Genomic DNA, 54,938 nt, shown 5'->3' with positions numbered 1-54,938 from the left:
AAATTGATTATTTTAAAAAGTCAGCAATAAGAAATGAATTGAGAAAAATAATGATAACATCAGAAATTGAAGAGAATGAGTATTAGAATTCGTTAAGCCATATAACTACAGAGGTTTCTTATCTATTATTTAGTACACTTTATGGTTAATATATACTGGCTTGAGAGTAATATGATTAGACATGTAACATCAGTTTACCCGGTCTCCTAGCATCGGTCGGAGAGCACTTGAACCTATGCCAAGGTCACATGCCCGCCCCCACCTCCAGAGTAACTCTGGCCACTATCTTATGCCGATATGTCCTACCGTCTTGGGTTGATGTTAGCTTTGTGCTAGATGGCGACACCACTCCCCCGGCAGCACCTCCCACAAATTCTGTGATCCCCTCCTGATTCAGTGCTCATTTTGCTCAACAACCAGAACCATTTGAGGTACGATTTCCGTACGGCACCCAAGCTCCGTACACCCCCCCCCCCACACAACAAGGAACTGTCATCTGATCACAGGTCAAAAGCAGCACTCTAGGGGCGACAGCAAATGCATTTACCGCCGTATGTAGCAGTATTTCTAATATTATAAAACATAACTTATTATTGAAATAGGACAAATTATATATGGAAAATGTTGTTTTAGTCGATGCAGTATTTAGAACATCTCGCGATCTACCTATGAACTATATCTCTCGCCCCCATGTAGATGATATTTTTATAAACTCTTTAGCAAAAGAAACTCATATTGTTATTCATGGTAGTTCAAAACAAGGTAAAACATCCCTACGAAAAAGGAACTTACTCGACACTGACTATATTTCAATTACTTGTAGTAATATATGGAGTATTTCAGATATCAATGAATCAATTTTAAAGTATGCTGGCTATACAATTATAACATCAGAGTCAAAAACAATTAAAGGTACCAATAAAGTTGGCCTATCTGTAGAGTTGGCTGGTGCAAAAATTGGTACTGATATTACCATCGAAGTCGCGAAACAGATCAACAGAAAGAACCTAGAATTAGATCTTGAAAATACAAATGATGTTATAAAAGCACTTAAAGAAATTGATTTTAAAAAGTTTATTGTCTTAGAAGATTTCCATTACCTGCCAATTGATACTCAAGTAGATTTTTCTATAGCATTAAAAGCATATCATGAAGAAAGTCATTTTTGTTTCATAATAATTGGTGTTTGGTTAGAAGATGACAGGTTAACAACCTATAATGGTGACTTGGCCGGTAGAATCGTTTCAATTAATGCTGACCTATGGCTAGATGAAAATTTTGATGAGTTATTTTCTGTTAGTGAGGCATTGCTAAATATTTCATTCTCCGAAAAATTTAAATTAAACGTCAAAGAAAAATGTAATGGAAGTATATTTCTAGTTCAGCAACTATGCATGAAAGTATGTGAAAGCCAAGATATATATAGAACTCAAGCTATAAATGTCGATGTTGCAGAGAATATTGACATAACCGCTGAAATAAAATCAGTACTAGATATGCATACCGGTAGATTTACAAAATTCCTTATGGATTTTAGCGCTGGATTTCAACCAACAGAACTAGAGCTATATAAATGGATCTTATTCACTTTAATTACTATTGATGAAAAATTCCTTATTGAGGGTTTGCCGATCCAAGCTATTCGGCGCCAAATAAATATTTCACACCCAAAAAGAAACGAAGTTTCATTAAAAAAATTATCTGGCGCACTAAATAAATCAGTTGACCTACAATTACAGAATCGCACTAAGCCAATTGTTTTCGAATATGATTTAACTCGGTCTAGACTTAAGGTTGTAGACAAGTCATTTCTACTGTGGAAGCAATTCCAAGACACGTCGGAGCTACTTGATTATATTGATATTAAAATGACCGAGCTTGAGCTAATGCAAGAATAGAAACGCCCTTTATTCTTTACCCATAACATTAGGTCTGTAAACCATATAATATACATACACCGGCCTCAGGCCGGTGTCTTCCTTCTCTTGAACAGCGCTTTAAAACTTGCGCCCCCGTTGCCCCGTTTCTTGGTAAAACTCCGAGTGGTGCTGAGTCTACTCTGAAACCGGCAGCTCCTTGAGCAGACTAATCCCGCCCCCCGTAATAGTCGCTCCTTGGCGCACCTTCTCAGCCAGCACCTGTTTCAGCTCCCAGGCCAATGAGTCGGCAGGGACTGCACGATCCCGCAGAAACACCCTCACCTCCGCCTCCATCTCACATACCCGTAGAGACACCTGGCGGCCAACTGGCGCAGCACGGGGGACAGGATTATTCCGCAGAATGACGCCCCTCACCTCCGCCGGCCGCGGCGCGAACTGTCGATCGGCATCCTCTCCGAGCTGCAGCACCGCCTCGCGGATCTGCTGAGCATTGAAGCCCTTAAGCAGACTCCCCCACGCCAGCGCTACGCCGCGGGCATTGCAGTCCAGCAGGTTGGAACTCGCAGGCCAGAGCCCGGCCATCAGCGGCAGCAGCTCCTCAGCCAAGAATACCGACATGCGAGCACTGACCTGCAGCGCGTCCCCTGGTGCACTCATGGAAGTTGTCTGGTTAGAGCGGGCTGCTGTCGTCATAGTCCCCCCTCCCCGACTCTCTCAGAGCTTGTGCGGCCTGCTGCGCAGCCTGGATGTTGGCCAATGGCTTGCGCTGTGCTGCTGTTCGGAACGAGCTGGCCGCCCGGCGTATCCAGTTACGCCAGGTCTTTTCCCAGTCCAGCTTGACGGCCTTGGCACCGGGCAGCGCCTGCCAGTAATCGGCGAACGTAGCCGCCTCCATCAGGATTCGCTCCCTGGGGAGCCCAGTCTCCTGGATAGCCCACCTCCCCCACTCACCTGGAAGCCTCCAGTCGTTCGGCAAACGGGTACCCCGTCGCGGGGTTTCACTTGCGGGTCGATTTTCCCCCTGGGGGGATACAGGGGGGATCTTTGGATCAATGACTGGTTCTAAAGAGTTACTGATTCTATGTGCATCTCCTGCACCACCCCCTAGTGCAGCTCCTGCACTACCCTGGTGAATCTCCTGCACCTCTGGATGTGCAGCTCCTGCACTATCCAAAGTCAGCACATAAACATTGGACCTCTTTCCTTTGGGACCGACTCGGGACTCCTTTGTCAGAAGCCCCACTTCACACAATGCATCGATATGGTTAATCACTGAGCGTCGGGATATCTCGCACTGATCTGCAATGTGTTGGTATGACGGCCAGCACTCACCGGTATCGCTGGCGTTATCCGCCAGCTTGATCAGCACGAGCTTTCGCAATGGGTTTCCCACTTTGATGCTCATGGCCTTGGCCATCAGTAGCATGCTCATGCCGCCACCCTCCCTTTCTTCTTATCCGCCCTCGCCTGCTGACGCTGCTTTTTCTGGACTAGCTTCGCCATGCGCTTGGCAACGCGCAGACACTCCGAGAACACAGCCCCCTTGCGGAAAGCTGGTGTCTTCTCGTAGTGGCTCACGGCCTCTTTGCAGGCCAGGTGGGTGGCCTCATCGGAAAATCCGTCAGCCAGTAGGAGCAGGCGTACATTGCGATCGATGAACTCTTTAGGATGCATACGCCACCTCCTGCTCGGTGTACTCGCAAGCGGGGCACTCATAAGCGTTATCGTCAGTGCCGGATCGCAGTTCACAGCCATACTGCGGGCAGTGATCGAGATCGTGTTGCAAGGGGTGTCCCCCATGGTCCATGGTTGGATTGGTCATTGGTCAGGTCCTGGTTCGAAACGCCCGCTGGTCAGGCGGGCAGATAGTGGTTATGCGCTGGGTTGGGCCTCTGCACGCTCAACTGTGCGGGTCTGCAGTTCGCGGGCCAGGCGCAGTGCCTGCCGATCGGTACCGGCAGCATGGGCCGTTGGTATCAGGGATGTATCCAGTTCAAGCGCCAGTTCGTGGATCACGGCCTTCAAGATGATGTTGTCGCGATCGCTGACGTGTTGTGATGCTGGGCGTGGCGGTCTGATTTGCGTGGTCACGGTGTTACCTCCCGAGAACGAAATTGATGAGTTTTTGCAGGGGGCGCAGCGGGCGCTCCTCGTTGTATGCCGCCTCATCCTCAGGGGTGAACTGCAGCAGGCCGCGCTCAGGCAGGCCGGATCCATCCAGAATTTCCTCGACAGTCACGGGTGGGTATCCCTGCTCAATGAGGTTCCGATTGGCCCGTTTGACGGCTCTCGCCAGGATCAGGGGTTCGTGCTGTGATATGGCTTTGAGCAAGATCAGCAGCGAGGTGCGAGCGAATGCGGTTTCGGTCATACCACACTCGGCACCGACTTCTTGCCATACTCGACGCTGAGCCGGGTTGCCGCGCACTCGCAGAGGGGAAAGGGTGCTCAGATTCTCATGATCTGGCTGTGCAATTCGTCCCATCGGGTTGGTCCTCTATTGGTAATGGTTCAGGCCGGTGGTCAGGCGGCTACCTTTGCGTCCTTGTCGGCATTGGTGTAGTCGTTAAATCCGAAATCAAGCACCCCATTACTTGCCCTGACAAACAGCGCAGCGGCTTTCGGGGATACAATTCCCCCGTTCTTTTTTCTCCAGTCGTTAAAGCAAACTCTGTTGTAACCGATGGCATTAGCGGCCTTTGCCGCACTGCCAAAAAATTTGATTGGCTCGTTGATGTGCATGGTTGGTCCTCTTGTTTGTACCAATCAATACTAGTAAGAACAAACTAACTAATCAACAAAAACAAATCTAACCACTGGCGGGGCATAATGGAGTATGTTTGTTGAATCTAACGAGATGGTTAAATCGATGTCTTCCTTTAACGAAAGACTCAAGCAACTGATGGAAGAGAAAGGCCTCAAGCCGGCAGACCTGGCGAGAAAGACAGGCCTATCTAAGCCAACGCTGAGCGCCATTCTCAACGGAGCCACCACCGACCCGAGGATCAGTAGCGTCCTTGGTATTGCAAGGGTGCTTGGTTGTGACCCGATATGGCTTTTTGTTGGCAAGGCCAGCGCCGAGTTTGCATCGAGCACAGAGATATCGCAGGTACCGATCTGGGATCTGGCAGCGCTTGAAGGCCAGCCCAGTGATGCGATCCCGCTTATCAATACCGGTCGCCACTTGGTTGTTGAGGATGGCGGACACCTGTGCGCAGTGGTTGCAGCCAACGATGATCTGGCTGGCAGCGGCATTCACAAAGGCGACTTCATTGTTATTGATATGACCCCGGAACAGCGCAAGCTTGAGTCTGAGGATATCGCGCTGGTTCGCCACAATGGCAAGGCTTTGCTGCTTAGAGCCAAGAGTGCACTGGATGGGATGAACCTTGTTGTGGATGATCCGCACTTCGGCTTCTTGAAGGCCAGCGAAGCAACAGTGCTCGGCAAGATGGTCGAACTGAGGCGGGCATAACCCACCACACCATAAGCAGATAGCCCGCCCATTGGCGGGCTTTTTCTTACCCGCAGATCGGAGTTCTGTGCGGCATTCGCTCATGAAGTTAAATTTTTCTTACCACCCCATTGCATTGTTAGTTATTCCTTCTTATTATGGGTTCGGTAAGTTTTGCCTAACGAGAGATTCGAAGCGTGAGGTAAAGCGAACCAAGACCGGTAACAGCAAGGGGCAGCGTGGAAGGCGGCCAATCGTGGTGAAGTTCTTGGTTAATGCCACACGAACGGTGAGAGCCCGGGCCGGAGACGTAACCGGCAACTTCGGAGATTCGGCAAGCGGTATGCCACCTCGTTTGGAATGAGGGCTTCACAGGCTCGATACCTGTATCTCCGACCAATTTAGACAACCAGCAATCAGGACCCAGCCCATACCAGGGCAAGCGCCTGACCAGCGCGTAAGAACGACAAAGCCCGCACGAGGCGGGCTTTGAAGGACCGGGTACCACCCGGTCGTAGAATGCCGGGGGACCAACCCCAGCAATCAGGACCTCGACCAGCCAAAGCCAGTGAGTATCAGCGAGGACCAACTCGCCAACAGGAGTAAATGTACCATGACCAAGAGCATTTTTTCCAGAGCCGCAAAACGCGCCGACCAGATCATTGCCAGTATCGCTGACCGACTGAACGGAAATGCCGCCCGCCGCCGCGCTATCAAGCAGCGCCTCCATGTGGCAATGCTGGCAACCGAACAGCACCATATCGTTGCCGCCCGAGCAGCCCTGTTGCGCACCACTGGCTTCACCAAGCACAGCGCCCTCCTCCACTGGCGCGCCGATTTCCACCGCCACTCAGTCTGATTTCTCGGGTCTCGCGCTTCCCTGATAGCGCCGTAGCCAAAGCCTCTTTTTCAAGCACCGCAAGGATGCTTTGGCTTCGCTCACGCCAAATTCGGCTGAGCTCGCTCTTTAACAGTCTGGAACCGGCTCACAACCACGAATCCCAATGCCGGTAGGGATGCGCCGATAACCCGTCAATTCGGAATGCGGCGTGTGAATGTGAACGGATCCCGGCTTACGAGCCGGTATCCCAAGGCGGCTCTAGTGGAGCTGGCAACACCATAGCGTCGAAGCTGTGGCCGCCTTCGGATAACCACCGAAAGGACCCCGACCATGACCACCGAAACCGCCGTGCTGGCCATTTTGGACAGCAAAGAGACTGAGGCCAACGCCAAAGCTGAGTGGATCGCCGAGTGGGTTGAGAACAACCGCCCACTCTTGCAGGCAGGCCTGCTTGAAACAGACCCGGCAACCTTATTGGGTGAGCTCGGCAGCGACCAGCACCGCCAATACAACCAAGCCATCTGGCTGATGATGCACGACGGCGAGCAGACGCCACTGATGCAGTTCATCCAGCAGGTGGTGGATGCTGGGCTGACTGACCTCGCCCATGACGCTTGGGGCTATCACCTCGCCGCCCTGCATGACGCCATGAGCGACGAGCAGTGGGAGCAATACCAAAAGAGGATCGCCGCATGAATGCAGCCGTTGATACCAGCCAAGCCGTTCCGCAGGGCCTAGTGCTTGGCCTCTCCAATGAGGAGTACCACTCGGGACCAGGGATCAGCAAATCCCAGCTCGACGACATTGCCGAGAGCCCAGCCACCTACATCTGGCGCAAAAGTGCGCCGGTTGACGAGGAAAAGCTCAAAGCGCTGGACATGGGTACCGCCCTGCACTGCCTGCTGCTGGAGCCGGAAGAGTTCAAGGATCGCTTCATTATCGCCCCTGAGTTCAACCGCCGCACCAACGCTGGCAAGGAAGAAGAACGGGAGTTTCTGGCCAACTGCGCCGAGCTGGGCAAGACCATTCTCTCCTTCGAGGATGACCGCAAGCTGCAGCTGATGCGCGAAAGCGTGTTTGCCCACCCTGATGCCCGCTGGCTGTTGGAGCAGGACGGCATCTGTGAGGGATCGCTCTACTGGACTGACCGGGAGACAGAAGAGCTCTGCCGCTGCCGCCCAGACAAGAAGCTCAGCAACTTCCCCATCCTCGCCGACGTGAAGAAGGTGGACGACATGGCCCGCTTCGAGCGCCACGTTGAGGAGTTCCGCTACCACGTCCAGGACGCCATGTATTCCGATGGCTTTCGCGAGATTTACGGCGAATTGCCTGACTTCATCTTTCTGGCGGTCAGCTCATCCATTGAGTGTGGCCGCTACCCGGTACGGGTTCGCCCGCTGGAGTCTGAGTGGAAAGAGTCAGGCAAAGACCTCTACCGCCGTGACCTGCAGAAATTCCACGAGTGCCGCGTCAACAACGACTGGCACGACCTGATACCACTTACCCGCCCGGCATGGGCAAGGAGAGCAGCATGAGCAACATCACCAGTATCAAGCAGCAGGCGGTCGAGAACTTCACCGCCCAGTTCCCTATCCTCGTCCAGCGCGGCATTGACGAGCCGACCTGGAACGCCCTGTGTAACACCATCTACCCTGGCGCCAACCCAGACTCGGTTGTCATGGCCATCGACTACTGCAAGGCCCGAGGCCTGGACATCCTGCTCAAACCCGTCCACCTCGTCCCCATGCAGGTCACCGATGCCCGCACCAAGGAAAAAGTATGGCGGGATGTGCCGATGCCCGGGATCGGCATGTACCGGATCCAGGCTGACCGCTCCGGCAACTACGCCGGCGCCGACGAGCCCGTGTTCGGACCAGATGTGACCGAGGAGTTCCAAGACCCCTACAACCAGAACGCCAAGATCAAGGTCACCTACCCTCAGTGGTGCAAGTACACCGTCTACAAGATGGTGAATGGGCAGCGGGTGGCCTTCCATGCCCTGGAGCGCTGGAAGGAAAACTACGCTGCCCAGAGCAGCAAGACTGAATGCCCCAACGCCATGTGGCGTAAGCGCCCCTATGCCCAACTCGCCAAGTGCACTGAGGCGCAATCCCTGCGCAAGGCATGGCCAGAGATAGGCAGTGAGCCCACCGCAGAGGAGATGGAGGGTAAGGAAATCATCATCAACGAGATCCCTAGCGCCCAGCCGCCCCTGAGCGTTCCCTCCAAGAGTCGAGCCTTGGATGCAATGCGCGGCCAGCACACCGCTCCGGTCACCCTAGACCACGAGCAGGCTGCCGAGCATGAAGCGTCCGCCCAAATTGACCACGCCAACGCCTACGCCGACCACTGTGCAGCCATCGAGGGGGCCAGTGATACGGCTGAGTGGCAGCAGGCCTATACCAGCGCCTGGGCATGGGCCAGCGAGACCGGCGATCACGCCATCATCAGCGGCATCAAGCAGATCGCCGGAGAGCGCAAGCGCCAAATTGACCAGCCGCAAGCATAGCCACCACTTCAACCAATCCAGCCCGCCAACCAGCGGGCTTTTTTATTGAGTAAGGACCCCCCCATGACCGAACAAGCCAAGACTGACACAGCCCAGACCCAGCTGGTTGTCATCGAACCCAGCGCCGCCGTCACCCTGTTCACCGAAGGGGATGGTATTGACGCCATGCTGGCCGACATTCGCAAGCAGGCTGCAAGCCTGGTGCCTGATGTGACCACCACCAAGGGGCGCAAGGAGATCGCCAGCGTCGCCTATGCAGTGGCCAAGACCAAAACCTATTTGGATGGCCTCGGCAAGGACTTGACTGCCAAATACAAGGAAATCCCCGCCCGCATCGACGCCAATCGCAAGCTGATCCGCGACACCTTGGATGCCCTGAAAGACGAAGTGCGCGCCCCACTCACCCAGTTTGAAGCAGCAGAAGCTGCCCGGGTTGCCACCCTGCAAGCACGGCTGACTCGCCTCAATGAGCTGGGGGCATCTGCCAGTGTCGAAATCGCAGCCGCAAACCTGCAGGCCATGCTGCAGGAGGTCGAGCAGACCGCACTGGACGATAGCTGGCAGGAGCTGCTGCCCCAGGCGACCGTGGCCAAGGAACTGGCCACCAAGCGCCTTGGTGAGACGCTGGACGAAGCTGAGCAGGCTGAGCTGGAGGAGCTACGCAAGAAGCAAGCTGAGCAGGACCGCATCGATCGCGAACGGCTGATAGCAGAACAAGCAGCAGAGCAGGCTCGCCTTCAGGAAGAGAATCGCCAGCGCCTGGAACGTGAGGCAGCTCAGCACCGCGAGCAGGAGGCACAGCGCCAAGCCCAGGTAGCCCGTGAGCGTGAAGAGCAGGCCCGGCGCGATGCCGAAACCGCCGAGCTGGCCCGCCGGCAGGCTGAGGCCAACGCCAAGCGCCAAGCCGAAGAGGCCGCCGCCCGCGCCACCGAGATAGAGCGCCAGCGCATCGAGCAAGAACAGCGCCAAAACGCTGCAGAAAATGCCCGCAGAGTGGCTGATCGCGAGCACTGCGGCCGGATCCACAGCTCCATTTTGATGGACCTGATGGGCCTGGGTATTGAAGAGGATAAAGCAATCAATCTCATCAAGCTCATCGCCAGCCACAAGATCGCCAACCTAGCCATCAACTACTGATCACCCTGAAAGCCTCCAACGGGGCCCTTCAATTCCAGAGGACCAACCATGACCGACACTATCGACGTCACCCCGACCATCGACCCTAGCAATACCACCGTTCAAGCCATGTTCGGGGCTGTGATCCAGCAGAAGATCCAGAGCGGAGCGCTGGAGCAGGCGCTTAGCAAATACGCCGACAAGCTCATCGACGACTGCGCCCAGGATGTCCTGCGAAGCTATGGCGACGTTGGCAAAGCAGTAAAAGAGGCGCTTACCAAGGCCATCATGCCGAGCATCGACAGCATTGCCGACTTCCCCAGCTATCACGACTTCGTGACCAAGCGCCTGCGCATGGCAGCATCTGAGTTCTATGACCAGCGGTTGGCTGAGGTGCTGGACAAGGAAATCAGCGAGATAATGAGCGAGTTGCCGGAGGAAATCACCTTGTCATGGGTGATCGACGCAGTTCGCAAATCAATCACCGGTTATGGCGAAGGTGAGCACATGGGCGAGGAGATGACGCTCATCATCGAAGACTCATCCTATGGCTATCGTCACATCTACATCGGCAAAGAAGCGGATATGAACAAATTCCGCTGCGAGTATCAGCTCGACCTCGATAAAGAGGGTTGCATTTACTCCATGAAAATCGACGAGGATGACGTTAAAGCCAAGAAGTGCGTTGGCCCATTCTACGGTGCTGAGCGCAAGCTAATGGCCGCCTACGCTATGAAGGCTAAGGTAAACCTGGATCAGGGGGAATACCCGCACAACTACGACCTCGTTATTGAAAGCTGCGACGACTAACTGACCAAAGCCCGGCACTTGCTGGGCTTTCGCTTTACAACAGGACCCAGAACATGACCACCGAGCTGAACCCCAGCGAGGCAACCAGCCTCGCCCTGAATACACTCACCAGCCAGATCCGCAACATCCTCCTGATGCCGGACGGCCCGGCCAAGGCCGCCATCGGCAGCTTTGAATCACTGCTCACCGCCAACCTGACCATGATCAGCGAAGCCGCCAACGCCCACATAGACGAGTTCAACGGGCTGATCGACCAACTGGAAGCCCGGGATAGCGAGCTGAATACCCAGGCCGCCCTGGTCGGCGACCTGCGCCACCAGGTTGCCGAAGCAGAGCTGCGCATCGCTGACGCACAGAAAGAAGGCACCACCGAGCTGGAAGCAAAAGATGCTGAGCTCTACAAGCTGCAACGCGCCCTGAACGACGTTCAGACCAAATACTGCGCCCTGCAATACACCAGCCGCCAGCTCGAGCGCCAGCTGACCGACCTTAACGCCATGGACCCGGCCGGCATGAAGCGCCGCATCAAGGAGAAGAACGAGCTTCTGGAAGAGCAGCGCACAGCGATCGCCAAGCACAAGAGCAACGAGGCAGCCTACCGCGCGGAAGTGTTAAAGCTGGAGCGCCGCATCAAGGAACTGCTGGGCGCCATCAACGAACAGGATCGTGAGCTGGAGCGCCGTCACACCGTCATCATGGAGCTGGAGAGCGCCCGCGCCGCCAAGCTGGTCTGGCACAAACACCTCGCCAACACCTACAAGGGCGAGGATGGCACGCTCTGGAACGTCTACCTGGTGGATCACGGTCTGAAATCCAACCTCCCCTACCTCATCAACGACCTCAACTGGAAGCTGCACGCAATGAAGTCCGATGGCTCCGGCTGCTCAGTCATGCTGAGCCAGTGGATGAATCCCATCTACCCGACGCTCTATGGTGCCGGGGTCCCTGACGAAATGACACGGGACATCTTCGCCTTCATGCAGGAGGCCCTGGAGCAGAGTCACCCCCACCTGCAGCCCCGCACCGAATGGGCCAAGACGGTCAGCATTCACGAATGCGGCCTGCCGCCGCGCACCATCAAGCTGCTGATCGATGCCGGGATCGACACCCTCTACAAGGTGATGAGCCACCAGGGAAACAAGTTGGACAAGGTCAGGGGGATCGGCGAGAAGCTGATCGGCCAGATCGTCTACGCCTGCGAGCTCAAGGTGAAACTGTGGGAGGAGCAGTTCGCCGCCAGCCAGCAGCCTGAACAGCAAAAGGAGGCGGCATGAGCCTCTACCGCCACAGCGGCATGGTGCAAGACCGCAAGACGAAACAGCTACTCCAGCAACGCCAGCAAAAACGCGACGAGATAGAGCGCCGCCAGCTTGCCAGTCAACTCGGCATCGACCCCAAGGAGGTGTGCTGATGGCCATCCTGATTGATAGCGGTACTCCTGCCAGCGACAAGAACTTCTGGGCCACCACCTGGGAGTGCTTTGCCGATGCGCAGGTGCTCTACGGTCGAAACTTCGAGTGCGATGTCGCCGCCGAGCCGCTCACTGCCAAGTGCAGCCGTTACTTCACCAGCCACCTGCTGCTGGATAAGTTGCTGGACTACCGCACCAGTGATGATGTTCGCGCCCAGATGCGCGAGGCAGAGCTGGCTGGCACGGTCTGTATGGGTATCGACAGTCTCAACCTTGACTGGCCCGAACACTGGTGGTGCAACCCGCCGTTCGACCTGAAACCCGAGTTCATCACGCAGGCCCGCCAGCAGCAAGCCAATGGCAGGCCCGGGATGATGCTGCTGCCATATGAGCCACTAACTACATGGTGGCGCCGCTTGCTGGCCGAGGGCGTGCTCATCTACGAACCGGACGGCCGCTATCAGTTCTACGAGCGCGACGGCAAGACCAGAAAGAGCGGAGCGAACTTCGGTTGCGCTCTGATTGCATTCCCCACGATGAAGGCGGGCGCATCCCCTCGCATCCCCTTTATCCGTGGGTGTGGCGCCAGACAGGCAGCCTGATACCCACCAGATACTCACCGCCTCAATCACAGATTCTGTTGATAAGTCGAGGAACCCCATGAAAGCCACTGAAAACCCCTACTGCGGCGCAGTAGTCATCGGGTTGGGCGTAGTCATGCCCCATCCCAAGCAGCCCGACAAGTTCGTCCTGCCCGGCGGTATTACCTGCGATCGGCAAACAGCCGAAGAGGCAGCCCGAAAACTTCACGACCTGCAGGCAAAGAAAGCCCGCATCTAACCCACCAAAGGACCCGACCATGTGGTTTAAAAACCTTCAAGTTTACCGTTTCACCCGCCCGTTCGAGTTGACCGCCGAACAGTTGGAAAGCCAGCTGGAAACCCTCGCCTTCACCCCCTGCGGCAGCCAGGACATGTCTCGCTTCGGCTGGACCCGGCCGCTCGGCAAGCTCGGTTCAACCCTGACCCATTCCGCCGACGGCCAGATCCTCATCTGCGCCCGCAAGGAGGAGAAGATCATTCCGCCAGCCGTCATCAAAGAGGAGCTGGCAGAGAAAATTGAAGCGATCGAGTGCGAGCAGGGCCGCGCCCTCAAGAAGAAAGAAAAGGAGGCACTCAAAGAGGAGTTGCTGCACACCCTGCTTCCTCGCGCATTCAGCCGCACCGCCAACACCTTCGCCTGGATCAACGCTGCCGACGGCCTGCTGATGGTCGATGCCTCATCGGCTAAGAAGGCTGACGACGTGCTGGCCCTGCTTCGCAAGTCCATCGGCAGCCTGCCGGTGGTGCCGGTGGCGCTCAAGAACCCGCCCGAGATCACCATGACCGAGTGGCTGAGCGAGGGCAATCTGCCCGCCGCCTTCGCGCTGGAAGATGAAGCCGAGCTGCGCAGTGCCATGGAACACGGCGGCATCATTCGCTGCAAGCAGCAGGATCTGATGACGGATGAAATCAAGAACCATCTGGCCAATGACAAGCTGGTGACCAAGCTGGCCCTCAACTGGGGCGAGACCCTGAGCTTCGTGCTGGGGGACGACCTCTCCATCAAGCGCCTGAAATTCAGCGAAGAGCTGCGCGAGCAGAACGACGACGTCACCAGTGAGGATCCTGCTGCCCGTCTGGATGCGGACTTCGCCCTGGTGACCGCCGAGCTGGCCCAGTTCATCCCAGCCCTGTTTGCCGCCTTGGGTGGCGAGGAGGCACAGCTATGAGCAAATCAGCAGCACGCATGCAGCTTGGATTCTCTCCATTGAGCAAGACCATTCAGCTGGCAAAGATGCGGGACGTAAATGGCGGTCGCCTGCGCGTTGGTAACGACCAAGGGCGAGATGTCACGAACGAGGCGGCCCAGATGGTGTGGCAACTCGTCATGGCAGAGGGCGGCGAAATAGCGTGGAACCTGGATGATGGCAGCCAGATGGTGCTGAAAGCTGGAAAGGTTGAACCAAAAGCAGTATGTACAACTGAGCCTCAAGGAGGTGAGTCGTGCGCTACCGCGAGCCCATCATCCAGCCCGGACTGACCCGGGAAGAAGCCACCGATGCGCGGGAGCGCTACCTGCGCATCAACCCCGGCGCCCGAGTCACCATCGACAGCCAGCCAGATAACCCCCAGCTCAAGACCCTGATAGCCCACCTCCCCGTACTGCCGTTCCGGCAAGCCATGGATCCCGGTTTCATCGGTTACCGGGGGTGGCGATGCTGACTGACCCCAACAAGCAGGCCGCCCTTGAGCAGGCCCTGCACCAGATAGCCCAACTCCAGGCCAGCCAACCAGCTGGCCTTTCTGTTTCCACGGCAGATCCCCGCACCGGCTTTCGCTGCAAGAGCATTGAGCGCGAGCGCCCACGCGACGTGTACCGGGCCCAGTGCCCCTACGTCGGGATCTCGATCAGCATGAAGGATGTGAAATAACGATGAAAATCAATCTCAAAGGAAGCCGAACGCAAGTAACGATCAATGGCAGAGTATTCACCGGGCGCAGCGTGTCCATCGACAATGGCAAGGTGATAGTGGATGGCAAGGAGCAGGACGGCCAGCTGGTCGGCCCCGTATCGGTCACCGTCAACGGCGATGTCGAAGTGGTGGATAACCCAACTGGCACAGTATCGGTAAGCGGCTCGGTTGGCACGGTCAAAACGATGTCCGGAGATGTGCACTGTAAGGATGTGTCAGGCTCGGTCTCTACCATGTCCGGAGATGTCACCTGCGGCACCATTGGCGGCTCCGCATCAACCATGTCTGGCGATATCAACCGCCGCTAACCCATCAAGCCCCGGCCAGTCCGGGGCTTTCTTTTGGAGATGTCCATGAATATTGATTTGGATAAGCTGCTGGAGCTGGCTGGCAGGGCCACGCCAGCGACATGGAGCACAGACGGGCACACCTGCGTTAACGGTGATCATGGCCTGCTCGCAGACACCTGCTTTGCAAACGATGCGGCATTCATCGCCGCCGCCAACCCTTCCGTAATCACCGAGATGGTGAACATGGTTAAGGACTCCACCCAGGCCTGCATCGCCGACGTTCAGGCCGAACCCGAGTTTCCCGGCGAAGCTCCACCCGAGCTGATGAAGTACATCCGCCAGTGCATTGAGACGAAGGATGAGCAGCACCTTCTCCATATGATGCGCATGGCCGTGACTATCACCAAAAAGGGGATTCAGGAGCGTATTGCAGCCCGCACCGGGATCGCCATTGAAGGTATCTTTGGTCAGGTGGTACGTGACCGGTGCAGCTGCGGTGAGCCCATCAGCGTCGAGCTCAACTGCCCGCGCCGCACCAGCAGAACCGACAAAAAGCGCCCCTTCTACCCAGGCCAGGGACTTCCAGAAGGGCTGGATCCGCAACGCTACAGCGAGCACGGCTCCAGCGTGTTCCGCTGCCACAAATGCGGCGAACCGGTTGATAAGACAGTGCCATCTGCGAAGTACGAAAAGGTGGAATGAATAATGGCAAAAATCTATATAGCTGGGCCGATGACTGGCCTGCCCAACTTCAACCGCGATGCCTTTAATGCCGAGGCGCAGCGCCTGCTTGGCCTGGGGCATGTTGCACTCAACTCGGCGATCATGACATCAGTCCTTCATAAGGAAACTGCGTGACAAAGCAACAGGCAGCCGGGATTGCAATCCTGACCCTCAATGTGCTGGCCGCCATCGTGGTGGCCGATCTGTTTGTGAAGGGGTGAGCGAATGCCTCGAGTTGTGATTGATGGTATCGAGTACGCACCAAGGGCTGAGATTCCCCCACTGGCAGAAGATACGATCATTAAAGCCCTCAAAGAGCTGGTGAGTCTCCACTACTTCGGTGATTGGCATAAGGCTAGGGGCAGGGTTTTTAACGCCATCGAGTACTTGTCGCCAGAACTGGCCGAGCTGGTATCTAGTGACCCACTGGCCGCTTATGAGCGCCTATCGCCACCAGATGAGTAGGGCGAATAACGGCCCTTCCTTCAATCCAATTGGCGCCCCATCCTCAAGGACAGGAGGGCCACGCCATGCAACAACTTCAACTGACCATCGACCAGGACAGCCAGCTACTTAACGACCTAGTCAGCACAGTGCGCTCCCCCACCCTTTCCCGATCGGCCAAGCTCGCCGAGATCGGTCGCATCCTGGCACACTTCGATCTGCCTATCGAAGCACCCAGGGTAACCGGCCAGCTCTGGAGCGCAACCGAACTGGGCAAAGAGTTGGGGGTCAGCGCCCAGGCCATCGGCAGGTTAGCCAACCAGCACCAACTCAAACGCCCGGCGTTCGGGGAATACCGCCTTGACCAAGCGGTGAGTAGCAGGAAACAAGTCGAATGCTTCCTCTACAACCGAGCGGGCCGGGATGAAATCACCAGATTGACGAGGACCAACGAGCATGAAAAACCAGCTAGTCGTAAGCGATCAGGAGATCGAGCAGCTTACGGGGTACAAGCTACCATCGAAACAATGCAAGGCGCTGGAGAAAGCCGGGATCCGGTTCCTGCGCCGCCCTGATGGCCGCCCATCCACCACGCGAGAGTGGCTGACCGGTAGCGCAAGCCATCACCCTGCAAACAATGATCGCGATAACGGCTTTAACCTTGAGGCGCTTTCCTGATGGCAAGGACAAGATCCAACCCAGCAGACAACTGGTTACCACCACGTTGTTACATCAAGGGTCCTAGCATAGTGTTCCGCCCCGTAGGGGGCGGTTCAATCAAGGTGTGCGCAGCCACAGTAAAGCAGTCAGAAGTCTGGGCCGCATACGAAAAACTGATTGACCAGCGAGTGGCCACGCACACAGTGGCTGCCATGATCGACGAGTTCTTCCTATCTGCAGATTTTGCCGATCTAGCAAAGAACACCAAACTGGACTATCGAAAGCACAGCAAGCCGGTGCTACTGGTATTCGGAAAAATGGCGGCCGACGCTGTAGAGCCGAAGCATGTCAGGGCATACCTGGACAAACGAGGACTCAAGAGCAGGGTGCAGGCAAATAGAGAGAAGGCTTTTTTATCCCGGGCGTATCGCTGGGCATATGAACGAGGGCGGGTAAAAATCAACCCATGCCAAGGAGTAAGACAGTTCAAAGAGAAAGCGCGAACCCGCTACATCACAGACACGGAATACCAAGCTGTTTACAACCTTGCCTCACCCATGATCCAGATCGCTATGGAACTCTCTTACCTCTGCGTGGCGCGCAAGGGGGACGTTCTTGTCATGCGCTGGGAGCATGTACTTGATGATGGAGTGTTTATTCAGCAAGGGAAAACAGCAGTCAGGCAGATAAAGATGTGGTCACCCAGGCTCAAGACGGCCATTGAAGCAGCCGGCAAGCTGGCGAAACACAGTATTGCAGGGTTCGTATTGTCTAAGCCGGATGGGCAGGCTTATACCAGCAATGGGTTTGATGCTGCTTGGCGCAATACAATGCTGCGGGCAAGAGAGATAACAAAGATGCCGCTCGACTTCACCTTCCACGACATCAAGGCGAAAGCAATTTCAGATCTGGGTGGTTCAAGTCGGGATAAGCAGCAGATAAGCGGACACAAAACAGAGGGGCAAGTGCAGGTGTATGACAGGTCTATCAAGCGCGTGCCTACGGTGGAAACAGCCAGAAAAAAAGTGGCTGATATTCCCTCGGCATATTCCCCCGATATTCCCCAAGGGGTTAAGGGTGGGAGTGGAAGCTAGGTAAGTCTTTGATTTAAATGGTGCCCGAGGCCGGAATCGAACCGGCACGACGCGAACGTCGAGGGATTTTAAATCCCTTGTGTCTACCGATTTCACCACTCGGGCACCGCAACCGGTATCAAGTCCGCGTGGCGGGCTTGTCTATATGGAGGCACGTTCCGGAGTCGAACCGGACTAAACGGATTTGCAATCCGCTGCATAACCGCTTTGCTAACGCGCCATGTAAAAGAGAGTTGGCTCTCTATTGTCTGAATTTGGAGCGGGAAACGAGACTCGAACTCGCGACCCCGACCTTGGCAAGGTCGTGCTCTACCAACTGAGCTATTCCCGCATTGGTCTGGCTGACTGCCTGACTACGAGGACGCATTCTAGCGATGTTCCTCGCCCAGTCAACCAAAAATGTTTAATACCCTGATCGTTCGGGTGTTTTTTACCCTTTCACTGCACTTTTACCACTCATGATCGTTTCCCTGCCCCAACGACGGGGAAACGATGCTTTATGCCAGGCAGACACTAGAAGCGGGAGTGGTAGGTCAGATCGCCCCAGGCGGCCTTCATGTACTGGAACATGGACCAGAAGGTAAGCACAGTGGCCACATAAAGCAGCACGTAGGCGAGCCATACCATCCAGATGTCGTACTGCCAGATGAGGCCGGTGAGCGACACCATCTGGATCATGGTCTTCCACTTGCCAATCCAGCTGACAGCCACCGAGGAGCGTTTGCCGAGCTCGGCCATCCATTCACGCAGGGCGGAGATGATGATCTCGCGGCCAATCATGGTCATGGCGGGGATGGTGACCCAGATGGTGTTGTAGTGTTCGACAATGACCACCAGCGCCGCCGCCACCATGATCTTGTCGGCGACCGGATCGAGGAAAGCGCCGAAGGCGGTGGACTGGTTCAGCTTGCGGGCAAGGTAGCCATCAAACCAGTCGGTCGCAGCCGCCAGAATGAAGACGAGGGCTGCCGCCAGATAGGACCACTGATAGGGTACATAGAACAGGATGACGAAGACGGGGATGAGCAAGATCCGAAAAAACGTCAGCAGGTTAGGAATATTTGTCATTATTTTCAGCCACTTCTTGTATGCCGCTACATGGTAGCCCCAAGCCGATCACGGATGCAACCGGACTGGCGCCCGCCTTGGTCTATTAATCCATCAACAACCTCAGGATGCGGGCCATTATGGCATTTGCGGGCCCCCTGCGTCACGGCTCTTGTGCATCCCGAGGCGGGATTGCGGCCACGATTCAGAGCTAATTGGATGAGCTGGGTTGAATGCCGAGTGCTCTGAGCCCAGCCCCCCGGCTCAGAGCGAGTGCAGGGCATCATGAATGGACTGGGCCAGCTCCTGGCTGATGCCGGGTACCTTGGCCAGCTCATCCACCCCGGCCTTTTTCACCTCCTGCAGCCCGCCCAGATACTTGAGCAGTGCCTGACGACGCTTGGGCCCCACCCCCGGAATATCCTCCAGAGTACTGGTGGTGCGGGCCTTGGCTCGTCTGGCTCGGTGGCCCGTGATGGCAAAACGGTGAGATTCATCGCGAATATGCTGAATAAGGTGCAAAGCGGGCATATCTGCCGGCAAGTGCAGCTCTTCGTGGCTCTCCCCCATGATCAGAGTCTCCAGCCCCGCCTTGCGAGTCACCCCCTTGGCGATGCCCACCAGCAGCGGGTATTTGCCGCCGAGGAACTCCAGCTGACGGGCCAGGATCTCCTCGGCGCGGCGCAATTGGCCGAGGCCACCGTCGATAAACAGCACGTCCGGCACCTTGTCCGGCTCCTGCAGCTTGCCAAAGCGCCGCTCCAGCACCTGCTCCATGGCGGCGTAGTCATCCCCCCCCGTGATGCCGTCGATATTGAAACGGCGGTATTCCGAAGAGAGCGGCCCCTCCCGGTTGAACACCACGCAGGACGCCACGGTGCGCTCCCCCATGGTGTGGGAGATGTCGTAACACTCCATGCGGGCGATGGGATGCTCCAGCTCCAGCAGCTCCTCCAGCTGGCTGAAGCGGGCCGTGGTGGTGCTCTTGTGGGCGAGGCGCGAACGCAGCGCCGTCTGCGCATTGATGGAGGCAAGCTTGATGAAGCGGGCCCGCTCGGCGCGGGTACGGCTCACCACCCGCACCTTGTAACCGGCGGTCTGGCTCAGGGTCTCGGCAATCACGCTCTCGTCCTCGAGGGCTACGTCCAGCAACACCTCGCTCGGGATCTGCCTGCCCCCCTGCCCCGACAGATAGAACTGCAGCAGGAAGGATTGCACCACCTCCTCGAGGGGCGTATCGCTCGGCACCTTGGGGAAATAGCTACGCGAGCCGAGCACCTTGCCCTGACGAATGAAGAGCACATGGATACAGGCCGCGCCTTGCTCAAATGCCACCCCCACCACATCCAGTTCATCGAGCACGTTGCCACTCACCGACTGCTGCTCGGTCACCCGGCGCAGCGCCTGGATCTGATCCCGGTAGCGAGCCGCATCCTCGAAGCGCAGATCGCCGCTGGCGGACTCCATCTTGCCCACCAGCTCCCCTATCACCTGCTGATTTTTGCCCGCCAGAAACAGCTTGGCCAGCTCCACCTGCTGGGCATATTCCGCCTCGCTCACCAGCCCCGCCACGCAAGGGCCAGCGCAGCGTTTGAGCTGATAGAGCAGGCAGGGACGGGTGCGGTTGGCATAGACAGCATCCTCACACTGGCGCACCGGGAAGATCTTCTGCATCAAATGCAGGCTTTCGCGCACGGCGCCGCCCGATGGGTAAGGGCCGAAGTACTCCCCCTTCACCTTGCGGGCACCGCGATGGACGCCGATGCGGGGGTGCTGGTGCCCTGTGATAATGATCCAGGGGTAGGATTTATCGTCCCGCAGCAGCACGTTGTAGCGCGGCTGGTACTGCTTGATGAGGTTGTGCTCGAGGATCAGCGCCTCTGTCTCCGTGTGGGTCACCATCACCTGGATATCGGCGATCTGGCGTACCAGGGTGTGGGTCTTGATGCTGTCGACCCGGGTGCGAAAGTAGGAGGCGAGCCGTTTTTTCAGATCCTTGGCCTTGCCCACATAGATGACGGTGCCACCGCTGTCATACATGCGGTAGACACCGCTCTGGTGAGTCACGGCACTCAGAAAGGCCTTGCTGTCAAAAAGGGGCTCGGGAGAAAGGGTCATCAGCTACTCGGCTCAACACAAAGGGGCGAAAACGATAGAGATCAACATCAACGGGGAGAGCATACTGCGCCAGGCCAGCGACATGCAAAAAGGCGGCACCCGCCGCCTTTTTGACTCCCCGCCACCCGCTTACAGGGTGTCGGCGTCCAGCATGCCATAGCGAATGGCCAGATGGGTCAGCTCCACATCACCGTTGATGTTGAGTTTGCTGAACAGGCGGTAACGGTAGCTGTTGACCGTCTTCGGGCTCAGGTTCAGCTGCTCGGAGATGTCGGTCACCTTCTGGCCCTTGGTGATCATCATCATGATCTGCAGCTCGCGCTCGGAAAGGGACTTGAAGGGATTTTCATCCGCCGACGCAAACTGGCTGAGGGCCATCTGCTGGGCGATCTCCGGGGAGATGTAACGCTGGCCCGAGTGCACCAAGCGAATGGCGTGGATCATCTCGTCCGGGGCGGCGCCCTTGGTGAGATAACCGGCGGCACCCGCCTGCATCACCTTGGTGGGAAAGGGATTTTCTGAATGAATGGTCAGCACTATGATGCGCACATCGGGCCGGATCCGCAGTATCTTGCGGGTCGCCTCCAGGCCGCCGATGCCCGGCATGTTCATGTCCATCAGGATCACGTCTGGATGGTGCTGACGACAGAAGGTAACTGCAGCTTCCCCGCTCTGCACCTCGCCCACCACCTTAATCCCGCGGACATCTTCCAAAATGCGTCTTATCCCTGTACGCACCAACTCATGATCATCGACCAGGAATACATTTATCACCCAAACACCCCGTTTTTTATCTCGTTATATGCCAGTTAGGGTTAACACGGCGTCTTGCATCATAACCAAACTCGCTGGTTTGGCAAACCATGGGCGGGAAAAGTTTGAAAGTGCTCATAAATGACGTTTGTAATCAAATAATTATGTAAGGATTCAACACAAAAAACGGCGCCCGCAGGCACCGTTCAGAGTCACATCGGTGGTGCTGGCATCAGTTCGCCAGCAGCGCACGCACCTTGTCCAGATCGGCCTGGGTATCCACCCCAACCGGCGGTGCTTGCAGCGCCTGGGCCACGTGGATCTTCTCCCCGTACCAGAGCACCCGCAGCTGCTCCAGCGCCTCAACCTGCTCCAGCACGCTCGGTGCCCAGTCCACATAGCGCTGGATAAATCCGGCGCGATAGGCGTAGATGCCGATATGACGCTGATAGTGGCCGCCAATCTGCTCGTGGCGCCCAACAGCGCGATCACTGGCAGCAAAGCGATCCCTGTCCCAGGGAATGCAAGCGCGACTGAAGTAGAGGGCGTAACCATCCTTGTCAGTCACGACCTTGACCGCGTTGGGATTGAACGCCTCCTCCACATCCACGATGGGCACCGAGAGGGTAGCCATGGGCGCCGTCGCAGCGGCCAGGTTATCGGCCACCTGACGTATGATGGCTGGCGGAATGAGCGGCTCATCCCCCTGCACATTGACGATGATGGTATCGCTGGCAAAGCCGTAGTGGCGGCACACTTCCGCCAGACGCTCAGTGCCGGACTGGTGATCCTGCGAGGTCATGCACACCTCAAAGCCTGCGAGCGCGGCGCAGGAGGCCAGCGCGCTGCGTACCCGCTCGTCATCGGTGGCGACGATCACCCGATCCGCACCGGATTGCAGGGCCTTTTCCACCACGTGCTGCACCATGGGCTTGCCATGGATGTCGGCCAGCGGCTTGCCCGGCAAGCGGGTGGAGGCGTAGCGGGCAGGAATGATCACCACGAAACTCATGACGGCATCTCGTCGCTATTAAGATGACGGGCGCGATTCTCCAGCAGCACAGGGATCCCCTCCTCCAGCGGATAGGCCAGCTTGTCGAAACGGCAGACCAGCTCGTGTACGGCCTTGTTGTAGTGCAGCTTTCCCTTGCAAACCGGGCAGGCGATGATGTCGAGCAATTTGATATCCAGTGCCAAAACGAAACTCCTTCAACGATGTCGAGCAAGCGACTATCTCGAGCGGGCCAGGATGCCGGGCACGCTATGATGTCGAGCCATTAATAGTCTAAAAACGTGAGCCAACTCGCGGCTCCTTCCACTCTGTCGAACGTGCCATGATGTCGGACAAGCCAGCATGCCGGGTCATGCCACCCTTCAGTGTTCAGAGCCGGCAGCGGGCGCCCTTGCCAGATTCAATTTCTGCAACAGACTGTCGAGCAAAGAGGCAGGCAACTCGGCACTGACCGGCAGATACCACCAGTTTTCCAGCGCAAATCCCCGACACTTGACCGCGTCTTTTTCGGTCATCAGCAGCGCCCGCTCGCCGAAGCGGGCGAGCAATTCATCCCGCTCAAACGCTTGATGATCCGCATAACCGACGCTCTGCTGAAGCTCATAACCAAGACTGGTCAGAGTGGCGAAGAAGCGGGGGGGATGGCCTATACCGGCCAGGGCATCCACAACGCGGGGCAAGGGCCCGCTGGCGGGCACGTCATCGCGCACCCGGCGCGGCACATCGGCCACCAGCCGCATGGGATACTCCCCTCTGGCTGGCGTACCGCCGTTGCAGAGGATGGCATCCACCCGTTTAAGCCGGGTCACGGGTTCGCGCAGCGGCCCCATGGGTAGCAGGCAGGCGTTACCAAAACGGCGTACCCCGTCCACCACCACCAGTTCGATGTCGCGTGCCAGTCCATAGTGCTGCAGGCCGTCATCTGTGATGATGATGTCCACCTCGCCACCTTGTTCCAGCAGACGCACCGCATCGGCCCGCTTCGGTGCTACCACCACGGGACAGCCACAGCGACGGGCGATGAGCACGGGCTCATCACCCGCCTGCGCCGTGCTGCTGTTGGCATCGAGCCGGTAGGGATAATAGGGCGCCTTGCCACCATAGCCGCGACTCACCACCCCGGGCCTGAACCCGCGGGCTTGCAGCTGTTCCACCAGCCAGACCACGACCGGGGTCTTGCCGTTGCCGCCCACCGAGATATTGCCCACGACGATCACCGGCAGCCTGGCCCGATAGGCCTTGAACCAGCCACGCCGATAGGCGACGCGACGGGCACCGCTGATAATGGCAAACAGCAGGGCAACAGGGGCCAGCAACCAGCGCCAGCGGCTCTGGCCATACCAGAGTTGCTGCAGCATTAGCCCTTGTTACCCGCAGCAACGTTACCAAACTGGATGGCGCGCAGCTGGGCATAAGTGCCCTGGTTGGCCATCAGGACTGCATGGTTGCCACGTTCGACAATATGACCCTCGTCGATCACCAGGATCTCGTCCGCCTTCTCTATGGTGGAGAGGCGGTGAGCGATCACCAGCGAGGTGCGCGCCTTGCACAGCTCGTCGATGGCAGCCTGGATGTGACGCTCGGACTCGGTATCGAGCGCCGAGGTCGCCTCATCCAGCAGCAACACGGGGGCATCGCGCAGCAGGGCACGGGCAATGGCAATACGCTGACGCTGACCACCGGACAGTGACGCTCCGTTCTCACCGACCACGGTCTCGTAACCCAGCGTCATCTTGCTGACGAACTCGTCGGCATGGGCAATACGGGCCGCCTGCTGGATCTCTTCCAGGCTGTAACGCTCTTCCGCCGCATAGGCGATGTTGCTGGCGACCGTGTCGTTGAACAGGTGCACGTGCTGGGAGACCAGAGCGTACTGTTTGCGCAGCTCGCTCAGGCGGTACTCGCGAATATTGACACCATCCAGCAGGATCTCGCCCTGCTCTACGTCGTAGAAACGGGTCAACAGGCTGGCGATGGTGCTCTTGCCAGAGCCGGAGCGCCCCACCAGGGCCACGGACTTACCCGCTTCCACCTTGAAGCTGACGTTGTTCAGCGCTGGCATGTCCTTGGTCGGGTAGGTAAAGGTGACGTTGCGAAACTCGATCTCGCCACGGGCGCGATCCAGGGTACGGGTACCGGTATCCTCTTCCGGGGAGGTGTCGAGCAGACCGAACAGGCTCTGACAGGCAGTGATACCGCGCTGGAACTGGTTGTTCACGTCGGTCAGACTTTTGAGTGGCTTGAGCAGCATCATCATGGAGGTGACCATGACGGTGAAGGTACCCGCAGTCAGGGTCGCCTTGACCGAATCTATGGTGGCCACGTAGAGGAACACGGCCAGGGCAATGGAGGCCACCATCTGCACGATGGGGCTGCCGATGGCATCGGCGGCGACCATCTTCATGGTCTGCTGGCGCATGCGGTTGCTGACGCAGAAGAAGCGTTTCTCTTCGACCTGCTGGCCACCGAACATCAGCACCTCTTTGTGACCCTTGAGCATCTGCTCGGTCGAGGTGGTGATGTCACCCACCGCCTGCTGGATGTGGCGGCTTATCTTGCGAAAACGACGGCTGATGAGGCCAATCAGAATGCCCACCAAAGGGCCCACCACCAGGAAGATCACCGACAACTGCCAGGAGTGCCAGAACATAAGACCGAGCAGACCGACCACGGTTGCCCCTTCCCGCACCAGCGAGACCAGCGTTGAACTGGCGGCAGAGGAGACCTGGCTGGCGTCATAGGTCACCTTGGCCAGCAGGTTGCCGGTGTTCTGGCGGTCGAAGAAGCTCATGGGCATGGCCATCAGGTGGCGGAACACCTGCTGTTGCAGTCGCATCACAACATGGTTGCCGACCCAGGCCATGCAATAGTTGGATAGGAAGGTAGCGCAGCCACGCAGGGCAACGATGCCGAGCACGAAGAAAGGCATCCATTTCAATACGTTACTATCATTGCCATTGAGGCCCTGATCGATCAGTGGCTTGATGGAGTAGACGAAGGTGGTATCCACAGCGGCATAGCCCAGCATCCCTATGATGCCGCCGACCAGACCCAGCTTGCGATCCCGGACATAACCGAGCAGACGCTTGAAAATGGGCCAGCTGTCTTGTGAGGTTTCTTGTTGCATGAATAGCCGTTAATAAGGGAAATGACGGGGTATTCTAGCCAAAGCTTGGGCATCCACCAAGCACCGCCATCTCGAGAGCCAGAGTCATAACGGGAAATGACGGATTAATGCCCTCGCCAACACTTGCGCATCCACCCAGCATCGCCATCTTGACAGCCAACACCCGGTTCCATACAGAGGGAGATGATGGATTATTTCCTGACCGGCTTCGGGTCAGCGGCCCCTCGCTGCTGCGGGTCCGGGCGGGACATGGCAGAGGGTGACGTGGGCCAGCCCACGGGACGCCACCAGGCGCCGCCCCGGCGATACCAGGGACCATGGTCGCGCTCGGCGCGAATGCCAAGTCCGTCAGCCAGAGGTTCAACCAGGATGGCGCCATCCAGCCCTGTGACCCACTGACTGGCCTGCCGATACCGGGCCACCACCTCGGGACGGGGAAAGCCCCACTGATTAATAAATCCTGCGCTATGCACCACATAGCGGGCATTCACCGCCGTGACGAAAGCCGGGGTGGACGAGGTCCGGCTGCCATGATGAGGGCTCACCAGCAGAGTACTGGCCAGCTCGCCCCGATCCAGTGCCAGCAGACGGCGTTCAGCCTCCTGCTCTATGTCCGCGCTGAGCAGGATGCGCCGGTTGCCGTCGCTTATCTGCAACACGCAGCCATCGTTGTTGTGGCCACGCCCCGGCTGCTCGGGCCAGAGCACGACAAAATCGAGCCCCTGCCAGCGCCACCGCTGGCCACGACGGCACAAGGTGGTGATCTTGCCAAACTCGAACGAGGAGAGCTCATGACGCACCGGTAGCGCCCGCAATATCGCCCGGCGGTTGCCGGCATGATCCCTGTCCTTGTGGCTGATGATGAGATAATCCAGCACCTGCACATCGAGCCGGTTGAGCACCGGCAGGATAGCGGCATCCGCCATGTTGTAGCCACCGGGATAACGATCCCCGGTATCGTAGAGGATACCGCGCTCCCCTCGGGTGATCAGCACAGACAAGCCCTGCCCCACATCCAGCACCCGCATTTGCCAGCGCACTGGCGTGGGCCAGGCAGCGAGCAAAAGGGCCGCGACCACAGGAATAAGTAGCGGGCGAGCCCCCGGCACATGCCAGGCGCCCCAGAGCAGGGTCAGCAGGGCGCTCACCGGCATCACCCAGCCCGGCACCGGCCACCAGAGCTGCCACTGACTGGCCAGTTGCGTGAGCACCCACAACACCCACTGCAACCCCAGATCCGCCAGCCAGAACAAGCCGTGGGCCAGCCAGCCCCAGAGTGGCGCCAGCAGGACGCCGATCAGCGCCAGCGGAATGATCCCGATGCAAAACAGCGGCAACGCCAGCAGGTTGAGCAGGAGCGCCAGCGGCGCTATCCCCTCGAACAACGCCAGTTGCAGCGGCAGCAAGCCGATCAGCAGCAAGCCTTGCAGCCGCACCAGACCAGGTTTGGCCTCCATATAACCCGCCGCCAGTAGCAGGGCTACCGCCATAAACGAGAGCCAGAAGCCGGCCGAGTAGAGGGCAAAGGGATCCCACAACACCAGCACCACAAAGGCCCACAACCAGATGCGATAAGCGGGCCACTCTCGCCGGCGCCAGCGCAGCAGGCTCCACACCAGCACCATGATGAGGGCCCGCTCCGTGGCCACCGCAAATCCCGCCAACCAGCTGTAGACAGCGGCAAACAACAGGGCGACCAGTATGGCCCCGCGTAACCCGAACAGCCGCCCCAACCACCAGCCCAGCACAGCCACCAGCGCGATGTGCTGGCCCGAGATGGCGATAATATGGGTCAGTCCGCTGCCGCGAAACAGCGTCCACTGCTCATCCGTGATACCGCTCTGCTCGCCAAAGGTGAGTGCCGACAACAGGGGAGCATGGGTAAGCCCCTGCCAACTGGCGGCGGCCTCAGCCAGCCAGCGCTCTCGCAAGCCCGGCGCGGCGGCTTGCGTCTCGATGATGCGGCGCAGGTTACCGGTGGCGGTGATCCCCTTGCCCAGCAACAGACGCCGTCCATCCATTCCCGCCTCGTTGGCCAGCCCATGGGCCGGTTTAAGAGAGACCACCAGCGTCATCCGGCTGCCCGCCGGCAGCGCGGGCAGGGCCTGGTAGGCGTTGATCCTGACCAGCGGCTCAGGGGTCAGCGCCTGGCCATCAAGGGATGCCACCCGCAGCAGCAGCCGGACAAATTTATCGCCCTCGGGCTCTGCACTTTGCAAGCGTGCGGTTATGATATGGCTCACCTGCGCCTCCAGCTGATCCAGCCAGGCGAGCCGGTACTGCAAACTGACCTGCATCCAGAGGATGCCGAGCAGCAGAAACAGCAGACGCCAGCAACGATAACAGGCGAGGGGGAGCGCGATCAGCAGCATCAGCCCCCCCCATTCCCATGAAGGTAACCATGGCCAGAGTAACGAGGAGCTTGCCCCCAGGGCAAACGACAACAAGCGCAGATCCATGGTGCAAGTATTTAGCAAGGTTTCAATATGCCCAAACGACTCATAAAACGCTGGATGCCTGATCAAGAGAGACTCAAGGAACACAAGCACTTACGGCTGTTCGGCAAGTTGCTGCTCGATGCCAACCTGTGGCATCTCAACCGGCGATCCGCCGCTGGCGCGTTCGCGGTCGGCCTCTTCATGGCCTGGATCCCCCTCCCCTGCCAGATGTTGCTGGCGGCCGGTGGTGCCATCGTCTGTCGGGTCAATCTGCCCCTCTCCGTCGCCCTGGTCTGGCTCTCCAACCCCATTACCATGCCGCCCCTGTTTTACTGCGCCTACCTGACTGGTTGTCAGTTGCTGGGCCAGCCTTCCCAGCACATCAATATCGAGTTCACCCTGGCCTGGTTGGTGTCGGTATTCGAGACCCTGGCCCCGCCCTTGCTGCTGGGTTCACTGGTGCTCGCCTTGCTGAGTTCGCTGATAGGCTATGCCCTGATCCGCACCTTCTGGCGCATCAGCACGGTACGCCAATGGCAAAAGCGCAAGGAAGCGCGGACATGCTGAGCCCGTGGTTTGCCCGTTTCAAGATAGATCCGGACACGTTACGCCAACAGAAGTGGTTCGCCCTGTTTGGTGACCGCCTGCTGGCACCCGCACTCTGGCAGGGGGGAACACGGGCCCTGAGTGGTGCCGTGGCAGCTGGCCTCTTTGCCTGCTGGATCCCGGTCCCCATGCATTCGCTGATCGCCGTTGCTCTGGCGTTGGCCTTCAGCTTCAACCTGCCGCTAGCCCTGCTGGCAGTCTGGTTCAACAATCCGGTGACGCTCCCTTTCATGTATTTCTATGCCTACCGCACCGGCTGCCTGGTGCTGCACAAGACGCCGGAGCCGTTTCATCTCACCTGGTCCCTGCACTGGCTGGAACACGAGGCCATGACCCTGGTTCCTCCCTTCCTGCTCGGCAGCCTCTTGCTGGCGGTGCTGACCGCCGCCAGCGGCGCCGCCCTCACCCTGCTGCTGATGCAACTGGCCAAGCTGGCGCGCGCACGCTGACCGACCCCAGGTCAGGAGGACCCCTCTTGTCCTGACAAGGGGTCTCCTCATGTCCCTCTCCCTTGCCCGTCATGGCCAATCGCCACACCCTCATCACCGGGCGACCGGCCCGGGCAAAACCGTCACCCTGCAGGTACTGGTGTTCTTGTTCAATGAGGCTGACCTGCTGTTCAACGATACCGATGAGGTGCGCACAGCAGGAACGAAAAAACCCGCCAGGGATCCTGACGGGCTTTTACTCTGAGTGCATCCATCTCCGAGTAATGACGGCTCGCTTACAGCACCTTGACGATGGCCTCGCACAGAGGATCGATGTTGGCGCGGGTAATACCGGCCACGCTGATCCGGCCGGAGCCCACGATGTAGATAGCAAACTCGCTCTTGAGGCGCTCAACCTGATCTTTGGAGAGACCGGAGAAGGAGAACATACCGTTCTGCTCGCGGATAAAGCTGAAATCCTGGCTCACGCCGAGGGCAGCCAGCTTCTCTACCAGCAGCTCGCGCATCTCGCGAATACGCACCCGCATGGCCGCCACCTCTTCCACCCACTCGGCATAAAGGGCCGGGTCACTGACGATGGTGGTCACTACGGCAGCGCCGTGTGACGGCGGGTTGGAGTAGTTGGCACGGATGACAGTCTTGACCTGGGTGAAGGCCACGTCGGCAATTGCCTTGGTCGCACTGACCAGGGTAAAGGCGCCGACCCGCTCGTTGTAAAGGCCGAAGTTCTTGGAAAAAGAGCTCGCCACCAGCAGCTCGTTGTGGCACTCGGCGAAGATGCGCAGACCCTCGGCATCCTCTTCAATACCTCGGGCAAAGCCCTGATAGGCAAAGTCAAACAACGGCAGCCAGCCAGCAGCAGCACTCTGCTTGGCCAGGGCGCGCCACTGCTCGGCAGTGGGGTCGATACCGGTCGGGTTGTGGCAGCAGCCGTGCAGCAGCACCAGCTCACCTGGCTGCACTTCGGAAAGCGAGGCCTGCATGGCGGCAAAATCGAGCCCCTTGGTCGCGGCGTCGTAGTACTTGTACCACTTCACGGTCAAACCGGCGGCCTGGAACACGCTCACGTGGTTGGCCCAGGTGGGATCGGAGATCCAGATGGTCTTGGCCAGACCGTTGCGCACCACGAACTCAGCGGCAATGCGCAGGGCACCGGTACCACCCGGCGCCTGGGCCGTCTTGGCACGACCGCTGGCGATCAAGGCGGAGTCCTGCCCGAACAGCAGTTGCTGCACGATGCGGCCGTATTCGATATTGCCTTCAATACCGAGGTAGTTCTTGGTCTTCTCGTCGGTGAGCAGCTGCTGCTCGGCTTGCTTGACGCAGTGAAGGATAGGGGTGGCACCGGTCTCATCCTTGTAGATCCCGACCCCCAGATTGATCTTGTGGCTGCGAGAGTCAGCGCGGAAGGCTTCGGTCAGGCCCAGGATCGGATCCGCTGGGGCGGCAACAACCTTTTCAAACATGGTATTCCCTGTATTCCGTTGAGTTCGTTGGGTGGCAAAGCGGCTTGTTAAACAAAAGCGCTCATCTGGCGAGCGCTTCGTCAACTCTTTATATCATCGTGCTTCATGGGGGAAAACCGCTTTCTCACCAACATCTGCGGCAATATCAACCGACCGCATGCCACTCTGACGCCAGTGCGCACACCTCGGCGGACAAACCACCATTGGACTCAACCAAGCCGCTACAAGCTGCTAACAAAGGCTTGGGGATCCGGCTCGGTTCCCAGGGGCGACCATCACCCAACGGCTGGGCATAGGCCGACACTATGGGGGAAAAAGCAGTTGGCAACCACCAGCTGGCCGGACGGCCCAACCGCTGGGCCAGCGTCAGTGTCCGATCCACCCCGGCAGGATCGAAGGAGGTAAGGTGGCTCCACTGCACATTCGGCGGCAGGGCGGCCACTACCTGTTGCAAAGCAACTTGCGCCGCCATGGGCGCCCATACCAGCAAAGTGCCGGGATCAAGGGGCAGCTCGGCAAAGGCGCCGACGCTGTCGGTGGTGATCACCCGCTCGATGTTTCCCTCTCCCCAGAGGATCTTGCCAAGACCCGCCAGGGTTCGCTCAGGCAGGGCCACCTCGCCGAGTGCCTGCAGCCAGGGCGCCGCATCGATCAGGGTACCACCGCAGAAGAACAGGCTGAAGGGCTGCGGCGCACGCAAGCGCAACAGCTGATCGGCGCAGAGCCCAATGCCCTTGTCCTCGAAATCGATCTGCTCGTTTGGGCTGAACGTTGCCCCTGATTTGCGATAGAGCGCCGCCAGCACCCGTTCGTTGACCTGCTCGCCCAACTGCCAGCCCTGAGCGTGCAACCACTCCTCGGGCTCGGGGGGAGCGGTGGCGATCTCGGCCAGCATCAGCTCGCGGGTCAGATAGCGCCGACCGGCAGGGGTCAGCTCATAGCTGTGATTGCCAAGGGCGAGCAGCAACTGGTTGTCCTTGAGCAGGCCCACCAGCGGCAGATACTGGCGAGCCCGGATCACCAGGGGGGAGTGATCCAGTAGCTGGCGGGCCAGTTCCCGCCAATGCGGGTGACTGAAGTCAATCAAGCGTCATCCTCCCCTGTTTGTCGAACGTCCTTCAACGAGTTGAATAATCTAGCGATTCACTGGCAAAGAGCCAAGGACAAAAAAGAGACAACGTGAGCTGGCGCAGCATCAACGCGAGGAAAAAATACAGAGCAATAGAAGAGAAAAGAGGCGGGGATAGATAAAACAAAACGGCCAAGCAAGCTTGGCCGTTTATCAACTAAATCAGCACTAGGGCTAGATTAGAAGTTGTATTGCAGGGCAACAGTCCACTCGTCGTCCAGATTGTCGATACCCTGGATTTTGTACTCGGTGTACGCCTTCAGCTTGGAAGTGAAGTTGTACTGAACACCCAGCAGGAATTCATCAACCTGGTCTTGGTACTCTGCGCCAGCAGCGCTGGAGTTAACCTTGACTTCTTTGAAGTTGTAGCCAGCCAGCAGGGTCCAGGCATCAACGTTGTAAGAAGCGGCCAGCTCGTAACCACGGCCCTTGTCTTTGTCACCACCAGTGGAGCTGTCATAGCTCAGGTCGCCGCGGGTGAAAGCACCGGCGAAGTAGAAACCGTTGATGGCGTAGTGTGCGCCCAGTGCCCACTCTTCCTTGTCACCGGTATGGTTGTTTGAGGTGCTTTCCAGGTCGGAATAGGAATAACCAGCGTTCAGACCCAGACCGAAGTCGAAGTCATAGCCAGCAGCAGCGGCATAACCGTAGTTACGCTTAACATCCGGACCATAAATGGCAACTTCTTTGATGCCCTGACCCATGTCAGTCACTTTGACGGCTTTGTCATCATTGGTCTGATAGGAGAGCTTGCCCTTGAAACCACCAATGGCGTTGGAGTAGATGATCTGGCCTTCTTGACGACCGTCGTAGAAGTTACCTACGCTACCCCATTCATTGAAGATATCGGTCGCTTCCAGCACGTCGTAGAACGCGGTATCAGTCTGACCGAAGATGATCTTGCCGTACTGGGTACCGTCGAAGCCAACATAGATATGACGGGAGTCAAACTTGTTGTCGGAGTTTTCAGCAGAAACTTGCCACTCGGTCTTGGCGATACCGGACCAGGTGTTGTTCAGAGCAACTTTACCGGACCAGCCCAGACGGGAGGAACCAATCAGCTCACCATCAACGTTTTTGTAGCCAGAAGCGTCATCAGCATCAGCTTTGTTGTGCTCACCGTAGTAGTTAGCCTGAACACGGCCGTATATGTCAAAAGTGGTACCGTCTTTGTCATAGATCACTGCAGCGTTAGCGGCAGATGCAAACAGAGCCGGGATAGCAATAGCCAGAATTGTCTTTTTCATAGTTTCCAATGCCTACTGTAATTAAACACTAAGTTGTTGTTATTCCCTGTGTTAGCGATGTTCTTTGCATCACTATGCGATCGAGACTAGCACCGGGTTTTCCAATCCGCAATGAAAAAACTTGGAACTTTTTACGAAAAGCATGGTCATAGCGGAAAATTTGTGACCTGAATCGCACATTGTTTGCACCTTTTGGGAAAACGTTTACAGCGATAATGGCTGGCTTTAGTGGCCCATTCTGGTGAATTATCGCTCAGTAACGAGGACTCGCCTTATAGATAGAAGAAGATGTCTGATCTGTGCGTTGCACCATGCCTCGACCCGGGTTGGCAGTTACGGGTATCCTGTCCTTCTTCACCCCCCGCAACGGTCTTTTCTTTCATGCTGTCTACCCGCCTCAAAGCCGCCATTCGCAATACCTATCGTCAAATCGCCGATGGGTTACCCGGTTTTGTGCCGCGCAAAGAGCAGAATTTTCTGGTGGCGGAGATCGCCAAGACCCTGACAGGGGAATATGACAAGCAGCGTCGCATCCTGGTGGCGGAGGCAGGCACAGGCATCGGCAAATCCCTCTCCTATGCCCAAGGCGCCATCCCGGTGGCGCGCCTGACCCAGAAGAAGCTGGTGATCTCCACCGCTACCGTCGCCTTGCAAGAACAGCTGATCCACAAGGACCTGCCCTTTTATCACCGCCACAGCGAGCTGCCGTTTCGTTTCATGCTGGTCAAGGGGCGTCAGCGCTACTGCTGCGAACATCTGCTGGAGCAGGCCGCCAATGGCGCCGAGATGGCTAACTTCGAGTTCAACTTCGAGGCGCTGAGCAAGCACAAGCCGTCAGATTCTGACAAGGAGCGTTATCAAGCGCTGTGGCAAGCCTATACGGACGGGAAATGGGATGGCGACCGGGACAACTGGCCCAAGCCCATCCCGGATCTGTGCTGGGATCGCATCGCTGCCGACCGCCACACCTGCAACAAGGCGCTGAGCCATCATCAGCACTGCCCCTTCCACCGCGCCCGCAACGACATGGATGCAGCCGATGTGCTGGTGGTGAACCATGCCCTGTTGCTCTCCGATCTCACCATGGGCGGAGGCATCATATTACCGCCCCCCGATGAGTGTCTCTATGTGCTGGACGAGGCTCATCACCTGCCCACCATAGCCCGGGATCACGGCGCCGCCTCGGCCAGCGTCAAAGGCTCCCGTCGCTGGTTGGAGAAGCTGGTACAGAGTGCCGGCAAGCTGGCCAGGACGCTAAACAAGGACAGCCTGCTTGATCCGCAATTGAAGCTGCAGGATGCGCTGGCTTCCCTGCAACCGGATCTGAAAGCGCTTGAGCAGTGGCTCGGCGCCAACGACCGGCTGTTCAATGGTGAGGCACACTATCGATTCGCCGAAGGGGTGCTGCCAGACCCCCTGCCCATGCTGGCGGAAAACCTGAAAGAGGCGAGCAAGAAGGCGCTGCGGGCACTGGACAGGATGCAGGGCGCCATCGGCGAGGCGTTGAAGGATGGCGAGATCCGGCGCAAGGAGGCCGAGCCCCTGCTAGCGGAAAGCGGTTTTCACCTGCAGCGGCTGGAGAGTTTCTGTGCCCTGTGGGAGATGCTGGGACGCCATGTACCCGAGGGCAAGACCCCGCTCGCCCGCTGGATGGCCAAAAGCGACGATGGCGACATCTGGTTGCACGCCTCCCCCATCGAAGTCGGGTATCTGCTGGAGGAGTGGCTCTGGTCCAGGTGTCTGGGCGCCGTGCTGGTGTCGGCCACCCTCACAGCCCTCTCTTCGTTCAGCTATTTTCGCCACCAAGTCGGGCTGAAAGAGCACGACGGCACCCGCTATCTGCGTTTGCGCTCCCCGTTTGACTACCAGAAAGCCGAACTCTATCTGCCCAGAATGGAGCATGAGCCCAGCTCCCCCGCCTTCACCCAGGAGCTCATCAGTGCCCTGCCCCGCCTGCTGGCAGGCAAGGAGGCGAGCCTGGTGCTCTTCTCCTCCTACCGGCAGATGAACGAGGTAGCGGTGGGACTGCGAGCCAAGGGGCTCTCCTTGCTGGTGCAGGGAGAGGCCTCCCGCAATGCCCTGCTCACCCTGCACAAGCAAAAGTGCGACGGCGGCCAGGCCAGCATTCTGTTCGGCACCGGCAGCTTCTCGGAGGGGCTGGACTTGCCTGGCCACTACCTCACCAACCTGGTGATCACCAAGCTGCCTTTTGCGGTGCCCAACTCGCCGGTGGAAGAGGCCACCGCCGAGTGGGTCGAAAAACGGGGCGGCAATCCCTTCCTGCAGCTGACGGTGCCGGAGGCTTCCCGCAAGCTCATTCAGGCCTGCGGCCGTCTCATTCGCAAGGAGGCGGACAGGGGCCGGGTCACCATACTCGACCGGCGTCTGCTGACCAAACGCTACGGCAAGGGGCTGCTCGATGCGCTGCCGCCATTCAGCCGCCGGATTGAATAAGGTCTTGCCCCCTGCGGGAGAAGATCCGGCTGGCCCACACCCCTTTTGATACCCAGAAAACGGTGGGTTGTCGGGCCAATACCTGGCGTCATAAACGCCTATTGCTGCCCTTGGGCAAACCTGTAAAAATGAGCCCCTGTTTTTCAGTGGGCACTCGCCTGACTGTTCAAGGAGATGAAATGAAACTGACTGTTCTGGTGCCGGCTCTGGCTGGTCTGTTGTGGGCAGGTAGCGCCCTGGCCGATGCCCAATTGGAAGTCACCAACCCCTATGTCGTCCAGCTGATCGATGGTCAGCCCATCAATCCCAAGCTGCTCGACAAGTCCAGCACCTACCCCATCAAGGCGGGTGATCATCAGCTGGTCGTCGCCTTCGAAGGCAATTACTCCAGCCGCAGCGACATCAAGCTGGTGACCGCCGAGCCGCTGGTGATCAACTTCACCGCCGCCGACAATCAGAAACTGGTGCTGGATTACAAGAAGCCACGCAACGAAACCGAAGCAATACAGTTCGTCAAGGATCAAAAAGTGGTCCTGAAAGACAAGAGCAGCGGCCAAATCGTGGCCAGCGAGCAGTTCGTGCTGCCGAAAGTCGAAGGCTTCCAACTGACCCGTGACTACCAGCAAGAGCTGCTGGGTATGGGCAAGGCCTTCAACCAGCCGACCACGGTCGCCGTCTCCAGCGCCGCCGTCATGGCCGCCGCCAGCGCGCCGGTTCAGGTTGCCCCGAACAAGGCTCAGAGCAACCCGGAAGCCCTGACCCAGCTGCAGAGCTGGTACAACAAAGCCGATACAGAAACCCGCAAAGCGTTCCAGATCTGGGTCATCCAGCAGCAGTAAAGGCGCAGTGAATGCCATCGTGTGCAAGAAGGGGAGCCTGGCTCCCCTTCTTCATATCCGCCGAGTGAGGCGGCGCGCACGCGCCTTGGCTGAAGCCATTGTCCTGGCCCCATCAAGCAAGAGGCAACCCCGGGGTCGCCTCTTGCTTTATGGGGCCTTACTCTTCTCTTGGTTCGACTTGGCTTGCCTCGTCCGGATGGCTCGACACCACCCGGTAACGCTGCGCCAGTCGACACCGGAGTAACGGCTTGATATCTACTTTTGACGCTTTCGGGCGTACTTGCGGCGGGCACGAGCCTGACGCTCATCTTCACGTTCGGCCTTCTCCTTGGCCTTCTGCGCCGCATCCTCTTCGGCCGCCACTATCTCGGCGCTCACCATCTCCGGGGTTTCCAGTGAGATGCGCCCCAGCATGCCGGAGCGGAACTCGTTCACCAGGATCTCGGACGCCTTGTGCAGGTCGGCCAGGCCCCCTTTGCGCATGAAGGCGCGCTGGCGGGCGATCAACTCCAGCAGCTCGATCTCGGTTTCCGGCAGCTCGGCTATCTGGTAGCGGGCCTTGACGCGCTCCGGATAGGCCTTGATGAAGTAATCGGCGGCAAACATGGCGATGTCGGCATAGTCAAATACCGTGTCCTTGATGGCTGCGGTGATCGCCAGCCGATAACCACAGGAGGGCGGGTTGAGCTTGGGCCACAAAAAGCCAGGGGTATCGGTCAGGACGACGTTGTTATCGAGCTTGATCCGCTGCTGGGACTTGGTCACCCCCGCCTCGTTGCCTGTCCGGGCTATGATGCGCCCCGCCAGGGTATTGATCAGGGTGGATTTGCCCACGTTGGGAATGCCCATGATCATGGCCCGCACGCCGCGCAGCTCCAGATTGCGCTCCGGCAGCATCTCGTGGCACAGGGTCAGCAGCTGCTTGATCTTTTCCGGCTCCTGCTGGGTCAGCGGCAGGGCCTTGATCCCCTTCTCTTTTTCCATGTGGGCCACCCACAGCGCCGTGATCTCGGGGTCGGCGAGATCGGCCTTGTTCAGCACCTTGATAACAGGGGTATCGCCACGCAGCTCGGGCACCAGTGGGTTTTCGCTGGAGAAGGGGATGCGGGCATCGAGCATCTCTATGATGACATCGACCTGTGGCATGACCTCGGCAATCTCTTTGCGGGCCTTGTGCATGTGGCCGGGGAACCAGTTGATGGACATATCCGTTACTCTCTGTAGGGGCTGCGGGCGCTGGCTTGCTATGGAACGAGCGGCGGGCAATGGCGGACGTCAGGCGTCGCAAGGGGGCGTATTTTACCTGCTGATGCCCGGATTTGACAGGTCATTCTAGCCCCATGAACGTAAACCCCCAACGCGCGAGCGCCCCTTGCCACCAGCACAAGCCCGCGTTTCATTCGACTGGTCTTTGCAGATAACTGATTGATACAACATAACATCCAAGCCTTGTCTTCACCGGATTGTCATCGATAACCACTAAAAGTGTCATCTGATCCCTTTAGGCTTCGCTCAGGTTTTACAAGGAGCAAACCCCAATGAGAAAAATGGCAGGACTTGCATTGATGATCGGCGCCGCCCTGGCCGCCGGCTGCAACTCCAACAACGACAGCGACACCCCAGAGTCCGGCGCCAAAAACGTCATCTTCTTCCTCGGTGACGGCATGGGCCTCAACACCCTGACCGCGGCCCGCATCTATGGCGTAGGAGAAGAGGGCAGTCTTACCATGGATACCCTGCCGGAGACGGCCTTCATCAAGACCTTCTCCCACGACTCCCAAGTCACCGACTCGGCCCCCTCCATGGCGGCCTACATGACCGGGGTCAAGAGCAACAACGGTGTCATCAGCATGGATGGCGATGCCACCTATGAGAGCGACTGCAGCAAGAGCGCCGGTAAGCCGGTCACCACACTGCTGGAGCTGGCCAAGGCCGATGGCCGCGGTACCGGCGTGGTGACCAGCACCCGGGTCACCCACGCCACCCCGGCCGCCACCTATGCGCACATCTGCAACCGGGATCTGGAAAATGGCATCGCCGTCCAGCTGGTGCCGGGCGGCGTCGGTTACAACGGCACCCTGAAAGAGGGGCTGGATGTGGTGCTCGGTGGCGGCAGCAGCTTCTTCCTGCCCTTGGCCGACAAGGGCAAGCGGGAGGATGGCCGCAACCTTATCAGCGAGATGCAGGCCAAGGGCTACCAGTTCGCCAGCAATCTGGACGAGCTGAACAAGGCCGAGGCGGGCAAACCGCTGCTGGGGCTGTTTGGTGCAAGCCATATGAAATATGACCTGGACCGCCCCGCCAGCGAGCCGTCGCTAGCCCAGATGACCCTGGCTGCCATCAAGCAGCTCAAGGATAAAGAGAAGGGCTACTTCCTGATGGTGGAAGGGGGACGTATCGATCACGCCCTGCACGACACCAACGCCAAACGCGCCCTGCAAGATACCCTCGCCTTCGACAACGCCATCAAGGCCGCCATCGACGAGGTAAAAAAGAGCGATCCCGAGCTGAAAAACACCCTGATAGTGGTCACCGCCGACCATGACCATACCCTGGTGCTCAACGGCTATGCCAAACGCACCGGCAAGACCACGGCTGACAATCCGGGCGTGCTCGGGCTGGTGAGGAACTACGAGACCGGCGAACCGAGCAAGGATAGCGATGGCATGCCCTACACCATCATCGGCTTTGGCAACGGCTACAACCGGGTGGATGGCCCGCGCAGCAACGTCGCCGCGCTGGATGACGCCACTGTCTCCGCCAACGACTATCACCAGGAGGTGGTGGTCAAGGTGGGCGAGCTAGGCAACGAGACCCATGGCGGCACCGACGTCTTCCTCGGCGCCATCGGCCAGGGAGCGGACAGCTTCCACGGCTCACTCGATAACACCGCCGTCTTTGGCAAGGTCAAGGCTGCAGCCGGGCTGTAAGGAGCATTACCATGAAAAGCACCACCCCATACCACAAAACCCTCGTCTGCACCGCCCTGCTCACCGCCCTCGGCTCCTTTGCCCAGGCCCAGGCCAGCGATGCCAAAAACGTCATCCTGTTTATCGGTGATGGCATGGGCCCCACTGTGCTCACCGCCACTCGTCTGTTCAAGGTGGGCGAAGAGGGCAACCTGGAGATGATGAAGCTGCCACGCAGCGCCCGCATCAAGACCTTCTCCAACGATGCCCAGACCACGGATTCGGCCCCCTCCATGGCGGCCTACACCACGGGCGTCAAAATGAACAACGAGGTGATCGCCATGAGCAGCGACACCAAGGCCGTCGCTCCGGGCAAGGATGCCAACGGCAACAAGGGCATCAACAACTGCACCAGCGACAACGGCTCGCCTGTGCCCAGCATACTGGAGCTGGCCAAAGCGGCGGGCAAGTCGGTCGGCGCCGTCACCACCACGGAGCTGACCCACGCCACCCCGGCTGCGACTTACGCCCATATCTGCCACCGGGATGCCGCCTATGCCATCGCTGCGCAGGCGGTGCCGGGCGGGGCTGGCTTCAACGCCGCGCTCGGGGACGGGGTGGACGTGCTGATGGGGGGCGGTGCCAATCACTGGACCCCCTACAGCGCCAGCAACAAGGGCGGCCGTGCCGATGGCCGGGATCTCACCGCCGAGCTGACCGCACAGGGGTACAGCTATGTCACCACCCAGAGCGATCTGGCCAAGATCAGCAGTGGCAAGCTGCTCGGCCTGTTCAGTCCTAAGTCCCACCTCGACTACGAGCTGGACCGCGTCGCCAAGGGGGCGGCCAATACCCAGCCATCCCTCTCCGAGATGACCGCCAAGGCGATCGATCTCTTGAGCCAGAACAGCCAGGGCTACTTCTTGATGGTGGAAGGGGGGCGCATAGACCACGCCCTGCACGGCACCAATGCCAAGCGTTCCCTCACGGATGCGGTAGCGCTGGATGACGCGGTCAAAACGGCGCTGGGCAAGGTGGACTTGAGCGATACCCTGATCGTGGTCACCGCCGACCACGACCACACCATGACCATCAACGGCTACTCCGCCAAGGGCAACAAGGTGCTGGATCTGGTCAAGAACGCCGACGGCTCGACCCAGAACGACGTGGATGGCAAACCCTTCACCACCCTGGTGTTCGGTAACGGTCCCAACCGCCCGGCGGTGCGTCCTACCCTCACCAGCGATGAGGTGATGAGCGACGACTACCTGCAGGAGACCGGCGTCAAGCTGGGCTCCGAGACCCACGGCGGCGGCGATGTGATGCTGTTCGCAGACGGCGCCGGCAGCAGCCGTTTCAAGGGCACGCTCGACAATACCCGCGTGTTCGGCAAACTGCGGGAGGCGCTCGGCCTGTAAGCTGCAGGGGCCCGGATGTCTGAACCCGGGCCCCTGCTCTTTCGAGCGATCAAGCATGATGATGCGATTGTTACTTCCGTTATGGCTGCTTGGCAGCGCCCTCTCCTTTCAGGCTCAGGCCGGGGAGGCCCCCGATCTGGCCGCCCGGATCAGCTATCACGACAGGGTCACCAGCAGCGATGGCATTGCCAGGGAAAACAGCTGGCAAGAGAAGTGGATGCGGGTCGGCAACCAGGTGTGGAGCCAGCGGCTCATCCCGTTGCCCTTGGCACGCGCCTATCACGCCACCCACGATGCCACCCCGGGCCACAAACACTTCACCCATCAGATGGCCGCGCGCTGGGTCAGCCGCAGTGAGGAGGGTGAGCTGCAACTGCGCTACGCCGACAGCTGGCACAATCAGCTGGTGGAGGTGCCGGTGGAAGAGTATGGCCAGGTGGCATTCAAACCCGATTGGGAGCGGATCCGCTACCTCATCAACCCGGCCCTGCTGCAAGGGATGACGCCCCTTGATGAGGCTGCCCCCGAACAGGCGCGCTGGTATGAAGGGCGCGAGGGCAAGCAGCGCACCCGTATCCTCTGGTCGAGCCGTTGGCAGTTGCCGCTGGTGGTGGAGTCGGCAAGCCTTGACGGCTATCGCAGCTACCGGATGACGGTGACCCTCAAGACCTTGCCAAAACAGCTGCCCTGGCAGCAGCTGGAGGGCTACCAGACCCTGGATCTGAGGGATTTCTTCGATTGACGCGCCACCCTGAATGGAGTGAGCAGACTGGCAGTGACGGGATGTTACACTGTGCACTCATTTCCTGATCCGGCCTCCTGTGCTGCTGCCTGCTCTTTCCGGCCATTCAGGCCCATGCCGTTGTGGTCATCCCTCCTTATGTCATCCGCACCTATCAGGGTGCCCCGAGCGGCATGGCTGTATAGGTGCAGGAGGACGCCACCCGCTGCCTCAAGGAGCCGCTGACAATCGAGCGAATGCCGCTGGCCCGCAACCGCATTCAGGACGATTATCAGGCCCCCTGACAACCCTATCAGGATAATTGCCAAAGCAGTCCAGAATGGTTATGGTATCCCCATGAAAGCGTTCATGATTTTTCCAAGCCAGCTCACACCCCGTTGAGCCCCCGCCCTCGCCCCTGACAGCGAGTCGTTCGGGGGCATGCGTTCCCGATCTGTTTTTTCGTATCGACCCCTTTTGCGACCAGCTTGTCTGCCATCCTGGTCATATGACCCATTGATAAGGAATATCTTATGCAAAGACCTAATCTCGTGATTTCCAGCCTGGATCTCGATCGCATCGAACAGCTGCTCGGCAACCACCCGCAGCACCTGGCATTGCAAGAGGAGCTGGACCGCGCCGAGATGCGTGAACCGGCCGACATGCCGCCGGACGTGGTGACCATGAACAGCACAGTACGCTTCAAGATGCAGAGCAGCGGCAACGACTTCTGCCTGACTCTGGTCTATCCGAAAGATGTACAGGGGGATGAGTCCAAAATCTCCGTGCTGGCACCGGTCGGCAGTGCCCTGCTGGGACTGAAGGTGGGCGACAGCATCGCCTGGCCCGGCCCCGCCGGTCGCACTATCCAGGTCGAGATCCTGGAAGTGGTCTATCAGCCGGAACGGGCTGGCGAGCTGCACCGCTAGCCGCCACGGGCACGCGTCGACCCGACCATCACGGGAGACGGCGCGTGCTCTTCCTACCCTGACCCGTGCTGGACGCAACGCCGCCCCCACTCTGATCCCGATCAAGTTTTGGGGCAGAAGCGCCCACCATACTGACCACAATGCGCCCTTCCTCTTGAGCCCGAGCGAAGCGGCAGGTATCTTGTTGGCCGCGCCAGCACCCTGGCCGCAGATTTCAGGCTGACATCATGATAAAGATTGCCCTCATCGACGATCACCAGATCGTCCGTTCCGGTTTTGCCCAGTTGCTCAATCTCGAGCCAGACCTCAAGGTCGTGGCCGAATTCGGCTCGGCCGCCGACGCCCTCGCCGGGTTGCCGGGCAGTGGCGTGCAGTTGTGCGTATGCGACATCTCAATGCCGGATCAATCCGGGCTGGACCTGCTCAAGCGCCTCCCCTCCGGCCTCGCCGTGGTGATGCTGTCGGTCCACGACAGTCCGGCGCTGATCGAGCAGGCATTGCAGGCCGGTGCCAAGGGGTTTCTCTCCAAGCGCTGCAGCCCGGATGAGCTGATCGCCGCGGTGCGCACCGCCGCCCACGGTGGTTGTTATCTGACCCCGGACATCGCCCACAAGCTCGCCTGCAACAGCCAGGATCCCCTCACCAACCGGGAGCGGGAAGTGGCGCAGCTGCTGGCACGGGGGCTGGAAGTCAAAGCCATCGCCGAACAGCTCGGCCTCTCCCCCAAGACGGTGCACGTCCACCGCGCCAACCTGATGGACAAACTGAAGGTCAGCAACAACGTGGAGCTGGCCCACCGCATGCTGGACAGCTGGTGATCCCCCGCCTTGCCAGCTATGTCGCCATCTCGCTGGCGGCCGGCTTCATTTTTGCCGCCGGCTGGTTTTGCCTGTGGAGCATCAGCCTGCATCTGGCGGGATCCCCCATACTGGCGGTGCTGCTGTTTCCGTTCGGCCTGCGCCTCGGCCTCCTGCTGCAAAGCCCGATCGCCTACTGGCCGCCGCTGCTGCTGTGTGAATCCCTGCTGCTCTACTGGCTCAATCAGGAGGTGGGGCTGCCGCTGTGGCCACTGATCCAGGCGGGCAGCCTGCTCACCTTACTGCCGTTGCTCATCGCCCGCCGCCAACAGGTGCGCAACGACTGGCAACAGCTGCTGGTACTGCTGGCCACCGTCACAGTGGCTGCGCTGCTGCAATCCCTGCTCTGGCATCTGGCCGGGGAAGATGGCCTCACCGCCTTGCTACTCACCCTGACCGGCGGCCTGACCCTCACCTCCACCTGCATGTTGATCTGGCACTATCTGACCCGTGCTACCTGGGTACCGCTCGGGCCAGCGCTGGTGGATCAACCGGTGGACTGGCGCTTTCGCCATCTGGTCTGGTATCTGCTGCTGTTCGTGTTGAGCCTCTGGCTGCAGCTCGGCCTGCCGGACTCGCTGGTGCGCTTCACCCCGTTTTGCCTCGCCATTCCCATCATGGCCATGGCCTGGCGCTACGGCTGGCAGGGGGCCCTGCTCGCTACCCTGATGAACACGGTCGCCCTGATGGCGGGGCAGGCCTGGCACGAACACCCGCTGGATCTGCTGCTCTCCCTGCTGGCCCAGAGCCTGACCGGCCTGCTGCTGGGTGCCGGGATCCAGCGCCAGCGCGAACTGAATCAGGCGCTGACCCGCCAGCTCGCCCACAACCGTCAGCTCACCGAGCGGCTGCTGGAAACAGAGGAGAGCATCCGCAAGGAGGTGGCTCGCGAGCTGCACGACGACATAGGCCAGACCATCACCGCCATCCGCACCCAGGCCGGTATAGTGCGCCGCCTCGCGCCGGACAACGCCGGGGTGGGTCAGAGCAGCGCTCTCATCGAGACCCTGTCGCTCGGCATCTACGATGCGGTGCGCGGTCTGCTCGGTCGCCTGCGTCCCCGCCAGCTCGATGACATGAGTCTGGAGCAGGCAGTGCGCGGCCTGCTGCGGGAGCTGGAGCTGGAGCGCCGCGGTATCGTCACCCGGCTCGAGTGGCAGCTGGCGGATGGGGATCTCTCCGATGCCCAGCGGGTCACCCTGTTTCGGGTCTGTCAGGAGGGGCTCAACAACGTGGTAAAGCATGCCAATGCCAGCTTGGTCACCATTCGTGCCCGTACCAGCGGCGAGCTGCTGCAACTGGTGCTGGAAGACGACGGGCGCGGTCTGCCGGAAAATCGCTCGCAGCAGGGCTATGGCCTGCTCGGTATTCGCGAACGGGTACAGGCGCTCGGCGGCGGCCTGCAACTCTCCTGCCTCCACGGCACCCAGCTGACCGTACACCTGCCCAATCGCAAACGGGAAGATCCCCATGACTGACGCGCCATCCCGGGAGCAGACCGTCTTATGCTGAACTTTATGCGCAGTGCGCCGCCACTGCCGCTCATTCGTGATCAGGCCGAGATCGATGCCAGCTACCGTCACTGGCGACTGCATATTCTGCTGACCATGTACCTGGGCTACGCGGTCTTCTACTTCACCCGCAAGAGCTTTAACTTCGCGATGCCGGACATGCTGGCAGACGGCATGCTGAACAAATCCGACATCGGCATGCTGTGGACCCTGTTCTACATCACCTACGGCTGCTCCAAGTTCTTCTCCGGCATCATCAGCGACCGCGCCAACCCGCGCTACTTCATGGGGCTCGGGCTGATGGCCACCGGCGTCATCAATATACTGTTCGGGCTCTCGTCGTCCCTGGGATTGTTTGCGGCACTCTGGGTCGCCAACGCCTTCTTTCAGGGCTGGGGCTGGCCCCCCTGCTCCAAGCTGCTCACCAGCTGGTATTCCCGCAGCGAGCGGGGAGTCTGGTGGTCAGCCTGGAACACGGCCCACAACGTGGGCGGAGCCCTCATTCCGCTTATCGTCAGCACCATAGCCCTGCAGCATGGCTGGCGCTACGGCATGATAGTGCCCGGTGTCATCGCCATTGTGGCCGGGCTGTTTCTCTGCTGGCGACTGCGGGACACCCCGAGTGCCATGGGGCTACCCACTGTGGGGGTCTGGCGCAAGGATGCCATGGAGCTGGCCCAGCAGACTCAGGATGCGGGGCTCTCCCATCACCAGATCCTGCGCAAATACGTGCTCGGCAACCCCTATATCTGGCTGCTGGCGTGCTGCTACGTGCTGGTCTATGTGGTACGCACCGCCATCAATGACTGGGGCAATCTCTACATGACGGAGCAGCGCGGCTTCAACCTGATGAGCGCCAACTCGGCCATTTCGATGTTTGAGGTGGGGGGCTTTATCGGCGCTCTGGTGGCGGGCTGGGGATCGGATAAGTTGTTTAACGGCAACCGCGGGCCGATGAACCTCATCTTCGCGGTGGGGATCCTGCTGGCGGTGGGGTCGCTGTGGCTGATGCCCTTCTTCAGCTATGTGATGCAGGCAGCCTGCTTCTTCACCATCGGCTTCTTCGTGTTCGGCCCCCAGATGCTGATCGGCATGGCAGCGGCCGAGTGCTCCCATAAAAATTCGGCGGGGGCCGCCACCGGCTTCGTCGGCCTGTTCGCCTATATGGGTGCCGCGCTGTCGGGTTATCCGCTGGCCAAGGTGATGGAGATCTGGCACTGGAACGGTTTCTTCGTCGTGATCTCGGTGGCGGCCGGGGTCTCGGCCCTGTTGCTGCTCCCCTTCCTCAAGGCCCAGGCGCCGCGCACCCAGATCCTGAAACCGGAGTAAGCGCCTTGAGGCGTCAGGCCAATCGGCAGATCCGGTGCTTGCCCTTGGCCTGATAAAGGGCGCCATCGGCCGCCAGGGCGCACAGGCTCGACCACCACCATCGTCTAAGTCAGAGCACCTCCCTTTGGAACCCGATTAAATCCTCATCAAACCTTCCCTTGTTGCATAAAATCTCGCTGAGAATGCCCCATAAGAATCCCCTCCTGCGGCCCGCCGGAGGGCGAGTAACGTTTGGCACCACTGAATACGGGGGTTCGGTGTAACAAAGTGTCCCGCCGGCATTTTGGACTTGAACCCGCTCCATTAGATAGATATGTTGTTTTCGTGTGATTTTATGAGTGCAGTCACGGGGAAAAAGCGCCACTAACCTATTGAGTCATCTGGCACAATCGGAAATTGGTACATTTTTCACTCAGCACGCAAGATATGGAATCCCATATGGGGCTTTTGCCTCAACCAAGACAATAATCCTGTCTTACCTGTTGCCGGATGCAGCAGTCTCTTGTGCCACGGAGTCGCACGGGAGCAGGTTCAAGGCTGAACACAACATCGACAGAGACGTCACTTATGATCAAAAAGCTCATTCTATCTACCTTGCTGTTTTGCGGACTGGCCAGTGCCGCACCCGGTTCCACCCTTGACGCCGTGCTGGATCGCGGTGTGCTGCGGGTCGGCTTCGACGCCGGCTATCAACCCTTCGAAATGACCAACAAGCAGGGCCAGTACATCGGCTTCGATGTGGATCTTGCCAAGATGGTCGCCAAGGAGATGGGCGTGAAGGTCGAGTTCGTCAACACCGCTTGGGATGGCATCATTCCGGCGCTGCTGACCGACAAGTTCGATGTCATCATGGGCGGCATGACAGTCACCCCCCAGCGTAACCTGAGAGTCAACTTCGCCGACCCCTACATAGTCGTGGGCCAGACCATAGTCCTGCGCAAGGATAAGGCGGACGAGATCAAGTCCTTCAGCGATCTCAACGATCCCAAGTACAAGATCGCGGTCAAGCTCGGCACCACCGGCGAGCAGGCGGTCAAGCGTCTGATCCCCAAAGCCACCCTGCTGCAGTTTGAAACCCAGGACGACGCCAAGCTGGAAGTCATCAATGGCAAGGTCGATGCCTTCGTCTACGACCTGCCCTACAACGCCATCTTCGCCTCCCAGAACACCGGCGCCGTGGTGCACCTCGACAAGCCGTTCACCTTCGAACCCCTGGCTTGGGCCATCCGCAAGGGCGACCAGGACACCCTCAACTGGTTCAACAACTACCTGCGCCAGATCAAGGGTGATGGCAGCTATGACCGCCTCTACAAGAAGTGGTTCGAATCCAACGCCTGGCTGAATCAGCTCAAGTAACCTCGCAAGGGGCGGCCTGCCGCCCCTTCACGCAGATCCCCACACAATAAATAACTACAACGAGGTTGCGACAGTGCACAACCCAACAAGACAGATGGAAAAACAGCCCAATCAGCTGCTCTGGCACGGCGTCTTTCTGCTGATGCTGCTGGCTGCCGTATTCGGCATCTATAAAGCGGTTCAGTCCGTGGATTACACCTGGCGCTGGGAGCGCATTCCCCAATACATCGCCTATCAGGCAGAGCAGAACAACCTGGCCGAATTTGACGGCACAGTGATCGCCGGCACCACCAGCGCCGAACAGGGCAAACTGTTCCTGCAAAACGATCTCGACCCCCATCAGCGCCAGGCCATTGCCAGCACAGGGATCAAGGTCGCAGAAGGGGATACCATCTTCCGGGGCGATACCCTGGATACCGAACTCACCTGGACCGCAGGCCCCATCGCCTGGGGCGTCTGGGTCACCGTCAAGCTCTCCCTGGTGGCGGGCCTGTTCGCCATCCTGCTCGGCACCCTGGCCGGCCTGGCGCGCCTCTCCCCCAACCCCGCCCTGCGCAATCTGGCGGTCACCTATGTGGAGCTCATTCGCGGCACGCCGCTGCTGGTGCAGATCTTCATCGTCTACTTCTTTATCGGCACCGTGCTGAACCTGGACAGGTTCACCGCCGGGGTCGCCGCGCTGGCGGTCTTTACCGGCGCCTATGTGGCCGAAATCGTGCGCGCCGGTATCAGCTCCATCCACAAGGGGCAGATGGAGGCAGGTCGCAGCCTGGGGCTCACCTCGGCCCAGACCATGCGTTACGTCATCCTGCCCCAGGCATTCAAGCGGGTGCTGCCGCCGCTGGCAGGCCAGTTCATCAACCTCATCAAGGACTCTTCGCTGGTGTCTGTCATCTCCATCACGGATCTCACCAAGGCGGGGCGCGAGGTGGTCAGCTCCACCTTCAGCCCGTTCGAAGTGTGGTTCACAGTGGCCCTGCTCTATCTGGTGCTCACCGGCACCCTCTCTTTCCTGGTACGTCGTCTGGAGGTGAAATATGCGCGCAGCAACTGATCCCATTATCAAGGCAACCGGGGTAGAGAAGTTCTACGGCACCGAGGTACACGCCCTGAAAAACGTCAGCACCCGGGTGGCCGAAGGGGAAGTGGTGGTCATAGTGGGGCCGAGCGGTTCGGGTAAATCCACCTTCCTGCGCACCCTCAACCAGCTGGAGACCATCAACGACGGCAACATAGTGGTCGATGGCATCTCTCTGACCGAGCCGGGTGATGTCAACAAGCTACGGGAAGAGGTGGGCATGGTGTTCCAGTCCTTCAACCTCTTCCCACACCTCAATGTGCTGGACAACATCAGTCTCGCGCCGCAAAAGGTGCGCGGGCTGTCGCGCAACGACGCGCGAGACAGGGCCAAGGCCCTGCTGCTGAAGGTGGGGTTGTCAAACAAGGCTGAGAGCTATCCGTCCCAGCTCTCAGGCGGCCAGCAACAACGGGTGGCCATCGCCCGGGCGCTCGCCATGCAGCCACGCATCATGCTGTTTGATGAGCCCACCAGTGCCCTCGATCCCGAGATGGTGGGCGAGGTGCTGGACGTGATGAAGGGGCTGGCCCGCGAAGGCATGACCATGGTGGTGGTGACCCACGAGATGGGTTTCGCCCGCGAGGTGGCGGATAGGGTGCTCTTCATGGAAAACGGTGAGCTGCTGGTGGATGAGAAGCCGACCGACTTCTTTGACAATCCCCCCTCCCCGCGCCTGCGCCAGTTCCTGAGTCAGGTGCTCTGACGCTGACAGCCGAAAAAAGCAGGAGAGGGAGTCCAGGGCTCCCTCTGTTTTTCCATCCCGGACTTGGCCTGCCATCATAATGGCGCAGGATCCCGCAGCAACACTGTGCCAGGGACCTCGCCCCTGCCAGGTCCCTCACCCATCTTTTTATCACTTTAAAACAGATACTTACCATCATGCTTGCCATGAGTCAGCCAGCCGATGGCAGTGCAATATGCTAATGAAATATTAAATCCATTCGGTATGCTGGAACACAACTGGTCAAACCGGATGCCCACCATGGATGTGCAACTGCTGCTGCTCTACCTCTCCCCGGTCTTTCTGGCCTTTATCGGCTGGGAGATGTGCTATCTACGCAAGCACGGGGCGGCCTTTCCCACCGCCACCTACCAGTGGCGAGACCTGTTCGCCAACGCCACCCTGGCGCTGATGCATCAGGGGGGCGATGCACTGACGGCCATCGCCATCGCTTACCTGTATGACGCCCTCTGGGGCTGGCGCCTGTTCGACATAGAGCTCAATATCTGGAGTCTGTTGCTGCTCTTCTTGCTGCAGGATCTCTGTTACTGGCTGTTCCACTTTGCCAGCCACCACGTGCGCTGGCTGTGGGCCTCCCACGTGGTGCATCACAGCTCGGAGCGACTCAACCTCTCCACTGCCTTTCGCCAGAGCCTGATGTATCCCATCTCAGGCATGTGGCTGTTCTGGATCCCCATGATCCTCATCGGCTTCCCGCCCCAGGCCGTGGTGGCGACCGTGCTGCTCAGCCTGGGTTTTCAGTTCTTCGTCCACACCCAGGTGGTGGGCAAGCTCGGCTGGCTTGAGTGGGTCTTCAATACGCCCTCCCACCACAGGGTGCACCACGCCAGCAACGCCAAATACATAGACCGCAACTTCGCCGGAGTGCTCATCATCTGGGATCGGCTGTTTGGTACCTTAGTGGAAGAGGACCCCGCCGAGCCGTGTCGCTTTGGCATCACCAAGCCCATCCACAGTTTCAACCCCCTCACCCTCACCTTCCACGAGTGGCGCGACATGCTGCGCGAGGCCCGTGGCCTCCCCTGGCAGCAGAAACTGAGCGTGCTGTTTGGCAAGCCGGCTGGCCCCGGCAGCGTCTGAATCAGAACCTTGAGGCAGAGCAAAAATGAGAGCGCCACCAGGGCGCTCTCGTTCATTGCCAGTCACAGACCCAGGTCAGACATGGGCAAATGACCAGAGTGCAGGCAGGAGGCTCACCAGGGTTATCCCGGCCAGCAGTCGCTCGCGACCACTGAGTCGTTCGGCGCCAGCCAGCTGACGGCGGCTATAGAGAAACAGCAGCAGGCCCGGCCCGTAGAGCAGCAAGGAGAGCAGCAGGTATTCCACCCCGGCGGCATAGAGCAGCCAGAGGCCGTAACCGCTCGACACCAGCGCCACCGCCCGCATCAGCCCCCGGCCCTGCCCGCTCTCACTCTTTCCACTGAAAGAGAGCTTGAGCAGAAACAGGCCGATCAGCAGATAAGGCACCAGGATCATGGAGGTGGAGATGAGCAGCAGGCTGGTATATCCCTTGCCGAGCAACCACACCAACAGCAGGCAGCCCTGCACCGTCAGACTGGTGAGCCAGAGCGAGGCGATGGGGGTGCCGTTGCGGTTCTGGCGCCGGAAGATGGCCGGAAAGGCGCCGTGGCGCGCCGCACTGAACGGCACCTCGGCCGAGAACAGGGTCCAGCTCACATAGGAGGCGAGCACAGAGACAATAAGGCCGACACTGATCAGCAGCTTGCCCCAGGATCCCGTCATCTGGGCCATCAGCCCTGCCATGGAGGGGTTGGGCAGGGCCGCGAGCTCGGGTCTGCTCAATATCCCCAGCGCCAGTACCGAGATGAGCACATAGAGCAGCAGTGCCAACACGACCCCCAGCACGGTGGCCGTGCCCACATCCCGCCGGTTTCTGGCGCGGGCCGACAAAACAGCCGCCCCTTCGATGCCGGTAAAGACCCAGAGGGTGATGAGCATGGTGTTGCGCACCTGCTCGGAGACAGGTACCGCCAGGGTGCTGCCCCCCTGATCCGCTGCGAAGGTCACAGGGTCGAAGTAGTAACAGGCAAACAGGATGAACAGCAGCAACGGCAGGCTCTTGGCCAGGGTCGCCACCAGATTGAACAGGGCCGCCTGCTGCACGCCACGGGCCACCAGCAGATGCACGGCCCAGAGGATGCAGGACTCGCCAATAAAGGCGGCCAGGGTGTTGCCCTCGCCGAACCAGACACTGCCTGGGGTATCGACGAAGCTACCAAGGGCTGCGAAAGCGATCACCAGATAACCCACCACGCCTATGGTGGCGCAGAGCCAGTAACCCCAGGCGGAGAAGAAACCCACCAGATCGCCAAAACCGGCCCGGGCATAGCTGTAGATGCCGCCATCAAGATCGGGTCTGAGCCGCGACAGGTAGAGAAAGCTCGCGGCCAGCGCCACTATGCCCACCCCGGTCACGCCCCAGCCGATCAGCACGGCGCGGGCACCGGCCACCTCGGCCATGTTCTGGGGCAAGCTGAAGATGCCCGCCCCCACCATGGAGCTGAACACCAGCGCGGTGAGGGACCAGAGGCCTATTTTACTCTCTTTCATATGCTCTCCCTAGCGCAGCCGGCTGGCCAGTGCCTGAATATGCTCGGGGCCAATGCCGCAGCAACCGCCGATGAGAGAGGCCCCCACCCCGCGCCAGCGCTCGGCCCAGCCAAGGTAATCCAGCGGCCCCAGATCAGCGCGGATCTCGTCCAGCCCGTCGTTGGCGGTCGCCTCTTTTGGCTGGGGTGGAAAGGCATTAGCGTAGGCGCCGAGGCGAATATCCCCTCGGCCCAGCGCCTGCAAGCTGGCGCCTGCCACCGTCAGCGCTGCCTCAATCACCTCGGGCTGACAACAGTTGAACAAGATGGCATCCACCCCGACTGCGGCCAGCGCGGTGACGGCATCGGCCACCCGCTCGCCGGAGCGCAGGGTCGGCTCGCTCCCCGGCGCTTCGTCCTCCAGCGTGAAGGAGACCCAAAATGGTTTGCCATCTGCAGGCAGCAGCGCCTTGAGGGCCAGTGGTTCGGCAATCAGGCTCATGGTCTCGGCCAGCCAGATATCCACATGGGGCGAGAGCGCCCGGATAAGCGGCGTCGCCAGCTCGCCCACCCTGTCCACCTCGAACAGATCGGCGCGGTAAGAGCCAAACAGCGGCGGCAAGGATCCCGCTACCTGCACGACGCCGCCTTGCTCATTGGCAACCTCGCGGGCCAACTGACCAGCCAGCGCCGCCAGGGCTTCCCCCTCGGCGGCACATCGCTCGGCACCGATATGAAACGGCACCAGCGCATAACTGTTGGTGGTGATGACCCGGGCACCGCTGGCCACATAGGCCTGATGCACCTCGCGCACCGTCTGCGGCGCCTCCATCAACGCCAGTGCCGACCACTCGGGCTGGCGAAATGGCGCCCCCCGCCGTGCCAGCTCACGCCCCATGCCACCGTCCAGTACCCACAATGCCTGTGTTTCCATCTGTCCTGTCTCTTTGTTGTTGTGTTTGTCTGCATGTTGCATCTGCTGCTGTTCTCCTGACTGGCGTGGCGGTTCCTCGCCTTGGCCCTTCAGGATGAACGGCTAAATCAGCCATAAAAACATATAGATGTTTAGATGGCCAAATAAAGATAAAACAAAGCCGAGCCGACGGCAATCGGTATCACCGGAAATCCGCAGACAACAGAGACGGGAAAACAGCGCAGGAAGTAGCAGGCAGAAAAACGTGAGGCCACCCAGGGGTGGCCTCACTGCAACAGTGATGAACAGGTGGCTTAACGCCCTGCCAGCACGCGTTTTATCTGCTTGGTCCAGTCGGAAACCAGGCCCTGCTGGGGCAGTCCCTTCCAGATCTGCTCCCACTGAGCCGGGCTCAGAGGACGACCCAGTCGACGCTGCACCCCGGCATAGAGATAATCGTGGGCCGTGGTGGCAGCATGGGCGGAAGTGAGGAACTTGGAGACAGGATCGGTCAGCCGCACATCCCGCATGCCGAGCAGCGGATAGTCGTTGTGTACCGCCGCCAGCATGGTCTCGCGCATGGCCGATTCGATGTAACCGCGGGCAAACAGGGCGGTCACCGACTCCAGCGATCCCTGATCCGGGCCGTGATACTCTTCATCGAATACCGGGCTCGGCTCTGCCACGGCACTTTGCACCACGGCATCGGGATCTGGCTGCGGCACCACCACCGCCTTGGGGGCTGCAGGCTTGGCAACGGCAGTGGCCTTGCGGGGCGCGCTCTGGCTGCAAGCGCCCAGTGCAAGGGCGAGCGCCACACAGGCTAGCGCACGGGAATGAGACTGCATCTTCATGACTCCTTGATAGCTCCTTTACGATTCCTGAGCAGGTTTCTCGGTCAACACGGGTTCCACCCGGGTGACCAGCAGTTGGTCAATCTTGTAACTGTCGATGTCGACGACTTCGAACTTGTAGCCCGCGTATTTCACCGAGTCGGTACGTTTGGGGATCTTGCGCAGCATGAACATGATGAAACCGGCGATAGTCTCGTAGTTCTGGCTATCCGGAAACGCCTCTATGTCGAAGGCACGCATCACGTCGGAGATGGGGGTCACCCCGTCCACCAGCCAGGAGTTTTCGTCCCGCTGTACGATCTGCTCTTCCACCACGTGGGTAGCCCACTCGCCCATGACGGTACTCATGAGGTCATTCATGGTGACGATTCCTACCACCAGGGCGTACTCGTTCATCACCACGGCGAAATCGCCCCTGTGGTTCTTGAAGTACTCCATCGCCTCGTAGAGGTTGAGGGTGTCGGGAATGATGATGACGTTCTGCACCAATGAGCCGCTGTTGAGATCGATGCTCTGGCCGCTGATGACACGGATCAGCAGTTCTTTCGCATCGACGAAGCCCTTGATGCTGTCGAGGTTGTGATCGCACACCAGAAACTTGTTGTGCGGATGTTCTGCGATCTTGGCCTTGATGCTCTCCTCACCCTCTTGCAGGGTGAAGTAAATCAGGCTCTCGCGGGCCGTCATGGCGGAGGTCACACCAAGGGACTGCAACTCGAATACGTTCTCGATGAGCTGATGCTCTTCACGCTGGATGACACCGGCCTCAGCGCCCGCATCCATCACCGCATAGATGTCGTCAGAGGTGATCTCGTCGTTGCGAATCATGGAGACCCGCAGCAGACGGAACAACCCATTCGCCATGCCATTGAAGAACCACACCAGCGGCATCAGCAGCGTCACGCAAAGCAGCATGGGGCGTACCACCACCACGGCGACCCGCTCCGGCATGGTCATGGCCAGACGTTTGGGCATCAAGTCGGCGAGCAGGATGAACATGCCGGTGACGAACACGAAAGAAGCGGTGGAACTTATCTGGCTGAGCCAGGGGCCCTGGTAGAAGCCGGAGATGAGCACCTTGATGGCAGGATTGAGGGCAGACTCACCCAGGATACCGCCCAGGATGGCGACAGTATTGAGGCCAATTTGCACCACGGTAAAGAAATTACCCGGCTGGGCCTGCAGCGCCAGCACCTTGGCGGCATGGCGGTTTCCCTCATCGGCCATCACCTGCAACTTGATCTTGCGGGAGGCGGCAAGGGATATCTCGGAAAGAGAGAAGAACACGCTGCTGGCAACCAGCAACATCAGAAGAAATATACTATCGGCAAAACTCATGA

General features: G+C 59.1%; 62 protein-coding genes, 4 tRNA genes and 2 pseudogenes (1 of these 68 cut by a window edge). 41 read left to right on the top strand and 27 right to left on the bottom strand.

The genetic code is table 11. The annotated features are described in order from the left end of the window. Both BN1129_RS11350 and BN1129_RS11345 read left to right on the top strand, forming a co-directional pair. Window positions 1-86 carry the 3' end of a hypothetical protein gene (locus tag BN1129_RS11350; protein WP_042036574.1) on the top strand. The gene continues 403 nt to the left of window position 1, outside the view, so the window shows 86 of its 489 coding nt (coding positions 404-489); its start codon lies off the left edge, out of view; it ends in the stop codon at window positions 84-86. 528 nt (window positions 87-614) lie between these two features. Continuing rightward, entirely contained in the window at window positions 615-1,898 is a 1,284-nt protein-coding gene (locus tag BN1129_RS11345) for a hypothetical protein (RefSeq protein WP_042036573.1), read from the top strand. A gap of 156 nt (window positions 1,899-2,054) precedes the next feature. Here the strand turns inward: BN1129_RS11345 and BN1129_RS11340 are convergent, their stop codons facing one another. The 8 genes and pseudogenes from BN1129_RS11340 to BN1129_RS11315 form a co-directional block, all read right to left on the bottom strand. Continuing rightward, the gene (locus tag BN1129_RS11340) at window positions 2,055-2,537 is read right to left on the bottom strand and encodes a hypothetical protein (RefSeq protein ID WP_042036644.1); all 483 of its coding nucleotides are present in this window, start codon (window positions 2,535-2,537) and stop codon (window positions 2,055-2,057) included. A 13-nt stretch (window positions 2,538-2,550) separates the two neighbouring features. After that, complete coding sequence (locus BN1129_RS24210) at window positions 2,551-2,775, bottom strand: hypothetical protein (protein ID WP_244463053.1); 225 nt, start codon at window positions 2,773-2,775, stop codon at window positions 2,551-2,553. 348 nt (window positions 2,776-3,123) lie between these two features. Next, window positions 3,124-3,285, bottom strand: a pseudogene (locus BN1129_RS24205) (helix-turn-helix domain-containing protein); the annotation flags it as partial. 23 nt (window positions 3,286-3,308) lie between these two features. Beyond that, window positions 3,309-3,554: a hypothetical protein gene (locus BN1129_RS11330; protein WP_042036570.1), complete on the bottom strand. Its 246-nt coding sequence runs from the start codon at window positions 3,552-3,554 to the stop codon at window positions 3,309-3,311. After that, window positions 3,544-3,702 carry a hypothetical protein gene (locus BN1129_RS23820; RefSeq protein ID WP_167335277.1) on the bottom strand — a complete coding sequence of 53 codons (159 nt, stop codon included), beginning with the start codon at window positions 3,700-3,702 and terminating at the stop codon, window positions 3,544-3,546. The genes BN1129_RS11330 and BN1129_RS23820 overlap by 11 nt, the downstream gene beginning before the upstream one ends. Window positions 3,703-3,752: 50 nt before the next feature. After that, window positions 3,753-3,971, bottom strand: coding sequence for a hypothetical protein (locus BN1129_RS11325; RefSeq protein ID WP_042036569.1), 219 nt, complete (start codon window positions 3,969-3,971; stop codon window positions 3,753-3,755). A gap of 4 nt (window positions 3,972-3,975) precedes the next feature. Further along, the gene (locus tag BN1129_RS11320; protein WP_244463047.1) at window positions 3,976-4,251 is read right to left on the bottom strand and encodes a hypothetical protein; all 276 of its coding nucleotides are present in this window, start codon (window positions 4,249-4,251) and stop codon (window positions 3,976-3,978) included. 152 nt (window positions 4,252-4,403) lie between these two features. After that, a complete protein-coding gene (locus BN1129_RS11315) occupies window positions 4,404-4,622 on the bottom strand; it encodes a hypothetical protein (protein ID WP_042036565.1) in 219 nt (72 codons plus the stop codon). 94 nt (window positions 4,623-4,716) lie between these two features. Here BN1129_RS11315 and BN1129_RS11310 point away from each other — a divergent pair, with 94 nt between their 5' ends. The 22 genes from BN1129_RS11310 to BN1129_RS11210 all read left to right on the top strand — a co-directional run bounded on the left by BN1129_RS11310 (window position 4,717) and on the right by BN1129_RS11210 (window position 17,747). Continuing rightward, on the top strand, window positions 4,717-5,355 hold the full coding sequence (locus BN1129_RS11310; RefSeq protein WP_052449338.1) for a helix-turn-helix domain-containing protein: 639 nt from the start codon (window positions 4,717-4,719) through the stop codon (window positions 5,353-5,355). 303 nt (window positions 5,356-5,658) lie between these two features. Beyond that, window positions 5,659-5,733: transfer RNA gene (locus tag BN1129_RS11305), tRNA-Pro, on the top strand. Window positions 5,734-5,947: 214 nt separating this feature from the next. Further along, a complete protein-coding gene (locus tag BN1129_RS11300; RefSeq protein ID WP_042036564.1) occupies window positions 5,948-6,193 on the top strand; it encodes a hypothetical protein in 246 nt (81 codons plus the stop codon). Between the two features lie 312 nt (window positions 6,194-6,505). Further along, a complete protein-coding gene (locus BN1129_RS11295; RefSeq protein ID WP_042036563.1) occupies window positions 6,506-6,871 on the top strand; it encodes a hypothetical protein in 366 nt (121 codons plus the stop codon). Further along, a complete protein-coding gene (locus BN1129_RS11290) occupies window positions 6,868-7,710 on the top strand; it encodes a PD-(D/E)XK nuclease-like domain-containing protein (protein WP_042036560.1) in 843 nt (280 codons plus the stop codon). Before BN1129_RS11295 ends, BN1129_RS11290 begins: the two co-directional genes overlap by 4 nt. Further along, window positions 7,707-8,684 carry a phage recombination protein Bet gene (gene bet, locus BN1129_RS21835; RefSeq protein ID WP_052449337.1) on the top strand — a complete coding sequence of 326 codons (978 nt, stop codon included), beginning with the start codon at window positions 7,707-7,709 and terminating at the stop codon, window positions 8,682-8,684. Before BN1129_RS11290 ends, bet begins: the two co-directional genes overlap by 4 nt. A gap of 63 nt (window positions 8,685-8,747) precedes the next feature. Further along, window positions 8,748-9,821: a coiled-coil domain-containing protein gene (locus BN1129_RS11280; RefSeq protein ID WP_042036558.1), complete on the top strand. Its 1,074-nt coding sequence runs from the start codon at window positions 8,748-8,750 to the stop codon at window positions 9,819-9,821. 48 nt (window positions 9,822-9,869) lie between these two features. Continuing rightward, a complete protein-coding gene (locus BN1129_RS11275; protein ID WP_042036555.1) occupies window positions 9,870-10,610 on the top strand; it encodes a hypothetical protein in 741 nt (246 codons plus the stop codon). Window positions 10,611-10,663: 53 nt separating this feature from the next. Then, on the top strand, window positions 10,664-11,884 hold the full coding sequence (locus BN1129_RS11270; protein ID WP_042036554.1) for a hypothetical protein: 1,221 nt from the start codon (window positions 10,664-10,666) through the stop codon (window positions 11,882-11,884). Further along, the gene (locus BN1129_RS23815) at window positions 11,881-12,021 is read left to right on the top strand and encodes a hypothetical protein (protein ID WP_167335276.1); all 141 of its coding nucleotides are present in this window, start codon (window positions 11,881-11,883) and stop codon (window positions 12,019-12,021) included. Before BN1129_RS11270 ends, BN1129_RS23815 begins: the two co-directional genes overlap by 4 nt. Continuing rightward, entirely contained in the window at window positions 12,021-12,623 is a 603-nt protein-coding gene (locus BN1129_RS11265; protein ID WP_042036552.1) for a DNA N-6-adenine-methyltransferase, read from the top strand. Before BN1129_RS23815 ends, BN1129_RS11265 begins: the two co-directional genes overlap by 1 nt. A gap of 58 nt (window positions 12,624-12,681) precedes the next feature. After that, window positions 12,682-12,861, top strand: a complete 180-nt coding sequence (locus BN1129_RS11260; protein WP_042036550.1) for a hypothetical protein — start codon at window positions 12,682-12,684, stop codon at window positions 12,859-12,861. A 19-nt stretch (window positions 12,862-12,880) separates the two neighbouring features. Further along, on the top strand, window positions 12,881-13,792 hold the full coding sequence (gene rdgC, locus BN1129_RS11255) for a recombination-associated protein RdgC (RefSeq protein WP_042036549.1): 912 nt from the start codon (window positions 12,881-12,883) through the stop codon (window positions 13,790-13,792). Then, window positions 13,789-14,103: a DUF7446 family protein gene (locus tag BN1129_RS11250; RefSeq protein ID WP_209418507.1), complete on the top strand. Its 315-nt coding sequence runs from the start codon at window positions 13,789-13,791 to the stop codon at window positions 14,101-14,103. Before rdgC ends, BN1129_RS11250 begins: the two co-directional genes overlap by 4 nt. After that, window positions 14,067-14,285 carry a hypothetical protein gene (locus tag BN1129_RS11245; protein WP_042036547.1) on the top strand — a complete coding sequence of 73 codons (219 nt, stop codon included), beginning with the start codon at window positions 14,067-14,069 and terminating at the stop codon, window positions 14,283-14,285. The genes BN1129_RS11250 and BN1129_RS11245 overlap by 37 nt, the downstream gene beginning before the upstream one ends. Then, window positions 14,279-14,494 (top strand): hypothetical protein, encoded by a 216-nt coding sequence (locus BN1129_RS11240; protein ID WP_042036545.1) that lies wholly within the window; start codon window positions 14,279-14,281, stop codon window positions 14,492-14,494. Before BN1129_RS11245 ends, BN1129_RS11240 begins: the two co-directional genes overlap by 7 nt. A 2-nt stretch (window positions 14,495-14,496) precedes the next feature. Further along, a complete protein-coding gene (locus tag BN1129_RS11235) occupies window positions 14,497-14,844 on the top strand; it encodes a hypothetical protein (protein ID WP_042036543.1) in 348 nt (115 codons plus the stop codon). A gap of 45 nt (window positions 14,845-14,889) precedes the next feature. Then, window positions 14,890-15,528 (top strand): hypothetical protein, encoded by a 639-nt coding sequence (locus BN1129_RS11230; protein WP_042036541.1) that lies wholly within the window; start codon window positions 14,890-14,892, stop codon window positions 15,526-15,528. Between the two features lie 3 nt (window positions 15,529-15,531). After that, window positions 15,532-15,684 carry a DUF4406 domain-containing protein gene (locus tag BN1129_RS11225; protein ID WP_244463046.1) on the top strand — a complete coding sequence of 51 codons (153 nt, stop codon included), beginning with the start codon at window positions 15,532-15,534 and terminating at the stop codon, window positions 15,682-15,684. A gap of 395 nt (window positions 15,685-16,079) precedes the next feature. Next, window positions 16,080-16,568, top strand: coding sequence for a hypothetical protein (locus tag BN1129_RS11215; protein WP_244463045.1), 489 nt, complete (start codon window positions 16,080-16,082; stop codon window positions 16,566-16,568). Then, entirely contained in the window at window positions 16,483-16,671 is a 189-nt protein-coding gene (locus BN1129_RS24585; protein ID WP_422614006.1) for a DUF4224 domain-containing protein, read from the top strand. Before BN1129_RS11215 ends, BN1129_RS24585 begins: the two co-directional genes overlap by 86 nt. A gap of 194 nt (window positions 16,672-16,865) precedes the next feature. Beyond that, window positions 16,866-17,747 carry a tyrosine-type recombinase/integrase gene (locus BN1129_RS11210; RefSeq protein WP_209418506.1) on the top strand — a complete coding sequence of 294 codons (882 nt, stop codon included), beginning with the start codon at window positions 16,866-16,868 and terminating at the stop codon, window positions 17,745-17,747. Window positions 17,748-17,765: 18 nt separating this feature from the next. On the opposite strand, the gene BN1129_RS11205 is transcribed toward BN1129_RS11210, so the two are convergent. The 11 genes from BN1129_RS11205 to BN1129_RS11155 all read right to left on the bottom strand — a co-directional run bounded on the left by BN1129_RS11205 (window position 17,766) and on the right by BN1129_RS11155 (window position 28,263). Beyond that, window positions 17,766-17,852, bottom strand: a tRNA-Leu gene (locus BN1129_RS11205). Between the two features lie 41 nt (window positions 17,853-17,893). Next, window positions 17,894-17,967, bottom strand: a tRNA-Cys gene (locus BN1129_RS11200). Between the two features lie 35 nt (window positions 17,968-18,002). Continuing rightward, a tRNA-Gly gene (locus BN1129_RS11195) sits at window positions 18,003-18,078 on the bottom strand. 182 nt (window positions 18,079-18,260) lie between these two features. Continuing rightward, window positions 18,261-18,815, bottom strand: coding sequence for a CDP-diacylglycerol--glycerol-3-phosphate 3-phosphatidyltransferase (gene pgsA, locus BN1129_RS11190; protein ID WP_042036538.1), 555 nt, complete (start codon window positions 18,813-18,815; stop codon window positions 18,261-18,263). A 243-nt stretch (window positions 18,816-19,058) separates the two neighbouring features. Then, the gene (uvrC, locus tag BN1129_RS11185; protein ID WP_042036536.1) at window positions 19,059-20,912 is read right to left on the bottom strand and encodes an excinuclease ABC subunit UvrC; all 1,854 of its coding nucleotides are present in this window, start codon (window positions 20,910-20,912) and stop codon (window positions 19,059-19,061) included. Between the two features lie 129 nt (window positions 20,913-21,041). Continuing rightward, entirely contained in the window at window positions 21,042-21,686 is a 645-nt protein-coding gene (gene uvrY / locus BN1129_RS11180; RefSeq protein ID WP_042036535.1) for a UvrY/SirA/GacA family response regulator transcription factor, read from the bottom strand. A 211-nt stretch (window positions 21,687-21,897) separates the two neighbouring features. Further along, entirely contained in the window at window positions 21,898-22,677 is a 780-nt protein-coding gene (gene kdsB / locus BN1129_RS11175; protein ID WP_042036533.1) for a 3-deoxy-manno-octulosonate cytidylyltransferase, read from the bottom strand. After that, entirely contained in the window at window positions 22,674-22,862 is a 189-nt protein-coding gene (locus tag BN1129_RS11170; protein ID WP_042036532.1) for a Trm112 family protein, read from the bottom strand. The genes kdsB and BN1129_RS11170 overlap by 4 nt, the downstream gene beginning before the upstream one ends. Before the next feature lie 177 nt (window positions 22,863-23,039). Beyond that, the gene (gene lpxK / locus BN1129_RS11165; protein ID WP_042036531.1) at window positions 23,040-24,035 is read right to left on the bottom strand and encodes a tetraacyldisaccharide 4'-kinase; all 996 of its coding nucleotides are present in this window, start codon (window positions 24,033-24,035) and stop codon (window positions 23,040-23,042) included. Continuing rightward, window positions 24,035-25,804: a lipid A ABC transporter ATP-binding protein/permease MsbA gene (msbA, locus tag BN1129_RS11160; protein WP_042036529.1), complete on the bottom strand. Its 1,770-nt coding sequence runs from the start codon at window positions 25,802-25,804 to the stop codon at window positions 24,035-24,037. Before msbA ends, lpxK begins: the two co-directional genes overlap by 1 nt. Before the next feature lie 191 nt (window positions 25,805-25,995). Further along, entirely contained in the window at window positions 25,996-28,263 is a 2,268-nt protein-coding gene (locus BN1129_RS11155) for a DNA internalization-related competence protein ComEC/Rec2 (protein ID WP_084204633.1), read from the bottom strand. 27 nt (window positions 28,264-28,290) lie between these two features. Here BN1129_RS11155 and BN1129_RS11150 point away from each other — a divergent pair, with 27 nt between their 5' ends. From BN1129_RS11150 to BN1129_RS11140, 3 genes are read left to right on the top strand one after another with little or no spacing between them, the layout of a single operon-like run. Further along, entirely contained in the window at window positions 28,291-28,809 is a 519-nt protein-coding gene (locus BN1129_RS11150) for a DUF2062 domain-containing protein (protein ID WP_042036528.1), read from the top strand. Further along, the gene (locus BN1129_RS11145; RefSeq protein ID WP_042036526.1) at window positions 28,803-29,297 is read left to right on the top strand and encodes a DUF2062 domain-containing protein; all 495 of its coding nucleotides are present in this window, start codon (window positions 28,803-28,805) and stop codon (window positions 29,295-29,297) included. The genes BN1129_RS11150 and BN1129_RS11145 overlap by 7 nt, the downstream gene beginning before the upstream one ends. A 49-nt stretch (window positions 29,298-29,346) precedes the next feature. Next, window positions 29,347-29,541 (top strand): hypothetical protein, encoded by a 195-nt coding sequence (locus BN1129_RS11140; RefSeq protein ID WP_042036523.1) that lies wholly within the window; start codon window positions 29,347-29,349, stop codon window positions 29,539-29,541. 31 nt (window positions 29,542-29,572) lie between these two features. Here the strand turns inward: BN1129_RS11140 and BN1129_RS11135 are convergent, their stop codons facing one another. The 3 genes from BN1129_RS11135 to BN1129_RS11125 all read right to left on the bottom strand — a co-directional run bounded on the left by BN1129_RS11135 (window position 29,573) and on the right by BN1129_RS11125 (window position 33,139). Then, entirely contained in the window at window positions 29,573-30,763 is a 1,191-nt protein-coding gene (locus BN1129_RS11135; RefSeq protein WP_042036522.1) for an amino acid aminotransferase, read from the bottom strand. A 145-nt stretch (window positions 30,764-30,908) separates the two neighbouring features. Next, the gene (locus BN1129_RS11130; RefSeq protein WP_042036520.1) at window positions 30,909-31,850 is read right to left on the bottom strand and encodes a hypothetical protein; all 942 of its coding nucleotides are present in this window, start codon (window positions 31,848-31,850) and stop codon (window positions 30,909-30,911) included. Between the two features lie 221 nt (window positions 31,851-32,071). Beyond that, window positions 32,072-33,139, bottom strand: a complete 1,068-nt coding sequence (locus BN1129_RS11125) for a porin (protein WP_042036518.1) — start codon at window positions 33,137-33,139, stop codon at window positions 32,072-32,074. A gap of 381 nt (window positions 33,140-33,520) precedes the next feature. On the opposite strand from BN1129_RS11125, the gene dinG reads away from it, so the two are divergent. Together dinG and BN1129_RS11115 are read left to right on the top strand one after the other, a co-directional pair. Further along, window positions 33,521-35,593: an ATP-dependent DNA helicase DinG gene (gene dinG / locus BN1129_RS11120; protein WP_042036516.1), complete on the top strand. Its 2,073-nt coding sequence runs from the start codon at window positions 33,521-33,523 to the stop codon at window positions 35,591-35,593. 179 nt (window positions 35,594-35,772) lie between these two features. Then, a complete protein-coding gene (locus tag BN1129_RS11115; protein ID WP_042036514.1) occupies window positions 35,773-36,432 on the top strand; it encodes a YccT family protein in 660 nt (219 codons plus the stop codon). A 255-nt stretch (window positions 36,433-36,687) separates the two neighbouring features. Here BN1129_RS11115 and ylqF read toward each other — a convergent pair whose 3' ends face one another. Beyond that, on the bottom strand, window positions 36,688-37,638 hold the full coding sequence (ylqF, locus tag BN1129_RS11110; RefSeq protein WP_042036513.1) for a ribosome biogenesis GTPase YlqF: 951 nt from the start codon (window positions 37,636-37,638) through the stop codon (window positions 36,688-36,690). A gap of 332 nt (window positions 37,639-37,970) precedes the next feature. Between ylqF and BN1129_RS11105 the strand changes: the two genes are divergently transcribed. The 12 genes and pseudogenes from BN1129_RS11105 to BN1129_RS11050 all read left to right on the top strand — a co-directional run bounded on the left by BN1129_RS11105 (window position 37,971) and on the right by BN1129_RS11050 (window position 50,362). Then, on the top strand, window positions 37,971-39,362 hold the full coding sequence (locus tag BN1129_RS11105; RefSeq protein ID WP_042036511.1) for an alkaline phosphatase: 1,392 nt from the start codon (window positions 37,971-37,973) through the stop codon (window positions 39,360-39,362). 11 nt (window positions 39,363-39,373) lie between these two features. Next, on the top strand, window positions 39,374-40,759 hold the full coding sequence (locus BN1129_RS11100) for an alkaline phosphatase (RefSeq protein WP_042036510.1): 1,386 nt from the start codon (window positions 39,374-39,376) through the stop codon (window positions 40,757-40,759). Between the two features lie 58 nt (window positions 40,760-40,817). Next, entirely contained in the window at window positions 40,818-41,501 is a 684-nt protein-coding gene (locus tag BN1129_RS11095) for a hypothetical protein (RefSeq protein WP_042036631.1), read from the top strand. Window positions 41,502-41,578: 77 nt separating this feature from the next. Further along, window positions 41,579-41,752, top strand: a pseudogene (locus tag BN1129_RS22505) (ABC transporter substrate-binding protein); the annotation flags it as partial. Between the two features lie 261 nt (window positions 41,753-42,013). Further along, window positions 42,014-42,409, top strand: a complete 396-nt coding sequence (gene rnk, locus BN1129_RS11085) for a nucleoside diphosphate kinase regulator (protein ID WP_042036507.1) — start codon at window positions 42,014-42,016, stop codon at window positions 42,407-42,409. 227 nt (window positions 42,410-42,636) lie between these two features. Continuing rightward, on the top strand, window positions 42,637-43,227 hold the full coding sequence (uhpA, locus tag BN1129_RS11080) for a response regulator transcription factor UhpA (RefSeq protein WP_042036506.1): 591 nt from the start codon (window positions 42,637-42,639) through the stop codon (window positions 43,225-43,227). Beyond that, window positions 43,224-44,744, top strand: coding sequence for a signal transduction histidine-protein kinase/phosphatase UhpB (gene uhpB / locus BN1129_RS11075; protein WP_042036504.1), 1,521 nt, complete (start codon window positions 43,224-43,226; stop codon window positions 44,742-44,744). The genes uhpA and uhpB overlap by 4 nt, the downstream gene beginning before the upstream one ends. A 27-nt stretch (window positions 44,745-44,771) precedes the next feature. Continuing rightward, a complete protein-coding gene (uhpC, locus tag BN1129_RS11070) occupies window positions 44,772-46,106 on the top strand; it encodes an MFS transporter (RefSeq protein ID WP_042036503.1) in 1,335 nt (444 codons plus the stop codon). A gap of 567 nt (window positions 46,107-46,673) precedes the next feature. Beyond that, on the top strand, window positions 46,674-47,462 hold the full coding sequence (locus BN1129_RS11065; protein ID WP_042036502.1) for a transporter substrate-binding domain-containing protein: 789 nt from the start codon (window positions 46,674-46,676) through the stop codon (window positions 47,460-47,462). Window positions 47,463-47,556: 94 nt separating this feature from the next. After that, window positions 47,557-48,516, top strand: a complete 960-nt coding sequence (locus BN1129_RS11060; protein WP_042036501.1) for an amino acid ABC transporter permease — start codon at window positions 47,557-47,559, stop codon at window positions 48,514-48,516. Further along, the gene (locus tag BN1129_RS11055; RefSeq protein WP_042036500.1) at window positions 48,500-49,243 is read left to right on the top strand and encodes an amino acid ABC transporter ATP-binding protein; all 744 of its coding nucleotides are present in this window, start codon (window positions 48,500-48,502) and stop codon (window positions 49,241-49,243) included. Before BN1129_RS11060 ends, BN1129_RS11055 begins: the two co-directional genes overlap by 17 nt. A 279-nt stretch (window positions 49,244-49,522) precedes the next feature. Further along, window positions 49,523-50,362 (top strand): sterol desaturase family protein, encoded by an 840-nt coding sequence (locus tag BN1129_RS11050; RefSeq protein ID WP_042036630.1) that lies wholly within the window; start codon window positions 49,523-49,525, stop codon window positions 50,360-50,362. A gap of 75 nt (window positions 50,363-50,437) precedes the next feature. Here BN1129_RS11050 and BN1129_RS11045 read toward each other — a convergent pair whose 3' ends face one another. From BN1129_RS11045 to paeA, 4 genes are all read right to left on the bottom strand, one after another. Next, entirely contained in the window at window positions 50,438-51,853 is a 1,416-nt protein-coding gene (locus BN1129_RS11045; protein WP_042036499.1) for a basic amino acid/polyamine antiporter, read from the bottom strand. A 9-nt stretch (window positions 51,854-51,862) separates the two neighbouring features. Next, a complete protein-coding gene (locus BN1129_RS11040) occupies window positions 51,863-52,765 on the bottom strand; it encodes a homocysteine S-methyltransferase family protein (protein ID WP_042036629.1) in 903 nt (300 codons plus the stop codon). A gap of 293 nt (window positions 52,766-53,058) precedes the next feature. Further along, on the bottom strand, window positions 53,059-53,598 hold the full coding sequence (locus BN1129_RS11035) for a hypothetical protein (protein ID WP_042036498.1): 540 nt from the start codon (window positions 53,596-53,598) through the stop codon (window positions 53,059-53,061). Between the two features lie 18 nt (window positions 53,599-53,616). Continuing rightward, complete coding sequence (gene paeA / locus BN1129_RS11030) at window positions 53,617-54,936, bottom strand: polyamine export protein PaeA (protein WP_042036496.1); 1,320 nt, start codon at window positions 54,934-54,936, stop codon at window positions 53,617-53,619. Between the last annotated feature and the right edge of the window lie 2 nt (window positions 54,937-54,938).

It is taken from the genome of Aeromonas popoffii (assembly GCF_000820025.1).
GTDB lineage: Bacteria > Pseudomonadota > Gammaproteobacteria > Enterobacterales > Aeromonadaceae > Aeromonas > Aeromonas popoffii.
The sequence above is the reverse complement of the archived record's forward strand: the minus strand, read 5'-3'. Positions and strand labels throughout refer to the sequence as shown.

Bases quoted from the DNA above. Each gene is read 5' to 3' on its own strand.
- BN1129_RS11345 (WP_042036573.1), top strand. From the start codon at position 615: ATGGAAAATGTTGTTTTAGTCGATGCAGTATTTAGAACATCTCGCGAT.
- BN1129_RS11340 (WP_042036644.1), bottom strand. From the start codon at position 2,537: ATGAGTGCACCAGGGGACGCGCTGCAGGTCAGTGCTCGCATGTCGGTA.
- BN1129_RS24210 (WP_244463053.1), bottom strand. From the start codon at position 2,775: ATGGAGGCGGCTACGTTCGCCGATTACTGGCAGGCGCTGCCCGGTGCC.
- BN1129_RS11330 (WP_042036570.1), bottom strand. From the start codon at position 3,554: ATGCATCCTAAAGAGTTCATCGATCGCAATGTACGCCTGCTCCTACTG.
- BN1129_RS23820 (WP_167335277.1), bottom strand. From the start codon at position 3,702: ATGACCAATCCAACCATGGACCATGGGGGACACCCCTTGCAACACGAT.
- BN1129_RS11320 (WP_244463047.1), bottom strand. From the start codon at position 4,251: ATGACCGAAACCGCATTCGCTCGCACCTCGCTGCTGATCTTGCTCAAA.
- BN1129_RS11315 (WP_042036565.1), bottom strand. From the start codon at position 4,622: ATGCACATCAACGAGCCAATCAAATTTTTTGGCAGTGCGGCAAAGGCC.
- BN1129_RS11310 (WP_052449338.1), top strand. From the start codon at position 4,717: ATGTTTGTTGAATCTAACGAGATGGTTAAATCGATGTCTTCCTTTAAC.
- BN1129_RS11300 (WP_042036564.1), top strand. From the start codon at position 5,948: ATGACCAAGAGCATTTTTTCCAGAGCCGCAAAACGCGCCGACCAGATC.
- BN1129_RS11295 (WP_042036563.1), top strand. From the start codon at position 6,506: ATGACCACCGAAACCGCCGTGCTGGCCATTTTGGACAGCAAAGAGACT.
- BN1129_RS11290 (WP_042036560.1), top strand. From the start codon at position 6,868: ATGAATGCAGCCGTTGATACCAGCCAAGCCGTTCCGCAGGGCCTAGTG.
- bet (WP_052449337.1), top strand. From the start codon at position 7,707: ATGAGCAACATCACCAGTATCAAGCAGCAGGCGGTCGAGAACTTCACC.
- BN1129_RS11280 (WP_042036558.1), top strand. From the start codon at position 8,748: ATGACCGAACAAGCCAAGACTGACACAGCCCAGACCCAGCTGGTTGTC.
- BN1129_RS11275 (WP_042036555.1), top strand. From the start codon at position 9,870: ATGACCGACACTATCGACGTCACCCCGACCATCGACCCTAGCAATACC.
- BN1129_RS11270 (WP_042036554.1), top strand. From the start codon at position 10,664: ATGACCACCGAGCTGAACCCCAGCGAGGCAACCAGCCTCGCCCTGAAT.
- BN1129_RS23815 (WP_167335276.1), top strand. From the start codon at position 11,881: ATGAGCCTCTACCGCCACAGCGGCATGGTGCAAGACCGCAAGACGAAA.
- BN1129_RS11265 (WP_042036552.1), top strand. From the start codon at position 12,021: ATGGCCATCCTGATTGATAGCGGTACTCCTGCCAGCGACAAGAACTTC.
- BN1129_RS11260 (WP_042036550.1), top strand. From the start codon at position 12,682: ATGAAAGCCACTGAAAACCCCTACTGCGGCGCAGTAGTCATCGGGTTG.
- rdgC (WP_042036549.1), top strand. From the start codon at position 12,881: ATGTGGTTTAAAAACCTTCAAGTTTACCGTTTCACCCGCCCGTTCGAG.
- BN1129_RS11250 (WP_209418507.1), top strand. From the start codon at position 13,789: ATGAGCAAATCAGCAGCACGCATGCAGCTTGGATTCTCTCCATTGAGC.
- BN1129_RS11240 (WP_042036545.1), top strand. From the start codon at position 14,279: ATGCTGACTGACCCCAACAAGCAGGCCGCCCTTGAGCAGGCCCTGCAC.
- BN1129_RS11235 (WP_042036543.1), top strand. From the start codon at position 14,497: ATGAAAATCAATCTCAAAGGAAGCCGAACGCAAGTAACGATCAATGGC.
- BN1129_RS11230 (WP_042036541.1), top strand. From the start codon at position 14,890: ATGAATATTGATTTGGATAAGCTGCTGGAGCTGGCTGGCAGGGCCACG.
- BN1129_RS11225 (WP_244463046.1), top strand. From the start codon at position 15,532: ATGGCAAAAATCTATATAGCTGGGCCGATGACTGGCCTGCCCAACTTC.
- BN1129_RS11215 (WP_244463045.1), top strand. From the start codon at position 16,080: ATGCAACAACTTCAACTGACCATCGACCAGGACAGCCAGCTACTTAAC.
- BN1129_RS11210 (WP_209418506.1), top strand. From the start codon at position 16,866: ATGATCGACGAGTTCTTCCTATCTGCAGATTTTGCCGATCTAGCAAAG.
- pgsA (WP_042036538.1), bottom strand. From the start codon at position 18,815: ATGACAAATATTCCTAACCTGCTGACGTTTTTTCGGATCTTGCTCATC.
- uvrC (WP_042036536.1), bottom strand. From the start codon at position 20,912: ATGACCCTTTCTCCCGAGCCCCTTTTTGACAGCAAGGCCTTTCTGAGT.
- kdsB (WP_042036533.1), bottom strand. From the start codon at position 22,677: ATGAGTTTCGTGGTGATCATTCCTGCCCGCTACGCCTCCACCCGCTTG.
- lpxK (WP_042036531.1), bottom strand. From the start codon at position 24,035: ATGCTGCAGCAACTCTGGTATGGCCAGAGCCGCTGGCGCTGGTTGCTG.
- msbA (WP_042036529.1), bottom strand. From the start codon at position 25,804: ATGCAACAAGAAACCTCACAAGACAGCTGGCCCATTTTCAAGCGTCTG.
- BN1129_RS11155 (WP_084204633.1), bottom strand. From the start codon at position 28,263: ATGGATCTGCGCTTGTTGTCGTTTGCCCTGGGGGCAAGCTCCTCGTTA.
- BN1129_RS11150 (WP_042036528.1), top strand. From the start codon at position 28,291: ATGCCCAAACGACTCATAAAACGCTGGATGCCTGATCAAGAGAGACTC.
- BN1129_RS11145 (WP_042036526.1), top strand. From the start codon at position 28,803: ATGCTGAGCCCGTGGTTTGCCCGTTTCAAGATAGATCCGGACACGTTA.
- BN1129_RS11140 (WP_042036523.1), top strand. From the start codon at position 29,347: ATGTCCCTCTCCCTTGCCCGTCATGGCCAATCGCCACACCCTCATCAC.
- BN1129_RS11135 (WP_042036522.1), bottom strand. From the start codon at position 30,763: ATGTTTGAAAAGGTTGTTGCCGCCCCAGCGGATCCGATCCTGGGCCTG.
- BN1129_RS11125 (WP_042036518.1), bottom strand. From the start codon at position 33,139: ATGAAAAAGACAATTCTGGCTATTGCTATCCCGGCTCTGTTTGCATCT.
- dinG (WP_042036516.1), top strand. From the start codon at position 33,521: ATGCTGTCTACCCGCCTCAAAGCCGCCATTCGCAATACCTATCGTCAA.
- BN1129_RS11115 (WP_042036514.1), top strand. From the start codon at position 35,773: ATGAAACTGACTGTTCTGGTGCCGGCTCTGGCTGGTCTGTTGTGGGCA.
- ylqF (WP_042036513.1), bottom strand. From the start codon at position 37,638: ATGTCCATCAACTGGTTCCCCGGCCACATGCACAAGGCCCGCAAAGAG.
- BN1129_RS11105 (WP_042036511.1), top strand. From the start codon at position 37,971: ATGAGAAAAATGGCAGGACTTGCATTGATGATCGGCGCCGCCCTGGCC.
- BN1129_RS11100 (WP_042036510.1), top strand. From the start codon at position 39,374: ATGAAAAGCACCACCCCATACCACAAAACCCTCGTCTGCACCGCCCTG.
- BN1129_RS11095 (WP_042036631.1), top strand. From the start codon at position 40,818: ATGATGCGATTGTTACTTCCGTTATGGCTGCTTGGCAGCGCCCTCTCC.
- rnk (WP_042036507.1), top strand. From the start codon at position 42,014: ATGCAAAGACCTAATCTCGTGATTTCCAGCCTGGATCTCGATCGCATC.
- uhpA (WP_042036506.1), top strand. From the start codon at position 42,637: ATGATAAAGATTGCCCTCATCGACGATCACCAGATCGTCCGTTCCGGT.
- uhpC (WP_042036503.1), top strand. From the start codon at position 44,772: ATGCTGAACTTTATGCGCAGTGCGCCGCCACTGCCGCTCATTCGTGAT.
- BN1129_RS11065 (WP_042036502.1), top strand. From the start codon at position 46,674: ATGATCAAAAAGCTCATTCTATCTACCTTGCTGTTTTGCGGACTGGCC.
- BN1129_RS11060 (WP_042036501.1), top strand. From the start codon at position 47,557: ATGGAAAAACAGCCCAATCAGCTGCTCTGGCACGGCGTCTTTCTGCTG.
- BN1129_RS11055 (WP_042036500.1), top strand. From the start codon at position 48,500: ATGCGCGCAGCAACTGATCCCATTATCAAGGCAACCGGGGTAGAGAAG.
- BN1129_RS11050 (WP_042036630.1), top strand. From the start codon at position 49,523: ATGGATGTGCAACTGCTGCTGCTCTACCTCTCCCCGGTCTTTCTGGCC.
- BN1129_RS11045 (WP_042036499.1), bottom strand. From the start codon at position 51,853: ATGAAAGAGAGTAAAATAGGCCTCTGGTCCCTCACCGCGCTGGTGTTC.
- BN1129_RS11040 (WP_042036629.1), bottom strand. From the start codon at position 52,765: ATGGAAACACAGGCATTGTGGGTACTGGACGGTGGCATGGGGCGTGAG.
- BN1129_RS11035 (WP_042036498.1), bottom strand. From the start codon at position 53,598: ATGAAGATGCAGTCTCATTCCCGTGCGCTAGCCTGTGTGGCGCTCGCC.
- paeA (WP_042036496.1), bottom strand. From the start codon at position 54,936: ATGAGTTTTGCCGATAGTATATTTCTTCTGATGTTGCTGGTTGCCAGC.